Raw genomic sequence first — 55,771 nt, 5'->3', positions numbered from 1 at the left:
CCGCGAGAGGACGGACGTCTCGGCCTCCTTCGCCTGCAGGACGAGCGCCTCGCCCTCGGGCCCCTCGAACAGCAGGATGTAGCAGCGGGTCCCGACGCTGCCGACCCCGACGACGCGCAGCACGAAGTCGACGAGCTCGAACTGGCCGAGCAGGAGCCGGACGTCCGCCCGCAGGGGCTCGCGGTACTGCCGGAAGAGCACCGTCAGCTCCTCGACCGACACGCGGTCGACGTGCTGGGTCACGGGCGGCTGGTCGACGATCCGCGGGCGGCCGTCGGTGCTGCGCGTCGTGATCTTCTGCACCACCTGCTCCGAGGTGCGCTTGCGCGCCTTCTTCACCGTGCGGCGCAGCTCCTCGCGCCCCTCCTTGCGCAGCAGGGGCTCGATCGCGTCCGTCTCGACCTGGAACGCGAACCGCTCGAGGGCGCTGCGCGCGAACAGGTCGGCGAGCGCCTCCCGGTACCCGCGCACCGCCTGCTGCGCGGCCTCGCCGCACTCGGCCTCGGACATCCCCTTGTCGCGGCCACCGACGTACATGCTCGCCGCGAGCCGCTTGACGTCCCACTCCCACGGGGCGTCGCTCGCCTCGTCGAAGTCGTTGAGGTCGAACACGAGCCGCCGCTCGGGCGACGCGAAGAGGCCGAAGTTGGAGACGTGGGCGTCGCCGCACGCGACGACGTGGGCGCCGGTGCGCGGTCCGTCGCGCAGGTCGTGCGCCATCGTGGCCGCCGTGCCGCGGTAGAACGCGAACGGCGACTCGAGCATGCGCCCGACGCGCAGCGGGACGAGCTCCTGGAGCCGGTCGCGGTTCTGCTCCTCGATGACGGCGACCGGGTCGCGCTCGGGGAGCAGCAGCGCCCCCTGCGTGCGGCGCGGCACCCGGTCGCGCAGGGCGCGCCCCGCCGCGCGGGACTCGGCCAGGGTTCGCGGGACGTCCACGGGTGCCTCCTCGCTGTCCGGGAACCGCACAGTAGCGCTCGCGGCGGCGCACGGCACGGCGACGCCGGGTGAGGTTCGGCGGAGCGACGGCGTGGGAGCGACCGGGACGGGGAACGGCGTGCCGTCGGGGAGACTGGACCGGTGACGACCTCCCCGCCCGACCTCGCCGCGCTGCTCGCGCGCCTGCGCACCGACGACGCCGGCCCGGCCCGCGAGGACGCCCCGGTCGCTGTGGACCCCGCGGACCGCCTGCTGCTCGACCTCCTGCGCGACGAGGCCGCGCCGTGGCTCGCGAGCGCCGGCCCGGGCGCCCTGGCGGTCGTCGACGACCGGTACGGGGCCCTCACGCTGGGCGCCGCGCTGCTCGCCGCCACGGCGTCGACCGAGGCGGGCCCGGCGTCCCGAGATGCGAGGGTGCGCGTCCACCAGGACGCGCGCACCGCGGAGGCGGCCCTCGACGCGAACGCGGCGGCGCTCGGCCTGGGCGACGCGTACGCGCGCCACGGCCTCGGGGCCGGGCTCCTCGCGGGGGCGCGCGTCGTGCTGCTGCGCCTGCCCCGCGGCCTCGCCGCGCTGCGCGACGTCGCGGAGCACGTCGCGCGCGAGGCCGACCCGGGCGTCGTGCTGCTGGCGGGCGGCCGCGTGAAGCACATGACCCGCGCGATGAACGACGTGCTCGCCGAGTCGTTCGCCGACGTGCGCCCGAGCCTCGCGCGCGGGAAGTCGCGCGTGCTCGTCGCGTCGTCGCCGCGCCCCGCGCGCGGCGGGCTCACCTATCCCGTGACGGCCGACCTGCCCGACGTCGGGCTGCGGGTCGTCGCGTTCGGGGCGGCCTTCGCAGGGGCGGGCCTCGACCTCGGCACGCGGTTCCTGCTCGAGCAGCTCGACGCGGCGGGCCCGGCCGGATCGCCGCCCGGCGGGTCGGGCGCGGGGCCGCGCGACGTCGTCGACCTCGGCTGCGGGACGGGGCTGCTCGCCACGTGGGCGGCCCGGCGGTGGCCGGACGCGCGGGTCGTCGCCGCTGACCGCTCCGACGCGGCGGTGCGGTCGGCGGCGCTCACGGCGCGGGAGAACGGGGTCGGCGGCCGCGTGCGCACGGTGCGCGACGACGCGGGCGCGACGCTGGCCGACGCGAGCGCCGACGTCGTGCTGCTCAACCCGCCGTTCCACGACGGGGCGGCCCTGCGCACCGACGCGGCGCACCGCATGTTCGCGACGGCGGGCCGCGTCCTGCGGCCGGGCGGCGAGCTGTGGTGCGTGTGGAACGCGCACCTGCGCTACCGGCCGGCGCTGGAGCGTGCGGTCGGCCCGACCACCCAGGTCGCGCGCGGCCCACGCTTCACCGTGACCCGCTCCACGCGCCGCTGAGTGCGGGGTGCTCGTCGTCGGGACGGCTCCGCGGCGACGAGCACCCCGCACTCAGCGGGGAGGTGTCACTGGACGTCGACGACGTCCACCACGAAGACGAGCGTGTCGGTGCCCGCGATGCCGGCCTGCGGCACGCCGCGCTGGCCGTAGCCGTGCTCCGGCGGGATCGAGAGCAGCACGCGCGAGCCGACGTTCTGGCCGACGAGGCCCTTGTCCCAGCCGCCGATCACGGCGCCGACGCCGATCGGGAACGCGATCGTGTCGCCGCGGTCGTACGAGTTGTCGAACACGTGCCCGCCCCACGTCTGGCCGAGGTAGTGCACGACGATGTTGCGCCCCGACGTGACGGCCGGGCCGTCGCCCTCGCTGAGCACGACGACCTGCAGGCCGCTGGGCGCGCCCGTCTCCGGGAAGGTGAGCGTCGGCTTCTCGCCGAAGGATCCGGATGCCGCGGGGAGGGTGGGCTGGTCGGTCACGAGGTTGCCTCTCGTCGGGTGCAGGAAGCCCGCGCGGGCGCGGGTCTCCCCACCTTACGCGGGGTCGCCCCAGCACGACCGGGGCGACCGTCGCACGCCCCTTGCCACCTCTGGCTAATGGCATTAGCCTCGTGGCTATGAACACGAGCCAGCAGTCCGTCGTGCACCGCCTCGCCCGGGCCGAGGGGCGCCTCGCCTACACCGACGAGGGCGCCGGGCCCCTCGTCGTCGCGTCGCCCGGCATGGGCGACCTGCGCGCGACCTACGACGACGTCGCCCCGCACCTCGTGGCCGCGGGCTACCGCGTGGTCGTCGTGGACCTGCGCGGCCACGGCGACAGCGACACCACGTTCTCGACCCACGGCGACGAGGCGACCGCGTCCGACTACGTCGCGCTCGTCGAGCACCTGGACGCCGGGCCCGCCGTGCTGCTCGGGAGCTCCATGGCGGCGTCGGCCGCCGTGGTCGCCGCGGCCGAGCGCCCCGACCTCGTGCGCGGCCTCGTCCTCCTCGACGGGTTCCTGCGCGAGCCGTCGTCGCCCGCGAAGCTCCGTGCGATGCGCGTGCTCTACCGCCTCGCGCTCGCGCGGCCCTGGGGCGCCGCGTTCTGGGCGTCGTTCTACGGGTCGCTGAACAGGGGCCGCACGCCCGCGCGCCTCGCCGACCACCAGGCCGCGATCCGGGCCAGCCTCGCCGAGCCGGGGCGCCTGCGCTCCTTCCGCGACCTGACCCTCCAGCTCGACCACCGGGTCGTCGAGCCGCGCGTCGCGCAGGTCCAGGCGCCCGCGCTCGCGATCTTCGGCGCGCTCGACCCCGACTATGCCGACCCTGCCGCCGAGGCCGCGTGGGCGCAGGAGTCGCTCGGCGCGACGACCCTCGTCCTCCCCGAGGTGGGCCACTACCCCCAGCTCCAGGCGCCCGAGGAGGTCGTGGCCGCGACGCTCGCGTTCCTCGCGGACCTGCCGGACGACGCCGCGCGCCCTGCCGGCGCGCGCCGCGAGGGGTCGGAGGGCACCCGTGGCTAGGGCGGGGCTCTCGCACGCGGCGGTCGTGGGGATCGCCGTCGACCTGGTCGACGCGGGCGGCCCGACCGGGTTCGCCGACCTCACGCTCGCGAAGGTCGCCGTGCAGGCGGGCGTCGCGACGCCGAGCCTCTACAAGCACGTCGGGTCGCTCGCGGCGCTGCAGCGCGAGGTCGCCGTGGTGTCGGTCGAGGACTACACGCGGGCGCTCACCGACGCGACGGTCGGGCTCGCCGGGCCCGACGCCCTCGCAGCCCTCGCGCACGCGACCCGGCGCTACGCCCGCGCGCACCCGGGCCGGTACGCCGCGGTCCAGGTGGCACCCGACCCCGACGACCCCGCCGACGCCGCGCTCACCGCGGCGGCGAGCCGCAGCGTCCAGGTCGTCGGCGCGGTGCTGCGCGGCTTCGCCCTCCCCGAGGACCGCACGATCGACGCGATCCGGTCCGTGCGCGCGAGCCTGCACGGATTCGTCGCGCTCGAGCTCGGTGGAGGCTTCCGGCTCCCGGACGACCTCGACCACAGCTTCGAGGTCCACGTGTCCGCCGTCCTCGCGGGACTGGCCGCGCTGGGTACGCCTCGGGGCGGCGAGGGGCTCCGCGGAGCCCCTCCCGCGTCTTGACGTCGCGGGCGCCACCCGCGACGATGCGCCGGTGATCGAGCTCTTCGCGCGCGACATCGACGTCCACTACGGGTTCGTCCACTTCCGGGAGGAGGACGGCGACTGGCCCGAGCTCAGCAGGGAGGGCCAGGAGAACGGCCTGCTCGAGCACGGGCCCACCGACGCCCTCGCGATGACGACCGGGCTCCACACCGGCGCGGTCCCCTTGCGCGTGGAGTGGCACCCGGTGGAGCCGCCGTTCGACGACGCCTGGCAGGACGTGGTCGAGGCGTCGGTCGAGCTCACCACCCCGCACCTGCTGATCGCGTCGTTCGACGACGGGGAGCCCGTGTCGGCACCGCACCTCGGGTGGCACCGCGCCCGCTACGTGGCGAGCGAGATGGACGCCGGCAGGGCCATGGACTGCCCGGTCGACGGCGAGTCCGCGCCCGACTCGTACCTCCTCCAGCTCTGGCCTGCGCCGCCTGGTCGGGACCGGGTCGTCAGGGTGACGAGCGAGGTGGCCGCCTACTGGCACGCGGTCGCCCGCGGCGAGCGCAGGTGACGGGCGCCGGCGCTCGACCGACGCCCGTCCCGCGGTCGCCGCTCACCGCGCGGCGACGAACCCCAGGAGGTCGTGCCGCGTGAGGACGCCGACCGGGTCGCCGTCCTCGACGACGAGCAGCGCGTCGGCGCCGTGCAGCGCGGCGCGCACCGCCTCGACGCCCTCGCCCGCGCCGATCAGCGGGAACCGGGGCTCCATGTGCTGGTCCACGCGGTCGGCGAGGGACGCGCGTCCGGAGAACACGGCGTCGAGCAGCTCGCGCTCGCTCACCGACCCTGCGACCTCGCCGCTCTTCACCGGCGGCTCGGCGCCCACGACGGGCATCTGGGAGACGCCGTACTCGCGCAGGATCTCGATGGCGTCGCGGACGGTCTCGCTCGGGTGCGTGTGGACGAGGTCGGGCAGGCGGCCGTCCTTGGCGCGCAGCACGTCGCCCGCGGTCACGCCCTCCTCGTCGGGCAAGAACCCGTACGACCGCATCCAGGCGTCGTTGAAGATCTTCGACAGGTAGCCGCGCCCGCTGTCGGGCAGGAGCACCACGATCACCGCCCGCGCCGCGGCCTCCGGGTCCTCCTCCTCGAGCCGGCGCGCGAGCCGCAGCGTCGCCTCGACCGCCATGCCGCACGACCCGCCGACGAGCAGCCCCTCCTCGCGCGCGAGGCGCCGCGTCATCGCGAACGAGTCGGCGTCCGTCACGGCGATGACCTCGTCGGGGACCGACGGGTCGTACGCGGCCGGCCAGAAGTCCTCGCCCACGCCCTCGACGAGGTACGGCCGACCGTCGCCGCCCGAGTACACCGAGCCCGCCGGGTCGGCGCCCACGACGCGCACGCGGCCGCCGTCGGCCTCCGCGCGGTCGGCGGAGACGTCCTTGAGGTAGCGGCCGGTACCCGTGATGGTGCCGCCGGTGCCGACGCCCGCGACGAAGTGGGTCACGCGGCCGTCGGTGTCCGCCCAGACCTCCGGGCCGGTGGACTCGTAGTGCGACGCCGGGCCGTTCGGGTTCGCGTACTGGTTCGGCTTCCACGCCCCCGGGATCTCGCGGACGAGGCGGTCGGAGACGGAGTAGTAGGAGTCCGGGTGGTCCGGCGCGACGGCGGTCGGCGTCACGACGACGCGCGCGCCGTACGCGCGCAGCACGTCCCGCTTGTCCTGACTCACCTTGTCGGGGCACACGAACACGCAGTCGTACCCCTTGCGCTGCGCGACGAGCGCGAGGCCGACGCCGGTGTTGCCGGACGTGGGCTCGACGATCGTGCCGCCGGGGGCCAGCTCGCCCGACGCCTCCGCGGCCTCGACCATCTTCAGCGCGATGCGGTCCTTCACCGAGCCGCCGGGGTTCCCGTACTCGACCTTGGCGAGGATCGTCGCGCTGAGGCCTTCGGTGACACGGGACAGCCGGACGAGCGGGGTACCGCCGACGAGCTCGGACACGTGCTCTGCGTATCTCATGCCCCGATCATCCCCGATCCGTGGGGCGCGCGTGCGTCGTGCGACCCCTCGCCGCCACGGCGGCGGGAATTTCCGTACGGTGTACAGCGTTGAGCCCTCCGACCGCCCCGACCGAGAGGTGACCTGTGCCCGAGACGACCACCGCCGCCCCGCACCCGACCGCGCCCGAGACGGGGCTCCCCGACCTGCCCGACGTCGTCGCCCAGGCCGAGCGCCTCGTCGCGCTCGGCGTCCACGAGATCGCCGGGCTGACGGCCGACGCGCTCCGCACCGCCGCGGCCGGCCTCGCCGCGACCGCGCCCGACGGCTCGCTGCTCGTCGTCGATCCGCGGCTCGCGCCGCCGTCGGCCCTCGCACCGCTGCTGCGGCTGCCGGCGCGCGACGGCGAGAAGGAGGGCTTCGTCGTCGTCGACATGACGGACGTCGACCGATTCGTGCCGATCGAGGGCGTCGAGGTCCCCGACGGCCCGCTCTACCTCGTGGCCGGCCCGGACCGCGGCGACGACCTGGCGAACTGGTCGCCGGACGAGGCGCTGCCCGAGCTCACGGCCCGCGGCCGCACGCCGATGCTGCTGCACGAGGGCATCCACTGGGCGCTCCAGGCCCCGAGCGTCCTCACGCGCAACCTCTGCTACATGACCATCGGGTCCCGCCTGCGCAAGCCCGACGGCCGCCTCGACGCCCGCACCCCGGCGCTGTGGATCTCGAACGGCACGGGTCGCGACGGGCGCGAGCGCCGCGGCGCCCCGAAGGTCGGCTGGTGCTGGGCCGGCAACCGCCACACCTGGCTCGGCTTCGCTTCGACGACGACCCGCCTCCCCGCCTGACGCAGCCCGCGCGTGTGGGCATGGAATGGGCCCGGTTCTCGGTCGAGAACCGGGCCCATTCCATGCCCACAACGATCCGGGCTCAGCCGAAGAAGCCCAGGAGGGCGACGAGGACCACGACGACGCCGAGCACGACGACGAGGAGCGGCCGGTCGGACGCCTCGCGCGCGGTGAGGCGACCCAGCCCGGCCCCGATCGCGGCGGTGACCCCGACGACGGCGGCCGCGCCCGCGACGAGCGCTCCCCCGCCGCTCGCGCCCGCGTCCGCGAGCTGCCGCGCGAGGCCGCCGGCGAGCATCGAGCCCCACAGGGCGCCCGCGACGAGGCCGAGCGCGGCGAACACCAGCGCGGCCCGGCGCTCGGACGCGTCGCGCGTGATCCGGGTGCCGAGCCACGCCACCGCGGCGCCCGCCGTCGGCACGCTGAGCAGGATGAGGAGGGCCACGAACGCGAGCCACGCGGGCGGCGCGCCGGAGACCACCATGTAGAGGACCTGGACGCCGAGCATCGCCGCCGCAGCGACGACAAGGCCGGCGAGAAAGACCGGCACCCGCGGCGGGAGGTCCGCCGCGGGTGCCGGTTCACGGGTGCTGCGCGCCACCGTCAGTCGCTGCTCTGCAGGATCGCGAAGAGGCGCAGGAACTCGAGGTACAGCCAGATCAGCGTGACCATGAGGCCGAACGCCGCCGACCACGCGAACTTCGCGGGCACGCCCGCCTCGACGCCGCGCTTGATCGAGTCGAAGTCGACGATGAGCGACGCGGCGGCGAGGCCGACCGCGACGAGGCCGATGATGATGCCCCACGTGCCACCACGCATGCCCCAGCCGTCGAGGACGCCGAACAGCACGAGCACGACGTTGACGAGCGAGAACGCGAGGTACCCGACCATCGCGATGAGCAGCCAGCGCGTGAACTTGGGCGTGACGCGGACCTTCCCGGACTTGAACAGGAAGAGCGCCGCGGCGAACGTCGCGACGGTCGCGAGGACCGCCTGGAAGACGATGTCCGTCACGCTGCCGCCGTTGCCGACGGTCATCGAGCCGAACGCCAGGCTGATGCCACCGAGGAACAGGCCCTGGGCGACGGTGTAGGCGACGATGAGCGCCGGGCTCGGGTTGCGCCGGAACGCGTTGACCAGACCGAGCACGAGGCCGGCGATCGCACCGATCAGGTACAGGAACGGCATCTGCGGCGTGAGGTACCACGACGCCGCCCCGACGACCACGAGGAGGGCGAGCAGGCCGCCCGTCTTCATGATGACGTCGTCGTAGGTCAGGCGCTTGGTGTCCGCCGTGGTCGCCGACGGCGCGTTGTACATCGCGTCGAGCGACGCGGCGTCGGCGGTCTGGGCGCCGTACGCGCCCCACTGCGCGCCCTGCTGCGCGGGCGGCGTGCCGTACGCGGGGCCCTGCCCCTGCGGCGGCGGGGTCCCGTAGGCGGGTCCGGCCTGCGTGGCCGCCCCACCGCGCCGGTTCTTCGGCTCGCCGAAGACCGCGCTGTTGTTGAAGACGGGGTTGCTCATGAGCTCCTCCTGGTCGCGGCGTCCACTACCTCTCAGCGGGCCTCGTCATCGGCGTCTCGCCTCGAGTCGGGTGTCGCTGGCCTGTGTTCATCCTAGGGAACGTGCGAGCCGAGGCCACTGTTCCCGCCGGTTTTTCGCCTCTCGGGGGCGAAGTCCCGACCAGCGGACCACCCGACGACGCGCCGCGTACGCCGCGCGGTGTACGGCGCCCGGCCCATGCCCCGGGCAAGATACGTCGCACGGGGGCTGTCCGACGTCGTGCACGTCCCTAGGCTCGAGACGTACCTCGCGGAGAGGGCCCCGGCCAGACCGGCGCGACCCCGCCCGCGAGCACCAGAACCATCCCGGACGAACGACCCTCGGAGGGGCGAAGTCATGATCGAAGCACGCGGCCTGACCAAGCGGTACGGGCCCAAGACCGCGGTGGACGGCATCTCGTTCACCGTGCGTCCCGGGACCGTCACCGGCTTCCTCGGCCCCAACGGCGCCGGCAAGTCCACGACCATGCGCATGATCATGGGTCTGGACCGCCCGACCGCGGGGACCGTCACCGTCAACGGGCGCCCGTACGCGCAGCACCGCTCCCCCCTCACCGAGGTGGGCGCGCTGCTCGACGCGAAGGCCGTCCACACCGGGCGCACCGCCTACAACCACCTCCTCGCGATGGCCACGACGCACGGCATCCCGACCAAGCGCGTGGACGAGGTCATCGACATGACCGGCCTGCAGTCGGTCGCGAAGAAGCGCGTCGGCGGCTTCTCGCTCGGCATGGGCCAGCGCCTCGGCATCGCCTCCGCGCTGCTCGGCGACCCCAGGACGCTCATCCTCGACGAGCCGGTCAACGGCCTCGACCCCGAGGGCGTCCTGTGGGTGCGCAACCTCGCCCGGTACCTCGCGTCGGAGGGCCGCACGGTCTTCCTGTCGAGCCACCTCATGAGCGAGGTCGCCCTCACGGCCGACCACATCATCGTCATCGGCAAGGGCCGCATCATCGCGGACGCCCCGGTGAGCGACATCGTCAACGGCACCCAGCAGCGCACCGTCCGCGTCCGCACGCCGCACGCGACGCAGCTCGCCGAGATCCTCACGAGCGACGGCGCGACCGTCACGAGCGACGAGCCGAGCCTGCTCGTGGTCACCGGCGCGGACGCGCCCGGGATCGGCGAGCTCGCCGCCGCGAAGGGCTTCGTCCTGCACGAGCTCACGCCCGTCACCTCGACGCTCGAGGACGCCTACATGGCCCTCACGGCCGACTCCGTCGAGTACCAGACCGAGTCCGCGCAGATCCACATCGGCCACGGTGCGACGGGTGCCCCTGCCGACGCCCCGGCCACCACCGACTCCCTCGAAGGAGCGCAGCGATGAGCGCCACGACCCTCGCCCCGGGCGCGACCAGCCCGACGGCGTCCCGCACGTCCCCGTACCGCCTCACGTTCGGCCACGTGCTGCGCGCGGAGTGGATCAAGTTCCGCTCGCTGCGCTCCACGTGGTGGACGCTCGGCATCACCGTCGCCGTGATGGTGGGCTTCTCGCTCATGTTCGCCGCCGTCGTGTCGTCGATGGACTCGGCGGGCGTCTCGGCCGAGGAGGCCGGGATGGGGGCTGCGGACGGCGTCGGCGTCATGGTCATCACGGTCGGCTACTCGTTCGCGCAGCTCGCCGTCGCGGTGCTCGGCGCGCTCACCGTCACGGGTGAGTACTCCACCGGCATGATCCGCTCGACGCTCTCCGCCGTCCCGCGCCGCACGCCCGCGCTCGCCGCGAAGATGATCGTCGTCGGGGTCGTCACCGCGGTCACGACCGCCGTCGCGGTCGGCCTGTCCTACCTCGTGACGTACCCCATCCTGTCCGGCAAGGACATGACGGTCGACTTCTCGTCCGCCGACGACCAGCGCGCCCTGATCGGCGTCGTGCTGTACCTCACGGCCGTCGCGCTGTTCTCCGTCGCTGTCGGTGTCCTGCTCCGCAGCTCGGCCGGCGCGATCTTCACGCTCGTCGCGGTGTTCTTCGTCCTCTCCATGGTCCTGGGCATCGTCCAGGGCGTCACGGGAGCCGACTGGGTCCAGACGGTCATGAACTCGCTGCCCGCGTCCGCGGGCGAGCAGGTCGTGCTCGGCGGCGGCATGTCGTCCCCCGACGCGATCGACCCGTGGCCCGGCTACGCCGTGCTCGTGGGGTGGACCGCGGCGCTCACCGTCGCCGCGGCGGTCGTGCTCAAGCGCCGGGACGCGTGACCACCCGGCCCACCACCCCGCCGACGCCGGACGAGCAGCCTGCTCGTCCGGCGTCGGCCGTGGCGTCCCCGGACGCCGCCGCGCCGAACGCGCCGGGGACCGCGCCCCTGCCGATGCGGCCCGCGCCCGAGCCGTTCACCGAGCTCGACGCGCGACGCCTCGGTCCGGTGCGCCGCTACTTCGCCCGCCGCCCGGTCGTCATGGACTGGGTCATCGTCGCGGTGTTCGTCGTGCCGGGCGTGCTCTACGCGCTCCTCGCGGAGCAGCCCCGCGGCTCGACCCCGCTGTCGCTCGTGTTCTTCCTCCTCGGCGGGACGCTCCTGTACTGGCGCCGTCGGCGACCCGTCACCGTCGCGCTCGGTCTCACCGTCCTCGGCGTCCTCGCGATCGCGGTCACCGGCGACACCGCCGGGTTCGAGGTCGCGGCGATGTTCGCGGTCTACGCCGTCGCCGCGTCGCGGCCGTCGCGCATCGCGTGGCCGGTCCTCGCCATCGTCGTGCTGGCACTGTCCGGCGCGACCCTCCTCTGGTACGACGTCATCACCACCGCCGACGGGGAGGTCCTGCGCCAGAGCGTCGAACCCGGGCGCGCGACCGTCGACCGCATCGTCGGCATCCTCGTCACGACCGTCCTGTGCCTGATCGCCCTCGCGATCGGCACCAACGTGCGCGCCCGCCGGCAGCACGTGTCCGACCTCGTCGAGCGCGCGAACTCCATCGCGCGCGACCGCGACCAGCAGGCCCAGCTCGCCGCCGCCGCCGAGCGCACGCGCATCGCGCGCGAGATGCACGACGTCGTCGCGCACTCCCTCACGGTCATGGTCGCCCTCGCGGACGGCGCCAAGGCGTCGGGCGCCAAGAACCCCGAGCTCGCGGGCCACGCGCTCGACGAGCTCACCGCGACCGGCCGCGCCGCCCTCGCCGACATGCGCCGCGTGCTCGGCGTCCTGCGCGAACCCGGGGGCGAGCAGACCGTGCCGCTCGCCCCGGCGCACGAGACGCCCGAGCTCGAGGAGATCGTCGAACGCTTCCGCACCGCGGGCCTGCCCGTGCGGCTCGTCCGCTCCGGCCCCCAGCCGAACCCGGGGCCGGCGCTGCGCCAGACCGCGCACCGCATCGTCCAGGAGTCCCTGACGAACGTGCTGCGCTACGCGCCCCTCTCCCCCCTCGTGCTCGTCGAGGTCTCCCGCCGCGCCGAGCCCGGCGCGGACTGGCTCGAGCTGCGGGTCGTCAACCAGGCCGGCCGCCGGCCCGGCGAGGGCTCGAGCGCCGACGAGCGCGGTCTCCCACCCTCCGTCGCGGAGCAGCACCCGCCCGGCGTCCCGGTCGGGACCGGCCGCGGCATCATCGGGATGCGCGAGAGGGCGGCCGTGTACGGCGGTACGGTGTCGGCGGGGCCGAGCGGCACCGGCTGGGAGGTGCGGGCGAGCCTGCGCCTCGACCTCGACCCCGGCCGGGACACCGGCGGACGCGACGACGGACGGGAACGCACATGACGGACAGCGGCGCACCGACCCGGGTGCTGCTCGTCGACGACCAGGCGCTGCTGCGCATGGGCTTCCGCATGATCCTCGCCGCCGAGGACGACATCGAGGTCGTCGGCGAGGCCGGGGACGGCGAGACCGGGATCGCGCAGGCCGCCGCCCTGCGGCCCGACGTCGTGCTCATGGACGTCCGCATGCCCGGCACCAACGGCATCGAGGCGACCGAGCGCATCGTCGCCGCCCAGCCCGAGTCACGGGTCATCATCCTCACCACGTTCGACCTCGACGAGTACGCGTTCGCCGCCCTGCGCGCCGGCGCGAGCGGGTTCCTCCTCAAGGACGCCAAGCCGGGCGAGCTCGTCGGGGCGATCCGCGCCGTCGCGAGCGGCGACGCCGCCGTCTCCCCGCGCATCACACGCCGCATGCTCGAGATGTTCTCCGGGCAGCTCCCCCAGGACGGCACGACCGCCCCCGCCCCCACCCAGACCGGCCTGCACGACCCCCGCCTCGCCGAGCTCACGGCCCGCGAGCTCGAGGTCTTCGAGGCGCTCGGCGAGGGTCTGACGAACGCCGAGATCGCCGAGCGCTTCGTCCTGTCCGAGGCGACCGTCAAGACCCACGTCGGCCGCGTCCTCGGCAAGCTCGGCCTCCGCGACCGCGTCCAGGCCGTCGTCCTCGCCTACGAGACGGGCGTAGCCCGCCCGTCCTGAGTCCGCCCAGGTAGAGGCGTGGTCCGCCCAGGTAGAGGCCCGGTCTCGTGCCCGACGGCGGTCTGGTCACCTTGGGTGGCGGGGTGGGTGGTGGTGCCGCGTCTACCATCCGCGCCGCTCGTTCCTCGCGTCGCTCCCGCCAGGCCCGCCACGACGCGGCACCACCACCCACCCCGCCCGGCGTCGTCTCACCCTGGCCTCCGCTCACCTCGGGCGACTGCCCGCGGTGTCGGTACGCGATCCAGGTCTCCGTAGCCGCATCCGGTCGTGGCACGACACCGCCGCGCCGCGGATGCGGGTCATGGGTCGCGCGCGGTCGCGTCGCGACCTTGTCGTCGCGACAACACGCCGAACAGGTGGTCTCGGTTTGTCCTGGTCGTCTGACGAGCCGCGGTCGCCTTTTCGGCCTGCCAGGACCGCCTGGTCGGCTTGCCACCGAGCCATGGCGAGACGACGGCCGAGCGGTGGGGGTGGGCTCGGATGCGAAGGGGCGTCAGAGCGGCGCTCCTAGAACCCACGGCCGAAGGGCCGGGGTGACGGCGCCGCAGCCCCGAGCACCGAGGCCACCCGCGCCGCGGACCCCACCCGGCGGGCCGGAGGTTGAACCACGGCTCTACCTCGGCGGAACGCGGCTCTACGTCGGCAGGTCAGGCCTCGTCGTCGAGGGGGTCGCCGTGGCGGCGGCCCAGGACGTCGAGGCGCGCCCAGAGGATCGCGAGCGCGGCGCCGCCGCCGATCTCGGCCGCGGCGAGGGCTCCGACGACGAGCGCGTCGGCGCCGACGACCTCGAGGCGCCCGGGCCCGACGGCTCCGCCCGCGAGCCAGCTCACGCCCCCGACGAGGAGTCCCGCGCCGAGCGCGACCCCGCCCACGGCGAGGGCGACGTCGAGCCACCGGACGTCGTCGTCGGGGTGGGTGCCGGTCACGTCGCGCAGGCGGCGCCAGACGAACGCCCCGGCCACGACCCCGAGGGCGACGACGACCGCGGGCACCCAGGGCGTGAGGGGGTTGGTCCAGTCGTCGCCGGGCAGCGCGCCGAGGAGCGGGATCGCGGGCAGCGCGCCCGGCTCCGCGCCGCTCGGCGCGAACGTGCTGCCCTCGCCGACGGCGAAGCCCGGCCCGACGAGCCACGCCCCGGCCCAGGCCACGACGTTCGGCAGGACGGCGAGCTGTGCGAGGGCGAGGACGATCCCGCCGACGGTCCCGGGCACGAGCCCGGCGACGATGTCGCCCGACGTCGCGCGCCCGGCGACGAGCCACGCCCCGACGACGACGGCGGAGACGCCGGCCAGCAGGCTCGTGCCCAGCAGCCCGCCGCGCAGGCCCAGCCGGACCGTCGGCGGGACCCAGCGGTCGAGCCGTTGCGTGAGGTCGCCGACGAGGGGGGCGTCGGGTCGCGCGAGGATCCCGGCCCCGAGGCCGAGCCCGCCGACGAGCGCGCCCCCGACGACGGCGACGGCGAGGCCCCACGGCGGGGTGGACCCGGCGAGGAGCGCGACGCCGAGCGTCGCGAGCGCGTAGGTCACGGTGCCCGCGACCCAGGCGGACAGGGTCGTGTGCGCGGAGCGGCGGGCCGACGCGAAGCAGCAGAACAGCGCGAGGGCGGTGAGCCCCAGCGGGACCAGCGTGACCGTCGTCCCGCTCGCGACGAGCGGCACCCCATGCCCGAGGAGCCAGAACCCGGCGGCGATCGTCACCGACTGCCCCCACCCAGAGCCCTCGGAGGACCCGGTGGACGACGCGAGGAAGGCCACGACGCCGGGCAGCACCACGACCGCGAGCGACAGCGCGAGCGCCTGGAGCGCGGCGAGCACGCCCGACGGCCCGCGCCGGGCCGCGACCGGTGCAGGGGCGGGGCTGCCGTCCACGGTGCGCGTGCGCGCACCACGCGTCGTGCTGGTGGTGCTCATGGTGCCCATCGTCGTCGATCGAGTGGTCGGTCTGTCGCATTTCCCCGGCGCGCCAGCCTACCCGCGCCTACGATCGGTCCATGACGACGGCGCCCGCCCCGACCGCGTTCGTCCTGGGCGGCGGGGGCGTGCGCGGCGCGGTCCAGATCGGCATGCTGCGTGCGCTGCTGGAGCGCGGGATCACGCCCGACCTGGTCGTCGGCACGTCCATCGGCGCGATCAACGGCGCCGCCCTCGCGGCCGACCCCACGCCCGCCGTCGTCCCCCGCCTCGAGTCGGCCTGGTCGTCGCCTGCGGCGGCGCAGGTCTACGGCGAGGCGTGGTACCGCCAGGTGCACCGGCTCGCCACGACGCGCACCCACCTCGCCAGCCCGGCGCCGCTGCGCGCGCTCCTGCGGCAGGTGCTCGGCGAGCGCACCACGTTCGCCGACCTCGCCGTGCCGCTCGTCGTCGCCGCAGCGTCCATCGAGCGCGCGGCCGAGCGCTGGTTCAGCGACGGCCCGCTCGTCGACGCCGTGCTCGCCTCGGCGTCCGTCCCGGGCGCGCTGCCGCCCACGCGCATCGGGGACGAGCACTACGTCGACGGCGGCGTGGTCTCCTCGATCCCGCTAGGCGAGGCCGTGCGCCGCGGCGCCCGCACGGTCTGGGTGCTCCAGGTCGGCCGGATCGAGGAGCCGCTGCGGCCCCCGCGGACCGCGGTGGAGGTCGCGAAGGTGACGTTCGAGATCTCCCGACGGCACCGGTTCGCGCGCGAGCTCGCCGAGGTCCCCGACGACGTGACCGTCCACGTCCTGCCGAGCGGCGGGCCGCTCCCCGGCGACGACCGGCTCTCGTCGTCGCGCCGGCTGGACACGACCCGAGCGCGCGCCGCCTCGTCGTACGCGGCGGCGCGCCGCTACCTGGACGAGCTGGGCGGCGACGCGTGAACGTCCCGCCTCCGCCCCGATGGGTCCGCCGGCTGCTGCTCGCGCCGGCGGTCGTCGTCCTCGCGGTCCTGCTCGTCCCGACGAGCATCATGCTCGTCCTGCTCGTCGGCGGCATCGTGAGCTGGGCACTGCCCGGTCGCCTGCGCGCGCCGCGCGTCCTGTGGCTCGCGAGCTTCTACGTCGTGTGGGACGCCGCCGCCCTCGTCGCGCTGTTCGGCCTCTGGGTGGGCTCGGGCTTCGGATGGGCCCTGGACCGCCCGGCGTTCCGGCGCGCGCACGTCCGCCTCGCGGGCACGATGCTCTCGGTGCTCTTCTGGCAGGTGCGCTGGACGCTGCGGCTGCGGATCGACGTCGACCTCAGCGAGGCCGACGGGCTCGACGGGCCCCGGTGCTCGTGGTGAGCCGCCACGCGGGGCCGGGCGACTCGTTCGTCCTCATGGACCGGATCGTCAACGCGGCGGGCCGCGAGCCGCGCGTCGTCCTCAAGGACACGCTCCAGTGGGACCCGGCGATCGACGTCCTGCTGCACCGCGTGCCGGCGTACTTCGTGGTGCCGCGCTCCCGGCGACCGCACGGTGCGCCGTCGGGCAGCGAGGCGGTCGCCGCGCTCGCCACCGACCTGGCGCCGGACTCCGCCGTGCTGCTCTTCCCCGAGGGCGGGAACGTCACGCCGCGCCGCCGCGACGCGCGCATCGCGGCGCTGCGATCCTCCGGGGAGGGCGACCTCGCCGTCCTCGCCGAGGGGATGCCGCACGTCATGGCGCCGCACGTGGGCGGGTTCCTCGCCGCGCTCGACGCGACGCCGACGACGGGCGTGGCGGTCGTCACGCACACGGGCCTCGAGCGCCTGGTCACGGTGCGCGACATCTGGCGCGAGCTCCCGATGGACAAGCGGCTCACGCTCAAGATCTGGGCGACGCCCCGCGACGCGCTCCCGGCCGGGGACGAGGAGCGCGCGGCGTGGCTCTACGCGCAGTGGGTGCGCCTCGACGCGTGGCTCGCGGCGTCGGGGGCACCCACGGTCCCGAGCGCGGACCGCGACCCGGCCGCCTGAGACGGGACGTCCGGCGCGGCCAGGCCCATGACGCCGGACGCACGACGCCCCGCGACCGGCCGGTCGCGGGGCGTCGGGTCGTGGACCCGGGTCGTGGGTCCTACGGCAGACCCAGCGTCAGGCGAGGACCTCGCGCAGGAGCGCGGCGGTCTCGGACGGCGTCTTGCCGACCTTGACGCCGACGGCCTCGAGGGCCTCCTTCTTGGCCTGCGCGGTGCCCGCGGAGCCGGAGACGATCGCGCCGGCGTGGCCCATCGTCTTGCCCTCGGGGGCGGTGAAGCCCGCGACGTAGCCGACGACCGGCTTGGTGACGTGGTCCTTGATGTAGGCCGCGGCACGCTCCTCGGCGTCGCCGCCGATCTCGCCGATCATGACGATCGCCTTGGTCTCGGGGTCGTTCTCGAACGCCTCGAGCGCGTCGATGTGCGTGGTGCCGACGATCGGGTCGCCACCGATGCCGATGGCGGTCGAGAACCCGAGGTCCTTGAGCTCGTACATCATCTGGTAGGTCAGCGTGCCGGACTTCGACACGAGACCGACCGGGCCCTTGCCCGTGATGGTGTGCGGGGTGATGCCGGCGAGCGACTCGCCCGGCGTGATGATGCCGGGGCAGTTCGGGCCGATCATGCGCGTCTTCTTGCCCTGCAGGTAGGCCCAGACCTCGGCCGTGTCCTGGACGGGGACGCCCTCGGTGATGACGACGATGAGCGGCATCTCGGCGTCGACGGCCTCGATCGCGGCGTCCTTGGTGAACGCCGGCGGGACGAAGAGGACGGACACGTTCGCGCCGGTCTCGGCCATGGCCTCCGCCACCGTGCCGAACACGGGGAGCGTGACGTCGTTGCCCTCGTGGTCCTTGTGCGTGACGGTCGTGCCGGCCTTGCGGGCGTTGACGCCGCCGACGATCTGCGCGCCCGAGTCGAGCATGAGGGCGGTGTGCTTGGCACCCATCCCGCCGGTGATGCCCTGGACGATGATCTTGGAGTCGGAGTTCAGGTAGATCGACATGGTGTTCTCTGTCTCAGCTTTCCGCGTCGTCGGGCGATCAGGCGTTGGCCAGCTCGGCAGCCTTGTCGGCGCCGCCGTCCATGGTCTCGGCGAGCGTCACGAGCGGGTGGTTCGCCTCGCGCAGGATCGCGCGGCCGAGGTCCACGTTGTTGCCGTCGAGGCGCACGACGAGCGGCTTGGAGGCCTCGTCGCCGAGGATCTCGAGCGCGCCCACGATGCCCTTGGCGACCTCGTCGCACGCGGTGATGCCGCCGAAGACGTTGACGAACACCGACTTGACCTGCGGGTCGTTGAGGATCACGTCGAGGCCGTTCGCCATGACCTGCGCGTTGGCGCCGCCACCGATGTCGAGGAAGTTGGCCGGCTTCACGCCGCCGTGGGCCTCGCCCGCGTACGCGACGACGTCGAGCGTGCTCATGACGAGCCCCGCGCCGTTGCCGATGATGCCAACCTCGCCGTCGAGCTTGACGTAGTTGAGGCCGTTCGCCTTGGCCTTCGCCTCGAGCGGGTCGGTCGACTCCTTGTCCTCCAGCGCCTCGTGGTCCGGGTGACGGACCTCCGACGCGTTGTCGTCCAGCGTGACCTTGCCGTCGAGCGCGATGATCGAGCCGTCCTCGGTGCGGACGAGCGGGTTCACCTCGACGAGCGTCGCGTCCTCCGCCGTGAAGACGGTCCAGAGCTTCTGGATGACCGCCGCGACCGGGGCCTTGAGCTCCTCGGCGAAACCGGCGGCGTCGACGATCTCCTGCGCCTTGGCCTCGTCGATGCCCACGATCGGGTCGACGGCGACCTTGGCGAGCGCCTCGGGGCGCTCGACCGCGAGCTGCTCGATCTCCATGCCGCCCTCGACGGAGCACATGGCGAGGTAGTTGCGGTTCGACCGGTCGAGGAGCACCGAGAAGTAGAACTCCTCGGCGATCTTGGCGCCCTGGGCGACCATGACGCGGTGGACCGTGTGGCCCTTGATGTCCATGCCGAGGATCTCGGACGCCTTCTCGGCGGTCTCCTCGGGCGAGTGGGCGAGCTTGACGCCGCCGGCCTTGCCGCGGCCGCCGGTCTTCACCTGGGCCTTGACGACCACGGTGCCGCCGCCGAGCTTCTCGGCGCCCGCGCGGGCCTCCTCGGGCGTCGTCGCGACGACCCCGCCCAGCACGGGCACGCCGTGCTTCTCGAAGATGTCGCGCGCCTGGTATTCGAACAGGTCCACCCTGCTGCGTCCTTCCGTCTGATGCGCCGTGTGCGGCATGACCGATGTCTCGACATCAAGACATCCCCGTACAGGGTAGCCCGGGAAGCCCGGGGCTCCTATCGGTCGGCCGCGACCGCGCGCGGTGCCGCGTGTTCCGTTCGTCACGCGGGCGGCCCTCGCGGGCACGGTCGGCGGGCAACGAGGGACGACGGGGGCTCAGCCCGAGACCGGGACGTCCACGAACCGGATGGGCGTGCTGCCGTCGGTGACCGACGTCGAGCCTTCGGGGACGTCCACGACGACCGTGTCGAAGCCGAGATCCGGCCAGACCACGCTCACGGTCGACGTCGTCCCCGACGCCAGCGAGCCCACGGAGGCGTCGGCGAGGACGTTGCGGACCTGGTGCTCGTAGAAGTCCTGGTCGACGAGGTAGTCGACGGGATAGACCCGCACCCCGCCGTCGAGCAGGGTCACGTTGCTCGCCCCGAGCAAGCCCTGACCGAGCTCACCCCGGCCGTCCCGGACGGAGCCGAGGACGCTGACGAACGACGCCTGCTCCGGACCATCGTTGCGCACGGCCAGCTCGCCCACCAGGCACCGGCCGGCGCGCCGCACCTCGACCAGCTCGACGTGCAGGCGTTGGATCCCGCCGATGCCGTCGTCGTGGAGGACGACAGCGCCGCCCAGCCCTCGGATCGTCGGACCCTCCGAGGCGACGAGGCCGTCGGCCGACGGCGCCTCGACCACCGCGGCGTCCGCGGCGGGCGTGAACTCGACGGTCACCCGGCGGTTGAGCGCGCGCGCCTCGTCGGTCGACTCCGTCGTCACGGGCTCGCTCGCGCCACGCCCCTCGACCTGGACGTCGAAGCGGCCCAGGTCGGCGATCTCGGCCAGCCGGTCCGCGACGGCCCGCGCGCGCCGCTCCGAGAGCTCCTGGTTCACGGCTTCCTCACCCTGGTCGTCGGTGTGCCCGACGACGACCAGGTCGCCGTCGGCTGCGAGCGCGAGCTGCGCGACGACGGCGTCGAGTGCCCTGTCCGCGCCCGGGCCGATCACGGCCGAGTCGACGTCGAAGAGGACGTCGGAGTCGACGACGACGCTCACCACGTCGTGCGCGTCGCGCGTGCGCACGGCGTCGTCGGCCGTCGTGCTGAACGTCTCGAGGTAGGCGGAGGGCGCGACGACGTCCGCGAGGCCGCCCGGCGCGAGCTCGTCGAGCGGGACTGTCAGACCGCCCGCGTCGGCGACCTCGACCACGGGCACACCCTCGACCAGTCCCACCGCCGGGACGAGCACCGCGGTGGTGGCCGTGGTCGGGGCGTCGAACGCGACGTGACCGACGACGGGCTCCCGCCCGGGCGAGAGCATGTACTCCTCACCGAGAGACGCCAGGGCGACCCCGTCCGAGGTCCGCGCCGCTTCCCGCACCACGCCGGCCTCCAGGTCGACGAGGCGCACGCCGTCGAACGAGTCCTCCCGGGTGAGGGCCCGGTTGGCGAACACGAAACCCGCCATCACCGCCTCGTCGCCTCCGGTGGCCTCGACCTCGACACGGAGCACCGCGAGGTCGCCGTCGACGGCGACCGGCCCGACCTTCGCCGCGACGTCGACGCCGCGGACGTGGCCCTCGACCACGACCGGCGTGGGGTCCGTGGACCGGGCGGGTGTCGCGGCATCGACCGGCGCCGGCGACGCCCCGGCAGGCTCCTCCGGGCTGATCGTCACGCACCCCGCGACGAGCGTCGCCGTCGTCACGCCTGCCATGACCGCCAGGAGCGTGCGGCGCGCGCGTCCCCCGGGCGTGATGGACCGCTGGTGCATCTGCTCCTCTTCCGTCGTCGGTGCCCCCGCGCCCCCGGGACGCCGGCTCGGCGCCACGACCCTAGCGGACCGCGCGCGCCGTCCCGGCGACGCGCCCACGCACCACCGCGCGTCAACCCGCATTGACACGATGACCGTTGTCAACCTAGATTGACACCCATGGAACCCGTCGACATGGACGCCGCGAGCAGCACCGACCCCGACACGGGGCTGCGCGCCGTGCGGTCGCTGCGCGTGCTCGCCGAGCGCCTCGAGGCGCTGCAGGTCGAGCACGCCCGAGCGCTCGGCTGGTCGTGGCAGGAGATCGCCGACCGCCTCGGCGTCACCCGCCAGGCCGTGCACAAGAAGTACGGCGCGTCCCGAACCACCAGGAGGTCATGACATGTTCGAACGATTCGCCGCCGACGCCCGCGACACGGTGGTCGGCGCCCAGGAGGTCGCCCGCTCCCGCGGCGACGACGCCATCGACGCCGTGCACCTGCTCCTCTCCCTCGCCCGCCAGGACGGCGGCGCGGGCGCGGTCGCCCTCGCCGCGGCCGGCGTCGACGCCGACGACCTCGAGCGCCAGGTCGACTCCGCGCGCCGCCACGACACGCTCGACGGCCCGGCGCTCGCCGCCCTCGGGATCGACCTCGACGAGATCCGCGCGCGCACCGACGCGGCCTTCGGGCCGGGAGCGCTCGACCGCGCGGGCGACGACGAGCGCCGCCGCGGGCGGCGGAACCGCCGCTCCCACATCCCGTTCACGCCCGAGGCGAAGAAGGCGCTCGAGCTCTCGCTGCGCGAGGCGGTGCACGCGGGCTCCCGCACCATCGACTCGGGCCACGTGCTCGCCGCGGTCGCGCGCGCGAAGGGCTCGACGGCGCACCGCGCGCTGGTCGACGCGCTCACCGCGGCGGGGTCCGACGTCGCGGGCCTGCGCGCCGCGCTCGCCGCAGGGCACCGCAAGGCGTCCTGACCCGATAGGGCCGACCGGCCCCCGGCGCTCAGCCCGGCGGGACCGGGGTCCCAGTACCCCGGCGTGAGGTCGAGCTCCGTCACCCCCGGCGGCTGCGGGTACGCGTACGCGTAGACCTGGTCGGCGTGCGTCGTCGGGTCTCCGGGCCAGTAGCCGACCGCGACGTTCTCCGCGTTCTCCGCGTAGCGGTAGATGGGCTCGACGTCGTCCGGCTGGTGGGAGGGCCGCCCGTTGAACAGCGTGAGCCCCAGGTCGAACGCGCCCCAGTAGAAGCGCGAACCGCTCGACTTGCCGTAGAACCCGGAGCGGAACCGCTCCATCACCGCCGCGACCCGCTGCACGGTCGCGAGCCACGTGCGCGTGAGGTCGCCGTCCCACTCCCCGACCGCGGTGTCCTGCTCGAACGGCACCAGGTCGGGGATCTCGCGCGGGGTCGACCACACGCGCACGGCCACGTCGAGACGGGCGAGGCACGCGAGCGTCCGCGCGTAGAAGTCGGCGACGGACATCGGGCCCAGCGCGATCGTCTCGGTGCTCCCGTCGGACGTGCGGAACACGACGTGCTCCGCCACCAGGTCGATCTCGACGTCGAGCGCGCGGTCGCCGACCTGCATCACCGGCGTGACGAACCCGCGCGACGTCACGGAGAACGCGACGTTCCACCAGTGGTTCACGAACGGCGTGAGGTCGAGCACGACCTTGCCGACCACCTGGGTGAACAGGTGGAGCGGCCGACGGGTCGGCTCCCACCGCCGCACGTCGAGGTCGGGCCAGGGGGCGGGCGCGGGGGCGGGACGGGCGGCCGGCTGGGTCACGGGAGGCTCCTCGGGGCTCGGTCGTCCTGCCACGGTAGGACGCCTCTCGCCCCGGTGCCCGACGACGGGGTGACGCCAGGCGGGCCCGGGCCGCCTAGCGTCGTGGCGTGCCCGAGACGACCTCGCCCCCCGACCGCGCCGACGACCGCCCGTCGGCACCGACCCGACCCGTCCGGGTCACCACGTCGCCCGGTCACCCGTGGCGGCGCGGTGCCGTCGTCCTCGTCGCGAGCTTCCTGCTGGGCGGCCTGACGTCGTACGCCCAGGGGTTCCTGCCCGACGCCGCGGCGCCGTTCGCGAACTCGGCGAGCGGCTGGACGCTGCTCACCGCGCTGCTGGTCGCCTGGTCGGCACGCGACCCGCGCGCCCGGACGTGGCACGCCGCCGTGCTGGGCGCCGCGAGCTTCGTGCTGCTCACCCTGGGCTATGCCGTCGCAGCCGACCTCCGCGGGTACTTCTACGACCCGACGACGTTCGGGGTCGTCGGCGTCGTCGTCGGCCCGTTCGTCGGCATCGCGGCGGCATGGCTGTGGCGGACCGGCACCCACGCCGCCCTCGGCACCGCCGTGCTCGCCGGCATCGGGGTCGGCGAGTCCGTCTACGGGCTCACGACCGTCGTCGAGACGACGGGCGCCACCTACTGGGTCACGATCGGTGTCGTCGCGCTCGTCCTGCTCGGCGGCATGCTCGCGCGCCGGCTCCGCGGAGCGCTGCCGGTCGCGACCGCCGTCGGGGGCACCGCCGTCGTGGCGGCAGCGTTCGTCCTCGCCTACCGCGCCCTGGGCACGATCGGCTGACTCGGCGGTCGAGCCCCCGCACGCCGAGAGAGCGGCCCCCGGCTCAGAGCCCGGTGCACGGCACCCGGTACGTCACTACCTCGGTCAGTGGTCGCCGTCTCGGCGCCGAGGCGCTCTCAGAGCTTGGTCACCGGCGAGTAGCGCAGCAGGAGGCGCTTGGTCCCGTCGGCCCCGAAGTCGATCTTCGCGACCGCGTTCGGGCCAGCGCCCTCGAGCGCGACGACGGTCCCCAGCCCGTAGGCGTCGTGGGTCACCTTGTCCCCGACTGCGAGGTTCGGCACGTCCCCGTCGGCCCGCGGCGTCGCCGACCCGAACTTCGCCCCACCGGCCGGCGAGCCGAACGCGGCGCGGGCAGGGGCCGACGACGACGGGTCGTGGCGGGTCTGGCGGGAGCGGCCCGAGGAACGAGGGCCGCGGATGGTAGACCCGTCGTCGTCGGCCCCTGACCGCGCCCCCGACCCGAACCCCGACCGCGAACCGGACCACGACCCCGAGCCGCGGCCCCAGACCGACCCGCCCGCACGCAGCGTCGCCATCGACGACTCGCGCCGCCGCCAGTCCCACAGCTCCTCGGGGATCTCCTCGAGGAACCGGCTCGGCGGGAACTCGTTCGCCATCCCCCACGCCGACCGCACCGCGGACCGCGAGACGTAGAGCCGCTCGCGCGCGCGGGTGATGCCCACGTAGGCGAGGCGGCGCTCCTCGGCGAGCTCGGCGTCGTCGTGCAGGGACCGCATGTGCGGGAACGTGCCGTCCTCCATGCCGGTGAGGAACACGACCGGGAACTCGAGCCCCTTGGCGGTGTGGAGCGTCATGAGCGTGACGACGCCGGGGTCCTCCTTCTCCGCGCCCTCGCTCTCGCCGTCGGCCACGTCCTCCGCGGGGATCTGGTCCGCGTCGGCGACGAGCGACACACGCTCGAGGAAGTCGGACAGCGTGCCCTCGGGGTCGAGCTCGGTGAACTCGGTCGCGACGGCGTGCAGCTCGGCGAGGTTCTCGACGCGCGTGGCGTCCTGCGGGTCGTCGCTCGCGCGGAGCTCGGCGAGGTACCCGGTGCGGTCGAGGACCGCGCCGAGGACGTCCGACGGCGTCGCGCCGGACTCCGCGAGCTCGCGCAGCCCGGTCATGAGCTCGACGAACGCGCGCAGCGGGTTGAGCGTGCGGTTGGTCAGCCCGGGGATCTCGTCGATCCGGGCGAGCGCCGCGCCGAACGAGATGCGCTCGCGGTCCGCGAGCGCCGCGACCGCCCCCTCGGCCCGGTCCCCCAGACCGCGCTTGGGCGTGTTGAGCACGCGCCGCAGGTTCACGTCGTCGTCGAGGTTGTCGATCGCGCGCAGGTACGCGACCGCGTCCTTGACCTCGCGGCGCTCGTAGAAGCGCGTGCCGCCGACGACCTTGTACGGCAGGCCGACGCGGATGAGCACCTCCTCCAGCGCGCGGGACTGGGCGTTGGTCCGGTAGAACACGGCGACGTCGCCGGGGCGCACGCCGTCGGAGTCGCCGAGGCGGTCGATCTCCTCCGCGACGAACCGCGCCTCCTCGTGCTCGTTGTCCGCGACGTAGCCGATGACCTTGGCGCCCGCGCCCGAGTCGGTCCACAGGCGCTTCGGCTTGCGGTCGGGGTTGCGCGAGATCACGGCGTTGGCGGCGGACAGGATGTTCTGGGTCGAGCGGTAGTTCTGCTCGAGCAGGATCGTGCGGGCGTCCGGGTAGTCGGCCTCGAACTCGAGGATGTTGCGGATCGTGGCGCCGCGGAACGCGTAGATCGACTGGTCCGCGTCGCCGACGACGGTGAGCTCGGCGGGGTCGAGCGCGGGCACCTGCGCCTCGCCCGTCCCGCTCGTCGCGGCGTCGGTCGCGGCGGAGTCCTCGCCGACGCCCGCGAGCTCGCGCACGAGCACGTACTGCGCGTGGTTGGTGTCCTGGTACTCGTCGACGAGCACGTGCCGGAACCGGCGGCGGTAGTGCTCCGCGACGGCCGGGAACGCCTGGAGCAGGTTGACCGTCGTCATGATGATGTCGTCGAAGTCGAGCGCGCTCGCCGCGACGAGCCGCGCCTGGTAGCGCGTGTAGACGTCGGCGAGCACCTGGTCGAACTCGGGCACGCTCGCGCCGTGCTGTCCGCCCCGCGCCGCGAGGCCGTCGTCCGTCGCGTGGGCGCCGGAGTCGCGCGCGTAGGTCTCGGGGTCGATGAGCTCGTTCTTGAGGTCCGAGATCTTGTTGGCGAGCGAGCGCGCCGGGTACTTCTTGGGGTCCAGGTCGAGCTCGCGCGTGACGAGCGTGATGAGCCGCTGCGAGTCCGCGGCGTCGTAGATCGAGAAGCTCGACCGGAGCCCGAGCGTCTTGGCCTCGCGCCGCAGGATGCGCACGCACGCGGAGTGGAACGTCGAGACCCACATGTTCCGCGCCGACGGTCCGACGAGCGCCTCCACGCGCTCGCGCATCTCCGCCGCGGCCTTGTTGGTGAACGTGATGGCGAGGATCTGCCCGGCGTTCGACCGGCGCGTCGCGAGCAGGTGCGCGATGCGGTGCGTGAGCACGCGCGTCTTGCCCGACCCGGCGCCCGCGACGATGAGCAGCGGCCCGCCCGCGTGCACGACGGCCTCGCGCTGCTGCGGGTTCAGCCCGTCGAGCAGCGCGTCGGGGTCGAGGTGGGCGTACCGCCCGCGGCGCTCGCCGGGCACCCGGCCCGACGCGGAGCCCGACGGCGCGCCGTCGCCGGCGGGCGAGCCCGCGCCGTCGGGAACGGCCGGGTCGTCGGTCCAGCGCGGGGCGGTCCGCGGGAGGCGGGACTCGCCGCCATGGTCGACACGCGGGCCGTCGAACAGCGTGTCGAGGCCGGGCAGCGGGAGGTTCTCGAAGAGCGAAGCCATAGCCCCTCAAGCCTAGGCGCCCCCGCCCACATCCGAAGCCGCCGCGACGGGTCCCACGGTGTCGGTACGGGGTGCCGACCGGAACGGCGTCACCGGACGGAGAGGGTCTGGATCAGGGTCACCCTCGACCCGAACGGTTCCGGTGCCGGTCCGACCACCTGCCACGACTGCAGGCGCCAGCCGATCTCAGCGATCTCGTGCAGAGCACGCTCCCAGCGTTCGCCGTCCCGCGAGACCGGCTGGAAGAGCACCGGGGCGAAGTACTGGTCGGCGGCGGCCCACGCGTCGCGCGCATCCGAGACCGCCTGCCGTCGGACCCCGGCGAGGTCTTCCCGGGCGGCGGCCTCGGCGTCGTCCGCGCTCCGCCGGTCCTCCTCGCGGCGCGCGGCGGACTCGGGCGTCCCGCCGAGCGCTCGGGAGAGCCACAGGTCGGGGTCCTCGCCCAGGCGTTCGAGGCTCGCGCGAGCCTCTGCAGCCTCGTTCTCGGCGTCCTGGGTGCTCGCGAGCCGCACGTCGACGGACGTGGCCCGCGTGGCGAAGTAGCGCATGGGCAGGATTCTCGCCCGTCGTCAGGTGATCGCGAGCCCGACACCCCACGTCGCCGCCGCGAGGAGGCCGCCCAGGAGCTGCACGAGGATCGTGATGCCGGTCGCCTGCATCGCGGCGACGGTCGCGCGCCACGCGGCGCGGCGGTCGCGGCGGCGCAGGAGCTCCGCGACGAACACCGCGAGCACGAAGCCGATGAAGAGCCCGATCACGGGGATCACGAAGAACCCGACGACGCCCGCGACCCCGCCCCACACGAGGGTCGACCAGGGGACCTCCGCCCGGCGCATGTGGCGGCCCGCGAGGACGTACTGCGACACCTCGGCGGCGACCACGAGCACCGCGGCGACCGCGAAGACCACCCACGCGGCGGTGCCGCCCGTGACGATCGCCCACACGAGGACCGCGCCGAGCACGAGCACGTTCCCGGGCAGGACCTGCACGACGATCCCGACCAGCCCGACCAGGATCGCCAGCCCGACGAGGACCTCTCCACCGACGCTCACGGGGGAAACCCTCGCACGTCGCGCGCGCTACGCACGCCCCGCGAGCGGCACCAGCCGTGGGTGCGCGACGCCGTCGAGCACCCACGACCGGATCATCGCGCTGAACAGGTCCGGGTCCTCCGCGCTCCACTGGTGGTGCATCCCGGGCGCCAGGCGCACGACGGCGCCCGGGACGCGGCGCTCGATCGTCGCCAGCGCGCTGCGGGCGGGGCGGAGGTCGCGGCCGCCCGCGACGGCGAGCACGCGGGCCCCGGACTCCGCGAGGCCGTCGGGCCAGCGCCCGCCGTAGACGTCGGCCAGCAGCCGCGCCATGGTCTCGCGGCGGATCGCGAGACCCGAGCGCACGAACAGGTCACGGGACTCCGCGGGGATCCCGGTGGCGACGGCCTGGCCGCGCCAGTACCAGCGCCGGTCCCAGACCCGGAGCTGCGCGCGGCCGAGCGCGCCGGCGAGCCCGGGCACGCCGTCGACCACCGCGCCCGACGCCAGGACGGAGCGCACGAGGCCGGGGTGCCGCGCGGCGAGGTGCAGCGCGACGATCCCGCCGAGCGACAGCCCGACGACGTGCACCTCCCGCCCGGCGGGGAGCGCGGAGACCGTCGCGGCGACGTCGTCGACGACCGCGTCGAGCGACGCCGGGACCTCGTCCCCGCGGCTCCCGAAGCCGAGCAGGTCGGGCGTCCACACGTCGAGGTCGTCGAGCGCCTCGACCTGCGGCTCCCACATCCACGACGCCACGGTGCCCCCGTGCAGCAGGACGACGGAGACCGAGCCGGCGCCCGGCGCGCCCGGGCTGCTCGCGGGATGGTGCACGACGACGTCCGGCAGGCTCACGGGAGCACCTCGCGCTCGGTCTCGTCGAGCCACGCGAGCTCGGTCCGGGCGTGCGCGAGACCGTGGCGCAGCGTCGCGAGCCGGAGGGCGAGGCCGCGCGTGCCGCGCACGCGGTCCGCGTCGGGGCCGCCGCTCGCGAGGACCGCCGCGACCCGCTCCTCCTCGGCGGTGAGCGCCGCGACCGTCTCCTCGGCCAGGGTCCGCCGGGACGCGAGCAGCGCCGCGACGCCCTCGTCGTCGAGCTGGTCGGCGAAGAACAGCCGCCCGAGGAAGGGCTCGCGCGGGTCCTCGGGCCGCAGCGGCGAGGCGAGCCAGTCGCGCAGCGCCGCGCGGCCGGCGTCGGTGATCGTGTGGACCTTGCGGTCCGGGTAGCTCTCCTGGGGCACCACCTCCACCTCGGCGAGCCCGGCGTCCACGATCGCGGCGAGGGTGCGGTAGAGCTGCGAGCGGTCGGCCGCCCAGAAGTGGCGCACGGAGGAGTCGAACGCGCGCTTGAGGTCGTAGCCCGTCATGGGCCGGACCGTGAGGAGACCGAGCACGAGGTAGCGGAGGACCATGCGACTAGTGGACCATGCACCTAGTTTTCCGTCAACACCTCGGGGACGACGGAGGCCCGCCGACGGACGATCCGTCGACGGGCCCCGGCCGGGTCGCTGCGGTCAGTTCCAGAAGACCGCGACGAGGATGTTCACGAGGGTCAGACCCCCGATGGCGTGCTTGACGCCCGGCGCCACGGCGCCGTCGGCCGCCTTGGCCCCCTGGCGCTTGGCGACGAACGCCAGGACGGCGATGACCAGGGCGATGACCAGCTTGACGCCGATCTTGGCCATGTCCGGGCCGCCGTCACCCCAGACCGACGCCTCGCCGATGCCGACCATGGCGATCCCCGCGACGAGCGCGGTGAGCGCGCCGTGGAAGACGCCCTTGTACAGGCCCGGCGAGCGCAGGGACGCGAGGTAGCCGCCGAGGACGATGGCCCACCCGATGAAGTGCAGCGCGACGAAGACGTTGTAGAGGAACTCCATGGCGCCATCCTATTTGCTGACGCCGCTGTCGTGAAACTTTGCACAAGGTGAGCCCGGTCGCACCGACCCCTCTTCCGGCAGCCGGCCGAGGGGCCCGAACCGCTCGACAAACTGGACTCGACCAGTCTAGTATTTTCCGTTTTCCCACCATACGGACGAGGGGTGTCCACCACGCTGGACCGCGGCTATCGTTCTGCGCATGACCACGGCAGCCCGCACCCTCCTCGTGACCTCGCGTCACGGGATGCCGGCGTGCGCGCACACGTGTCTCAGCTGTTGTCGCTGAACCGCGCCCGACTCAGCGCGAGCCCGCAGGCTCGCCCCTCTCCCCGGAGAAACCCTGAGAACCGGCGCGCGCCGTCGGTCCTCAGCCACTCGCACCCTCGCTGAGCGCTCGCCGTCGCGCGTCCCCGCCCCCGAACGAGGACACGAGGAACCCCGATGACGCAGGCCACGACTGCGCCGGAGACCACCGAGGACGCCACCGCGCGACCTGGTCGTCCCGCCGGCGAGCGCGCCGCACGGCCGGCGCGCGCCGCCCGCCCGAACGGGCAGTGGAAGGTGGACGGCACCGAGCCGCTCAACGCCAACGAGGAGCTCAAGCGCGCGGGCAACGGCCTCGACGTGCGCGAGCGCATCGAGACGATCTACGCCCGCGAGGGCTTCGACTCCATCCCCGGCGACGACCTGCACGGCCGCTTCCGGTGGTGGGGGCTGTACACCCAGCGCAAGCCCGGGATCGACGGGGGCAAGACCGCGACGCTCGAGCCGAACGAGCTCGAGGACAGGTACTTCATGCTCCGCGTCCGCTCGGACGGCCAGGAGCTGGACGTGCGCGCGCTGCGCGTCCTCGGCGGCATCTCGCGCGACTTCGCGCGGGGGTCGGCCGACATCACCGACCGGCAGAACATCCAGTACCACTGGATCGAGATCGAGTCCGTCCCCGAGATCTGGGACCGCCTCGCGACCGTCGGCCTCGAGACGACGACGGCCTGCGGTGACACCCCGCGCGGCTTCCTCGGCAGCCCCGTCGCGGGCATCGCGGCGGACGAGATCATCGACCCGACGCCCGTGATCCTCGAGATCAAGCGGCGGTACATCGGCGACCCGGAGCTCGCGAACCTGCCGCGCAAGTTCAAGACCGCCGTCACCGGCCACCCCAGCCTCGACGTCGTGCACGAGATCAACGACGTGTCGCTCGTCGGCGTCGTGCACCCCGAGCTCGGCCCGGGCTACGACCTCTGGGTCGGCGGCGCCCTCTCGACGACCCCGCGGCTCGGCGAGCGCCTGGGCGCCTTCGTCACCGAGGAGCAGGCGGCCGACGTGTGGCACGGCGTCGTGCGGATCTTCCGCGACTACGGCTACCGCCGGCTGCGCAACAAGGCGCGCCTGAAGTTCCTGCTCGCCGACTGGGGAACGGAGAAGTTCCGCGAGGTGCTCGAGAGCGAGTACCTGGGCTACCGCCTCGCCGACGGCCCCGCGCCCGCGCCGGCGACCGGTCCGGGCGACCACGTGGGCGTGCACCTGCAGAAGGACGGGAACTACTACGTCGGGGCCGCCCCGGTCGTGGGGCGCGTGGGCGGCAGCACGCTCACGGGGCTCGCGGACCTGGTGGAGAAGGTCGGCGCCCGGTCCGTGCGCCTCACGGCGCACCAGAAGCTGGTCGTCCTGGGGGTCCCGCCCGAGGGCGTGGACGAGCTCGTCGCGGGCCTCGAGCCGCTCGGGCTCACCGCCCGGCCGAGCCCGTTCCGCCGCTCGACCATGGCGTGCACGGGCATCGAGTTCTGCAAGCTCGCGATCGTCGACACCAAGGACACGGCGGCGCGCGTCATCGGCGAGCTCGAGGAGCGCCTCGCCGACGTCCCGTCGCTGGTCGAGCGGCCGCTCGACCTCAACATCAACGGCTGCCCCAACTCGTGCGCGCGCATCCAGACGGCGGACATCGGCCTCAAGGGCCAGATCATCACCGTCGACGGGGAGCAGATGCCCGGGTACCAGGTGCACCTCGGCGGCGGCCTCGTCGGCACGGGCCGCGACGAGGGCGGCCTGGGCCGCACGGTGCGCGGCCTCAAGGTGCCCGCGACGCAGATCGCCGACTACGTCGAGCGCGTCGTGCACCGGTACGAGGCGGAGAAGGACGGGACCGAGACCTTCGCGCAGTGGGCGCACCGCGCGGACGAGGAGGCGCTCCAGTGAGCGAGGACCAGGCCACGACGACGTCCGACCCGCTGGCCGCGCTGCGTGCCGCGGCGCGGGCGAAGGCCGAGCAGCGCGAGAGCGCCAAGGCGGCGCACCACGCGGAGCGCGCGCGGCACGGCAGGCCCAAGCGGTCCCTCGACGAGCTGCGCGAGATCGCCCGGCGCGGCGAGGAGCTGCTGCACGGCGCGGGCACGCCCGGCGTCGCGGGCGCCACGCGCCCCGAGGCGACCGCGGAGGAGGTCATCGCCTGGGCGGCGCGCGAGTTCGGGACGTCGGTCGCGGTGGCGTGCTCCATGGCCGACGCCGTGCTGCCCCACGTCGTGGCGGCGCAGGTCCCCTGGGTCGACGTGCTCTTCCTCGACACGGGGTACCACTTCGCCGAGACGGTCGGCACGCGGGACGCCGTCGAGCAGCAGATGGACGTGACGATCGTCGATGTCCGGCCCGAGCTCACGGTCGCCCAGCAGGACGCCGCCCACGGCACGGACCTGTTCTCGCGCGACCCGGCGCTGTGCTGCCAGATGCGCAAGGTCGAGCCGCTGCACCGCACGCTCGCGGGCTACGAGGTGTGGGTCACCGGCGTGCGCCGCGACGAGGCGCCGACCCGGACGAACACCCCCCTCGTCACGTTCGACGAGAAGAACGGGCTCGTGAAGATCAACCCGCTCGCGGCCTGGTCGTTCGACGACCTGCTCGCCTACGCCGCGCGGCACCAGGTGATCCTCAACCCCTTGCTGAACGACGGCTACCCGTCGATCGGCTGCCAGCCGTGCACCCGGCGCGTCGCGCCGGGCGAGGACCCGAGGGCCGGCCGCTGGGCGGGGCTCGACAAGACAGAGTGCGGACTCCACGTATGAGGACGGGCATGACGACCATCGACCTGACGACCGACGCACCGGGCTCCCCCGCCGGTGCTCCCGCCGGCGCCTCCGCGGACGCGCCGGTCCCCGGCGCGGCGCTGCCCGGGGGGCGCCGCCTCGCGCAGCTCGACGCGCTCGAGAGCGAGGGCATCCACATCGTCCGCGAGGTGGTGGCCGAGTTCGAGCGCCCCGTGCTGCTGTTCAGCGGCGGCAAGGACTCCGTGGTGATGCTGCACCTCGCGGTCAAGGCGTTCGCGCCCGGCCCGGTGCCGTTCCCCGTGCTGCACGTGGACACGGGCCACAACTTCCCCGAGGTGCTCGCCTACCGCGACGCGACCGCCGAGCGCCTGGGCCTGCGGCTCGAGGTCGCGAGCGTGCAGGACTACCTCGACGACGGCCGCCTGCGCGAGCGCGCCGACGGGACGCGCAACCCGCTGCAGACGCAGCCGCTGCTCGACGCGATCTCGGGCCACAAGTTCGACGCCGTGTTCGGCGGCGGCCGGCGCGACGAGGAGAAGGCGCGCGCCAAGGAGCGCGTCTTCTCGCTGCGCGACGAGTTCGGCCAGTGGGACCCGCGCAACCAGCGCCCGGAGCTCTGGAACCTCTACAACGGGCGCCACCGGCCGGGCGAGCACGTGCGCGTCTTCCCGCTGTCGAACTGGACCGAGCTCGACGTGTGGCGCTACATCGCGCGCGAGCGCATCGAGCTCCCGGGGCTCTACTACGCGCACGAGCGCGAGGTGTTCGACCGCGACGGGATGCTGCTCGCCGTCGGGCCGTACTCGGAGCCCCGCACGGACGCCGAGGCCGCGTCGCTGCGCACGGAGACGGTGCGCTACCGGACCGTCGGCGACATGTCGTGCACCGGCGCCGTGCGGTCGGACGCGGCGGGCGTCGAGGACGTCATCGCCGAGGTCGCCGCGACGCGCATCACCGAGCGTGGCGCGACCCGCGCCGACGACCGCCTCTCCGAGGCCGCCATGGAGGACCGCAAGAAGGAGGGGTACTTCTGATGGGCACCCAGACCAGCACCGGCACCGTCGCCGAGAGCACGGCCGTCCCGCTCGACGACGCGCGCCGCGGCACGCTGCTGCGCCTCGCGACGGCCGGCTCCGTCGACGACGGCAAGTCCACGCTCGTGGGCCGCCTGCTCTTCGACTCGAAGTCCGTGCTCGCGGACCAGCTCGACGCCGTCGAGCGCGTCTCGCGCGACCGCGGCCTCGAGTCGGCCGACCTCGCGCTCCTCACGGACGGCCTGCGCGCCGAGCGCGAGCAGGGCATCACGATCGACGTGGCGTACCGGTACTTCGCGACCGCGCGCCGCTCGTTCATCCTCGCCGACTGCCCCGGCCACGTGCAGTACACGCGCAACACCGTCACGGGCGCGTCGACGGCGGACGTCGTCGTGCTGCTCATCGACGCGCGCAAGGGCCTGCTCGAGCAGACGCGCCGCCACCTCGCGGTCGCGAGCCTCCTGCGCGTGCCGCACGTGGTCGTCGCGGTCAACAAGATCGACCTCGTCGACTACAGCGAGGCCCGGTACGAGGAGCTCGCGGCGGACATCCGCGCGGCGGCGACGTCGCTCGGCGTCGGCGACGTCCACACCCTCCCCGTGTCCGCGCTCGTGGGCGACAACGTGGTGGACCGGGCGAGCGCCAACACGCCCTGGTACGACGGCCCGAGCCTGCTCGAGCTGCTCGAGGAGCTCCCGACGGGAGACGACCCGGAGGCCGAGGCCTTCCGCTTCCCCGTCCAGGTCGTCATCCGCCCGCAGGCCGCGGCCGACGAGCGCTACCGCGACTACCGCGGGTACGCCGGGCAGGTGGCGTCGGGCGTCGTGACGGTCGGGGACGAGGTCGTGGTGCTGCCGTCCCGGCGCCGCACGACCGTCGTCGGGATCGACACGGCCGACTCGCTCGCGTCCGGCGAGGTGCTCACGGAGGCGTTCGCGCCGCAGTCCGTGACGATCCGCCTCGCCGACGACGTGGACGTCGCGCGCGGCGACCTCATCGCGTCCGCCGCCGAGGCCCCCGAGGTCACGCAGGACGTCGAGGGCACCGTGGCGTGGCTCAGCGACCGCCCGCTCCTGCCGGGCGCGCGCGTGCTCCTCAAGCACACGACCCGCACGGTGCAGGCCGTCGTGCGCGACGTCGTCGGGCGGCTCGACCTCGACACCGCCGAGCTCGAGCCCGCCGAGCGCCTCGACCTCAACGACATCGGCCGCGTGACGCTGCGGCTCGCGTCCCCGGTCGCCGCCGAGGAGTACGTCGTGGCCCGGCGGACGGGCGCGTTCCTGCTCGTCGACGGCCAGGACGGCGGCACGCTCGCTGCCGGCATGGTCGGCGACGCGCTCGCCGCCGCCCGCCGTCCGGCGTCCCGGCCCGGCTCGTACGCGATCTAGGCTGGAACCCGTGACCGCACCCGAGCACGAGACGTATCCCCTGGGCCTGCGTCTCGACGGCCGCCGGACCGTCGTCGTCGGCGGCGGCCCCGTCGCGGCGCGGCGCGCGCGCGGGCTCCTCGACGCGGGCGCCGTCGTGACCGTCGTCGCGCCGTTCGTCTGCGAGGACCTCGCGGAGCTGCTCGCGGTGCACGGCCCCGCCGCCGACGCCCACGGGCACGTCACCCCGCCCGCGGACCACGGCGCACCGCTGTCGTGGGTGCGGCGCGACTACCTCACGGGTGACCTCGACGGCGCGTGGCTCGTCCACACCGCGACCGGCGACCCGCGGGTGGACGCCGAGGTCGCGGCCGACGCCGAGGCCGACCGGGTCTTCTGCGTCGCCGCGGGCGACGCGGACCTCGCGACCGCGTGGGTGCCCGCCGTGGCACGCACGCGCGTCCCGGGCGGTGCCTCTCGCGGCGCCCCGGCCGCGGAGGTCACGGTGTCCGTCAACGCGGGCCGGGACCCGCGCCGCGCCCAGCGCGTCCGCGACGCCGTCGCGGCGCTGCTCGAGGCGGGCGAGCTCCCGCTCCGGGCGGTCCGCCTGGCGGGCACGCGCCCCGCGGCCGACGACGACGCCCCCCGCGCCGGGGCCGTCTCGGAGCCGCTCGTGCGGCCGGTGGGGACCGTCGCGCTCGTCGGTGGCGGCCCCGGCGACACCGGGCTGATCTCGGTGCGGGGACGTCGCCTCCTCGCGGAGGCGGACGTCGTCGTGGTCGACCGGCTCGGGCCGCGCGGACTGCTCGCCGAGCTCGGCGACGACGTCGAGGTCGTGGACGTCGGCAAGACGCCGGGCCACCACCCGGTGCCGCAGTCGGAGATCAACCGGATCCTCGTGCACCACGCGCTCGTCGGGCGGCGGGTCGTGCGGCTCAAGGGCGGCGACCCCTACGTGTTCGGGCGCGGGGGCGAGGAGGCCGAGGCGTGCCGCGAGCACGGCATCCCGGTCGAGGTCGTCCCGGGCGTGACGAGCGCCGTCTCCGTGCCCGCCGCAGCGGGCATCCCTGTCACGCACCGCGGCCTGTCGCGCGGGTTCACCGTGCTCACCGGGCACGAGGACGTCGGCAAGGTCCCCGCCGCGAGCGACCACACGGTCGTCCTGCTCATGGGCGTCTCGCGCCTCGCGGAGACGGCCGCCGCGCTCGTCGCGCAGGGCCGTCCGCCCGAGACGCCGGTCGCGGTCGTGGAGGACGGCTACGGCCCGCGGCAGCGCACGACCGTCGGCACCCTCGCGACCATCGCCGACCGCGCGCGCGAGGCGGGCGTCCGCCCGCCGGCCGTGACCGTCGTCGGCGACGTGGTGACCCTCTCCCCCGCCTGGACCTCCGCCGCCCCGCGCGGCGGCCACGGTGCGCGGCCCCGCTCCGGGTAGCCGCGGGCTCAGCCTCCCGCTCGACCGGGGTCGTCGTGCGGGACCAGCACCCGCACGCCCGGGCGGTCGAGCACGGTCGTCGTCGTCTCGTCGAGAGTCCGCCAGGTCTCGTCGCTGAACCCGTCACCGGTCGTCCGCACGAGGACGGCGGACGTCCCCGAGGTCAGGTAGCGCAGCGCCTCGTCCTGCCAGGCGAGGTTCAGACGGCGCGGGACGGCCTCGCCGGCGGCGTCGTGCGCGCCGCGGTCGTAGGTGTACCCCGACAGGTCCACCGGGAGCTCGCAGCCGCGCTCGAGGTCACGGCTCAGCACGTCGAGGACGGCGAGCATCCCGGGGGAGTCCGCGCGCACGCAGCCGTCGTCCGGGAGCCGGGCCGCGACCTCGGCCGTCGGGATGGGCACGAAGCGGGGCGCGGTCAGCACGGCCGCCACCAGGAGGGCTCCGGCCCCGGCGCCCAGGGCCGTCCCCGCCACGACCCGCCCCGGACGTGGCAGCAGCGAGCACGCCGCCGCCAGGACGAGGACCAGGGCCGGCGCCGGGAAGGCGGCGTACTGCGCGTACGCGGACGGCGCGGCCAGCAGCACGGCGACCTGCACCACGAGCAGCGCGACCCACAGCTGCCCGCGCCGTCCGGCCCAGGCGACGACCGCCGCGACGGTCACCAGCACCAGCACCGTCCAGACGGCCGCGACCTGGGCCCGGTGCGACACGAGCTCGTCGAGACCGCCCGTCCCCGTGATCCACACGAGCCGCTGCTCGAGGTCCGTCGGCTCCCGCGGCCGGCCGAGCTGGGTGAGCACCACCATGCGGACCATGTCCGAGCCCGCGGCGAGGAGGAACGGCAGCAGCACCGTCGCCAGCGCGACGATGGCGCCCGCGGCGGCGCGGGCGGCGGTGCGCCACCCGGCGACGACCAGGAGCCAGAGGAGCACCACGACCAGCGGCACGACGCCCCAGATCTTGACGGTCGCACCGAGCCCGAGGACGGCACCGCCCGCCCACGCCCAGAGACGCCCGCGGCCGGTGCCCTCCCGGCGTGCGTCCAGGCCCCGGAGCAGCAGCACGACCCCGCCGAGCAGGCACAGGGAGCCCAGGGGCTCGAGCAGCGTGAGTCGCTCGGCCCATGCCGCGGCGTAGGACGCCGCGTACAGGAGGCCGCCCACGACCGCGGCCGTCGCGCCCCACCGGCGCGCGACGCGCGTCACGAGCACGGCGTTCGCCGCGCCGACGAGCATGACGCCGACGCGCGCGGCGACCAGGGCGTGGTCGTCGCTCGTCCACGCGGTGAGCCCTGCGAAGGGCGTCAGGGCGAGCATCGAGCCGGGCGGGTGCAGCAGCAGGAAGTCCCGGTAGGGCAGGCGGCCGTGCACGAACGCCACCGCCGCCGAGAAGTACACGCCGTCGTCGTACCCGCGGTACGCGCCGACCCCGGCCGAGCCCCCGACGAGGTGCCACCGCACCGCGAACGCCAGCACCGCCACGACGGCGGCCACGGCCCACCCCCACCGAGCGGCAGCGGGCTCTCGGCGCGGGGCACGGGCTGCCAGGCTCACACCCGCCAGTGTGCGTCAGGCCCGGGGCGGGCGCGCGGCACGGACGGTCCCGCTACAGGAGGCGGCGCTGGGCCGCCCAGCGGGTGAGCTCGTGGCGGGAGGAGAGCTGGAGCTTGCGCAGGACCGCGGAGACGTGGGTCTCGACGGTCTTGATCGAGATGAACAGCTCGGACGCGACCTCGCGGTAGGTGTACCCGCGCGCGATGAGGCGCATGACCTCCTGCTCGCGCGCGGACAGCCGGTCCAGCTCGTCGTCGCGCACCGCGACGTCGCCCGCCCCCGTGCCGAACGCGTCGAGCACGAAGCCCGCGAGGCGTGGCGAGAACACCGCGTCGCCGTCCGCGACCTGCCCGACGGCGGCCGACAGGTCCGGCCCGGAGATCGCCTTGGTCACGTATCCGCGCGCCCCGGCGCGGATGACCGCGACGACGTCCTCCGCGGCGTCCGACACCGAGAGCGCGAGGAACCGCACGTCGCCGAGCGCGTCGGCGCAGCGCTGGATGACCTCCGCGCCGCCGCCCCCGCTGCCGCCCGGCAGGTGCACGTCGAGCAGCACGACCGGGGGCCGCAGCTCGTGGACGCGCGCGACGGCGGACTCGACGTCGTCCGCCTCCCCCACCACGGTGACGAGGGCCGGGTCGAGGCTCGCGCGCACGCCCGCGCGGAACATGTGGTGGTCGTCGACGAGCACCACCGGGACGGGGCCGGTCGCGGGTCCGCCGGCGGCCGGCGTGCTGGGGATGGTCGTCACGGGGTCTCCTGGTTCGAGGGTGCGCTCGACGGGGTGCCCGACGGCGGGCGGGCGGGCTCGGGCTCGGTCGTCAGGGCGCGCGGCACGCGCAACCGTACCTCCGTGCCCCACCCGGGCCTGCTGATGATCTCGGCCTTCCCGCCGCGGCGCTGGACCCGGCCGAGGATCGACTCCCGGACGCCGAACCGGTCGGGCGCGACGTCCTCCATGTCGAAGCCCTCCCCGCGGTCGCGCACGAAGACCTCGACGGCCGCGTCGCTGACCTCCAGGTAGACCGAGTAGGGCGGACCGCCGTGCGCGACGGCGTTGACGAGCGCCTCGCGGGTCGCCTGCAGCAGCGCCGCCGTCTCCTGCGTGGGCGTGCAGTCGCCCACCACGACGACGTCGACCACGACCGGCCCGGGGTCGGTCTCGCCGGTCGACCCGCCGGTCGACCCGACGGGCGCGCCGATGGGTTCCGCCCGACGGCCCACGCGCCCGTCCTCGACCTCCGCGACCAGCCCGCGCAGCTCGGCGGCGAGCGACGTCCCGGGCGAGGGGCGGTCGTCGTACAGCCACTCGCGCAGCTCGCGCTCCTGGGCGCGCGCGAGGCGCGCGACGGTGTCGGCGTCGGACGACCGCGCGCGGATGAGGGCGAGCGTCTGCAGCACCGAGTCGTGCAGGTGCGCCGCGATGTCGGCGCGCTCCGCCTCGCGGGCGCGCGCGGCGCGCTCGTCGCCGAGCTCGCGCACCAGCTTGAGCCACCACGGCGCGAGCACGATCGCGACGCCGCCGAGCACGGCGACCGCCGCGACCGCCGCGCGGACGATCTGGGTGGGCCGCGCGTCCTGGCCCACGAGCAGGACGATGCCCACGAGCACGAGCACGACGCCGCCGGCGATGCGGAGGACCCCGGCGGGCGTGCGCCCGCCGGCCCGGGTGAGCAGCCGGCCGCGCTCGACGGCGTCGAGCTGGCTCCACGCGAGCGCCGCGCCCGCGAGCGCGATGAGGACCGGGATCACCCACGACACCTCGACGTCGACGCCCGTGCGCAGCGCCACGAGCAGCGCGGCGCCGCCCAGCAGGACGACGCCGATCGCGACGTCGCGCACGGGCAGCCGGCGCACGCTGCCCTGGAGCCGGGGGGCGAGGCGCGACAGCGACGCCGGGCGCTGCTCGTCACGCGCCGCGGCCGGGTCGCCGGAGGGGACCGTGAGCCACCAGAAGACGTAGAGCGCGACGCCCGCGCCGCCCGCGAGCCCGAGGAGCGCCATCACGAGGCGCACGACACCGACGCCGACGCCCAGGTGCGCGGCGAGCCCGGCGCACACGCCCGCGACCCACCGGCCGCGCTCGGGGCGGCGCAGCGGCAGGCCGCGCGGTCGGGAACCGGGCCCGGCACCGGTGGGTGCACCGGGCCGCAGGCCGGGGCGGGCAGGAGTCGTCACCCCCCGATCGTCACACGTCGCGGGCGCCCGGAGCGCCCCCGGACGGGGAAACCAGGGTCGGTCCGCGGCCGGTTCAGGGTCGGGTCAGGGTGGCACCCGATACCGGCGAGGCGGCTCCCGGGCCAGAGTGGTGGCCATGAGCACTCCCGACCTTCCCGGACCCGGCGCCCAGCCCGGGCCCTCCGGCGGCGCCGCCGACGCGTCCGGCGCACAGCCGGGCACCGTCCCTCCCGGGCCGAGCGGACCCGACCCCGCGTGGGCAGGGCCCGCCGGCCCGTCCGACCCTGGCCAGGGTCCTCCGCAGGGCACCCCCCAGGGCCCTCCGCAGGGCCCTGGCGGGACCCGCCCGAACGGCACCGACGGCTTCTTCGACGCCGTCCGCCGCGTGGGCATCTTCCGCTCGGACGACCGGTGGATCGGCGGCGTCGCGTCCGGCGTCGCCGAGCGGTTCGGGATCGACCCCCTCATCGTGCGCGGGCTGCTCTTCGTGACGTTCTTCCTGTCGGGCGCCGGGCTCGTCCTCTACGGCGCCGCCTGGGCCCTCCTGCCGGAGCGGCGTGACGGGCGCATCCACCTCCAGGAGGCGTTCCGCGGCAACGTGGACGTCGCGCTGCTCGGCGCGGCCGCGTTCGTCGTCGTCGGGTTCTCGTGGGGCGGCGGCTGGTGGTCGTGGTGGGACGCGCTCCACCTGGGGTGGCTCACCGGCCTGTTCTGGGTCGCGGCGTTCGTCACCGTGGCGGTCGTCGTGGTCTCCGCGCTCACGCAGCGCGGCCCCCGGGGACCCCAGGGCGCACCGCCGCAGGCTCCTCCGTGGCCCGGCGGCCCCGGCGCATCGGGCACCGGCGGGCCCGCCGCACCCGGCCACGGCCCGGGTGGACCCGGCTACGGTCCCGGAGGACCGGGCTACGGTCCCGGCGGACCGGGCAACGGTCCGGGTGGACCTGGCTACGCTCCGGGCGGACCGGGGTACGCTCCGGGCGCTGCCGGCGGCCCCGCGCCGGCCGACGCCCCGTGGGGCTCCCCCGGGACGCCGTCGGCCTCGGCGTCGTCGGGCCCCCAGGACCGGGTGACCTGGTCCGCCGAGGCCAGCCCGTACGCCTCGACCGCCCAGGGTGTCACCGCGCCTCTCCCCCCGTACGCCCCGGGCGCACCGCTCGGCGCGACCGCCGCTCCGCAGCGCGCCCACCAGGGACCGCGGAACCTGTCCGCGCAGCAGCCCCCGAGGCCCCCGCGCGCCCCCCAGCCGCCGAAGCCCCCGCGTCCGCGGGGGCCCGGCGCGACCACGACGGGGGTCGTGGTCGGACTGAGCCTCCTGCTCGGTGCGTTCCTCCTCGTCGTCGACCGGCAGGGCGACCTGCCCTGGCCGGTGTTCCTCACCTGGGCGGGCCTGTCCGGGATCCTCGCGGGCCTGGCGATCGTCGTGAGCGGCCTGCGCGGACGCACGAGCGGCGGCCTCGGCTGGCTCGCGGTGCTCCTGCTGGTCGTCGCGCTCCCGGCGTCCGCGTGGCGGTCGGCCCCGTTCACGTTCTTCCTGGACGACTCCGTGCGGACCGTCACGGACGGCACGCACCGCGTGACCGACCCGGACGTCGCCGAGGAGGGCTTCGCCGTGGCGTTCGGCGACCCCACGATCGACCTCTCCGGGCTCGACCTGTCGGACGCGTCCGGAGCCTCTCCCGTCGAGGTCCCGGTCCAGCTCGGCGCCGGGGATGCGACCGTCGTCGTGCCCGACGGCGTCCCCGTCCGCGCGGAGGTCCAGGTGCTCGCCGGGAACGCGCGCTGGCACGTCGACGGCGACCGGCAGGAGATCGGTGGCGTCAGCACGCAGCCGGTCACGTTCGACAACGACGAGGTCCAGTCCGGCGACGACCCGCTGCTCGTGCTGCGGGTCGAGGTCGGGGCCGGCCAGATCACGATCGAGGAGGACTGATGAACGACTCAGAACGCCGCGCCGACGACACGCGGCCGCTCGGCGACGAGCTGTTCGACACGCCGCGGGCCGAGGCCCCCGAGGCGGACGCGCACCCGACGGTCCCGCTGTCCACCGAGCCCGCGGCCACGGAGCCCCTCGCCGGGCCGCCGGCGTCCGAGCCGCACGCCACGGAGCCCCTGCCCGTGGCGCGGGTGCGGGACGGGGAGACCTCCGTCCTGGACGTGCCCGGACCGGCGGCCCCCACGCACCCGACCGCCGCTCCCGGCGGCCCGACGACGTCCGGCCCGGCCCCCGGCGCGGTCCCGCCCGGAGGGCGGTCCGTCCCGGCGACGCCCGGGTCGCCCACGGCACCCACGGCACCCACGGTGCTGTTCGCCCCTGCCGAGCCCCAGGCGCCCGGTCGGCGCGGGCCGCGCGTCGCCACGATCGTGTGGGGCTTCGTCATCGTCGCGTTCGGCGTCGTCGTCCTCGCCGCCGCGCTCGGCGCGCGGGTCGACCTCGGGCTGGCCACGATCGTCGTGCTCGCCGCCGCGGGGCTCACGCTCGTGGTCGGGTCCATCGTCTCGGGGGCCCGGCGCCGACGAGGCTGAGCCCGGTCTCGTCTGCACGCGGACCTCGCGACCGGGGACGTTGGCGCGGACCCGGCGGCCCAGGAGAGACCGGGGTCGAGAGACACCGGGTCGAGAGACACCGGGTCGAGAGACACCGAGGGGCCGTGGCAGGTGTGCCACGGCCCCTCGGCGTGTCCGAGCGACGCCGCCCCGCACGCTCTCCCCGGTGCGACCCGGTGGGAACGGGTCCTCGGCGTCCGGACGGACGGCCGGGACGATCAGGGGGTGGGCCCGTCACCCCGGCGCTCGGGCGCGGTGCCCGTGGGTCCGGTCGCGGGCGGCGTCGTGTCCGGCGAGGTCGCGGGCGACGCGCCGGGTGCGGACGGCGTGCCCGTGCCGGGTGCGCCGGTCGGCTCGACCGGCGTCGCGGCCGCGCGGGCCTCGGCGCCGGGCGTCGAGAGCGCGGACGTGCGGCCCGGGGCCTCGACGGGACGAGTCGGTTCCGGACGGACGGGCGGGGCGGTCGGCGCGGGCTCCGCGTGCGCCGGGGCGGCGTGCCGTCCCGCGTCCGACAGGTCGCCCGACGACGTGTACGCCCCCGGCGTCTCGACCGCGACGCTCGGGCCGCCCGCGAGCCGCCGGAGCGCGATCCCGACGAGGATGAACAGGATGCCGAGCCCCATGACGAGCAGGCACACCCCGAACGCGACGACGGACGTGAAGAGCGACGCCCGGAGGAACGACGCCGTCATGACCGTCTGCCGCGTCGGGTCGTCCTGGTCGAGCTCGGCGTACGTCTGGCCGCCGCTCGCCTCGAGCGCGTGCTTGTTGATGACCTCGGCCTGCGCGTACGCGGTGAGCGGCCCGTTGACGTGGCGGCCCGCCATGAACGACGCGTCGTCCGAGACGGTGATCTCCTCGGCGGACAGCTGGTTCGCGACCACGATCCAGGTCCCGATGCCCGCGAGGAGGAGGACGATGCCGGCGATGATCGACACGAGGCCGATGCCTCGCGCCCCCTTGGCCGGCGTGACGGTGACGGTGCTCGACATGGCGCGTTCTCCCCTTCGTCAGGACCCACCTGCTGCCGCACCGCGGTCCGCGACCCGCGGGCGCGGGTCCGCCGCAGGGCGGTCGAACCACCCATACGGGACCCACGGTAGCGACGACGGCGGCCCCCCGCGCGGCGAACGCGCACCTCAGCGCCGCGCCGGGATGGGAGGATGCCGACCGTGCGCATCACCCACCTGACCGACTGCTACCTCCCCCTGCTCGGCGGGATCGAGACCCAGGTCGCGCGGCTCGCGCAGCAGCAGGCGGCGGCCGGCCACGACGTGTCCGTCGTGTGCACCACGCCCGCGCGCCCCGGCGCGCACGGCGTCTCGACCGAGCGGGACGGCGACGTCACGGTCCACCGGCTCGCGGCGCGCGTCCCGGGCGGCTACCCCGTCCACCCGCGCGCGCCCCACCACGTGGCGCGGATCCTGGGCGCGGACCGGCCCGACGTCGTGCACCTGCACATGGGCGTCCTCACCCCCTCGACGCAGGCGTCGCTGCGCACGGTGGTCCGGGCCGGGCTGCCCGCGGTGCTCACCGTGCACAGCGTGTGGGGCGGCGCCGAGCGGGCGTTCGCGGGGCTGGACCGCGTCGTGCGGTGGTCACGGTGGCCGGTGCTGTGGTCGGCGGTGAGCGAGCTGACCGCCGCTCCGCTGCGCCGCATCGTCGGCGACCACGGCGAGGTCGTGGTGCTGCACAACGGCCTCGACCTGGACGCGTGGCGCGTACCCCGCACCGAGCGCGCGGACCGCATGGAGGGCTCCGCCGTGCACGTCGTCGCCGCGACGCGGTTCGCCCCGCGCAAGCGCGTGCTGCCGCTCCTGGAGGTGGTGCGCGACGCCGTCGGGCGCCTCCCCGAGGGTGCGCTCCACGTGACGCTCGCCGGGGACGGCCCCGAGCTGGCCGACGCGCGGCGCTTCGTCGCGGAGCACGGGCTGGGGTCGGTCGTGTCGCTGCCGGGCCGCCTCGACGCGACCGGGCTCCAGCGCCTCTACGCACGGGCCGACGTGTTCGCCGCGCCCGCCGTGGAGGAGGCGTTCGGCATCGCCGCGCTGGAGGGCCAGGCCGCCGGTCTCGCGGTCCTGACGCGCTCGCAGTCGGGCGTCGCGGAACGCCTCACCGACGGCGTCGACGCGCTCCTCGCGGACGACGACGCCGGGCTCGCCGACGCGCTCGTGCGGCTCGCGACCGAGGACGGCCTGCTCGACCGGATCGTCGCGCACAACCGCGACGTGCCGTCGTCGGCGGGCTGGCCGCGCGTGCTCGCCGACGTGGAGCGCGCCTACGAACGGGCCGCGACGATCGTCGTCGATCGTCGGGCCCGTCCGTCCCGCTAGGGGGTCACTCCCACTCGATGGTGCCCGGGGGCTTGCTCGTGACGTCGAGCACGACCCGGTTGACCTCGGCCACCTCGTTGGTGATGCGCGTCGAGATGACGGACAGCACGTCGTAGGGCAGGCGCGTCCAGTCGGCCGTCATCGCGTCCTCGGACGAGACGGGGCGCAGGACGATCGGGTGGCCGTAGGTGCGGCCGTCGCCCTGGACGCCGACCGAGCGCACGTCGGCGAGCAGCACGACCGGGCACTGCCAGATCTCGTTGTCGAGACCCGCCTTCGTCAGCTCCTCGCGCGCGATCGCGTCCGCGGCGCGCAGCGTCTCGAGGCGGTCCGCCGTGACCTCGCCGACGATGCGGATGCCGAGCCCGGGGCCCGGGAACGGCTGGCGCGCGACGATCTCCTCGGGCACGCCAAGCTCGCGACCGACCGCGCGGACCTCGTCCTTGAACAGGGTGCGCAGCGGCTCGACGAGCGAGAACTGCAGGTCGTCGGGCAGACCGCCGACGTTGTGGTGGCTCTTGATGTTCGCCGCGCCCTCGCCGCCGCCCGACTCGACGACGTCCGGGTACAGCGTGCCCTGCACGAGGAACTTGACCTCGGCGCCGTGCTCGCCCGCGTCCTCGACGATCTGGCGCGCCGCGTCCTCGAACACGCGGATGAACTCGCGGCCGATGATCTTGCGCTTGGTCTCGGGGTCGCTGTGCCCGGCGAGCGCGGTGAGGAACCGCTCCTTCTCGTCGCGGATCACGAGGTTGACGCCGGTCGCCGCGACGAAGTCGCGCTCGATCTGCTCGACCTCGCCCGCGCGCATGAGCCCGTGGTCCACGTGCACGCACGTGAGCTGGTCGCCCACGGCGCGCTGCACGAGCGCGGCCGCGACCGCGGAGTCGACGCCGCCGGAGAGCGCGCAGATGACGCGCGCGTCGCCGACCTGGGCGCGGATCGCCGCGACCTGGTCCGCGATGACGTTGCCGGGCGTCCAGTCCGGGGCCAGCCCGGCGCCGTCGTACAGGAAGTGCTCCAGCACGGTCTGGCCGTGCGCGGAGTGCTTGACCTCGGGGTGCCACTGCACGCCGTAGAGGCGGCGCGTGGTGTTCTCGAACGCCGCGACGGGCGAGCCGGCCGACGTCGCGAGGACCTCGAACCCCTCGGGCGCGCGGTGCACCGCGTCGCCGTGGCTCATCCACGTGGTCTGGTTCTCCGGCGTGCCGTCGAGCAGCACGCCCGCGGCGCACACCTCGACCTCGGTCCCGCCGTACTCGCGCAGGCCCGTCTGGGCCACCTCGCCGCCGAGCGCCTTCGCCATGGCCTGGAAACCGTAGCAGATGCCCATGACGGGCACGCCGGCCTCGAACAGCGCCGGGTCGACGAACGGGGCGCCGGTCGCGTACACGGACGACGGACCACCCGAGAGGATGATCGCGACCGGGTCCTTCGCGAGCATCTGCTCGACCGTGAACGTGTGCGGCACGATCTCGGAGTAGACCTTGGCCTCGCGCACGCGGCGCGCGATGAGCTGCGCGTACTGGGCGCCGAAGTCGACGACGAGCACGGGGCGCGGGGTCGCGGCGACCTCGGCGGTGGTGGGGGTGTCGGGAGCGGTGGCGGGTGACGTCACCGCTCCAGGATAGTCGCCGCGCGGCGGGCGACCGTCACGCGTCTCAGGCGCCGGCGCGCTCGCCCGCTCGCGCGGCGGCTCGTCCTGCCACGCGCTCGCGCAGGGCGCGCGCGGCACGCTCCGGGTCCGGCGCCTGCGTGATCGCCCGCACCACGACGACGCGGTCCGCCCCGGCGTCGAGCACCGCGTCGAGCCGGTCCGGGTCCACCCCGCCGATCGCGAACCACGGCGTGCCCGGCCGCGTCGCGGCGACCGCGCGCAGCAGGTCGAGCCCGACGGCGGCACGCCCCGGCTTGGTGGGCGTCGCCCACAGCGGGCCCACGCAGAAGTAGTCGACGCCCGGGTCGGCCTCGGCCGCGGCCGCCTGCTCGGCCGAGTGCGTGGACCGGCCGAGCACGGGGTCCGGGCCCAGCAGGGCGCGCACCGCAGGCACCGGCAGGTCCCCCTGGCCCATGTGGACGACGGGCGCGCCCGCGAGCCGTGCGACGTCGGCCCGGTCGTTCACCGCCCACAGGGCGCCGTGCTCCGCCGCGACCCGCGCGACGAGCTCCTGGAGCTCGAGCTCGCGCGCCACGTCGAGCGTCTTGTCGCGCAGCTGGACCACGTCGACCCCGCCCGCGAGCGCCGCCCGCAGGAAGTCCTCGAGGTCGCCGCGCTCCTCGCGCGCGTCGGTGCACAGGTAGAGGCGCGCGTCGGCGAGGCGGGCGCGCGCGTCGTCCGGTGCCGGCACGACGGGGTGCGCGGGCGTGGCGAAGGTCTCGGTGCTCACCCGCCGGAGCCTAGCCGCGCCCGCTCCCCCGCGCGGGTACTGTGGCCGACAGCACGGGAGCCCCGCACGGGGCTGAGAGGGCGTCGGAGCCGACCGTCGAACCTGATCTGGGTCATGCCAGCGAAGGGAGCGCGCATGCACACCCCTGTCCGTCCCGAGCCCCGCCCGCCGGGAGCCGGTCCTGCCGTGCCCGACGGCGCGCGCGACGTCGTCGTCGTGGGCGGTGGGATCGTGGGGCTCGCCGTGGCGTGGCGCGCCGCGCGCGCCGGTCTGACGGTCACGGTGCTGGACCCGTCGCCGGGCGACGGCGCGACGCGCGCCGCCGCCGGCATGCTCGCCCCGGTCACGGAGGCCGACTTCGGCGAGGACGACGCGCTGCGCCTGCACCTCGCGGCCGCCGGAGCCTGGCCCGGCTTCGCCGCCGACCTGCGCGCCGCGACGGGGGCCGACGTCGGGCTGCGCACCGCAGGTACCCTCACCCTCGCGTACGACGCCGACGACCTCGCGCTGCTCCGCCGCGTCCTCGCCCTCCACGCGGCGCACGGCCTGGCCTCGCGCGAGCTCACCGTCGCCGACGCGCGCCGGCGCGAGCCGTACCTCGGCCCCCGGGTCGCGGGCGCGGCGTGGGCGCCCGCCGACCACGCGGTCGACCCCCGCGCGACGCACGCGGCGCTGCTCGGCGCGCTCGACGTCGCCCCCGGCGCGGGCTCCGGGGCGGGTGCGCCCGCGGGCGGGGACGGCCGTGCCGGGGTGCGCGCCGTCGTCGTGCGGGCGTCGGCGACGCGGCTCGCGGTCGACCCGGCCGGGCGCGTCGTGGGCGTGCACGACGACGGGGGCCGGCTCCACGCGGCCGGTGCCGTCGTCGTCGCGGCGGGCTGGGAGTCCGGCGCGCTGCTCGCGGACGTGCCAGGCGTCGTCGTACCGACGCGACCGGTCAAGGGGCAGACGCTGCGCCTCGACGCCGGGCCGGACCTCGCGCTGGAGCACGTGGTGCGCGGGGTCGTGCAGGGGCGGCCCGTGTACGTCGTGCCGCGCGACCCCGTACCCGACGGGCAGGGTCACGGCTGCGCGGGGCACCGGGAGGTCGTCGTCGGCGCGACGACCGAGGAGAACCCGGACGACCGCCGCGCGACCGCCGGCGGCGTCTTCGCCCTGCTGCGCGACGCGCGCGCCCTCCTGCCCGGGATCGACGAGGCCGCGCTCGTCGACGTGACCCCGCGTGCGCGGCCCGCGACCCCGGACAACCTGCCGCTCGTCGGCCCGACCGCCGTCCCCGGCCTGCACCTCGCGACCGGACACGGGCGCAACGGCATCCTCCTCGCGCCGCTCACCGCCGACGCGGTCGTCGCCGGCCTCACCGGCACCGCACTCCAGCCCACCGTCGCGGTCGCCCTCGCCCCGACCCGCACCGACCGCTTCGCCGAACCCGGGCTCTCTCCCCACGGCGCGCCCGACCTGGGGAACGATCCCGGGTTCGGCACCGGCCGGGCGGGCGCCTTCTCCACGACGACACCGAGGTGATTCCCGTGACCCCACCCGTTCCGACCGCGCTCGTCAACGGCGAGCCGTACCCGCTCGACGCGCCCGTGCACCTCGAGCAGCTCGTCGCGGCGCTCGTGCCCGCATACGTCGCCGACGGGACGCCGCAAGGCGTCGCCGTCGCCGTGGACGACGCCGTCGTGCCGCGCGGCTCCTGGGCGACGACCGTCGTCGCGCCCGGCGACCGCATCGAGATCGTGACCGCCGTCCAGGGCGGCTGAGGAGGACCCGTGACCACGACCGACACCACCCCGCGCCGCGCCGCGGAAGGCGACGGCCTCGCCGACGACCCGCTCGTCGTCGCCGGCACGACGATCGGCTCCCGCCTCGTCATGGGGACGGGCGGGGCGGCGAACCTGCTCACGCTCGAGGACGCGCTCGTCGCGTCGGGCACCGCGCTGACGACCGTCGCGATGCGCCGCGTCGCGGTGCGCGCGGGCGGCGATGCCAGCCCCGACGCCGGGATCTGGGCGCTGCTCGCGCGCCTCGGCATCCGCGCGCTGCCCAACACCGCCGGGTGCTTCTCGGTGCGCGAGGCCGTGCTCACCGCGCACCTCGCGCGCGAGGCGTGCGGCACCGAGTGGGTCAAGCTCGAGGTGATCGCGGACGACGTCACGCTCCTGCCCGACCCCGTCGGTCTCGTCGAGGCGGCCGAGCAGCTCGTGCGCGACGGGTTCGTCGTGCTTCCCTACACGAACGACGACCCGATCCTCGCGCGCCGGCTCGAGGACGTCGGGTGCGCCGCCGTCATGCCTCTCGGCGCGCCGATCGGCACCGGCCTCGGCATCCTCAACCCCCGCAACATCGAGGCGATCGCCACCGCGGCCCGCGTACCCGTGATCCTTGACGCGGGGATCGGGACGGCGTCGGACGCCGCGCAGGCGATGGAGCTCGGGTGCGACGGCGTCCTGCTCGCGACCGCCGTCACGCGCGCCGCCGACCCGGTCCGCATGGCGCACGCCATGCGCCTCGCCGTCGAGTCCGGCCGCCTCGCCGCCGGCGCCGGCCGCATCCCCCGCCGCGAGGGCGCCCTCGCGAGCTCGTCCCCCCAGGGCCGCCTCGACCTCGCCCTGTGACAGCGAAGCCGGGCGGCGGGGGGCTACCTGCTGTCGATCCGGCCGAGCGCCGTACCGCTCTCGGCCAGCGCCGCGGCAGCCCGCGCCCATCCGACATCAGCCGGGTCGAGCGCGCTGCGCAGATAGGCGGTGGTCAGCCGCTGCAGCACCGCGACCCGCTCGGGGTTCTCGTCGGTGGTCTCGGCCGCCTCCCAGCCCGGGATGCCGCCCAGGGAGTGCTCGGCGCCGGACAGGGTCAGCAGGTCCGTGGCTCCCGGGCTCTGGACGTAGGCGTCGGTGAACCAGTCCGGGCCACGGCTGGACATCGCCGACTGGTCGCGGTCGCCGGCCACGACGAGCGTGGGCGTGGTCAGCTCGGCGAACGAGGGGTTCATGAAGGGGAAGTGCTGCCGGGCGAACGGGTGCAGCTCGTCGCCTCCGATCCCGGTCGCTGCCAGGAGCACGCCGGCCCGCACCCGCCCGTCCGAGCGGTCCTGGCCTGGCTCGCCCGTGCCGTCGAGGACGCGGGCGCCGAGCAGCATCTGCACCGTCTGGGCGCCCCAGGAGTGCCCGACCGCGACGACCCGGCCGGGATCGACCCGTCCGACGAGGTCCGGCACGGCACGCTCGATCGTCTCGAGCTGGTCCACGGCCCGCACGAGGTCGGCGTGACGCTCGAGCCAGACCTGAGCGAAAGCGGGATGGTCGAACCCGATGCCGTCGCGGCGCGAGTCCAGGTGGGAAGGCTGCACGACGACGAACCCGCGAGAGGCCCAGAAACCTGCCAGCGGTGCGTACCCGTCGAACGACCACCCGTTGCCGTGCGAGAAGAGCAGCACCGGAAGGTCCTGCCCGGACACGGGGGCGGAGACGCGCAGGTCGAGAGGCAGCGCGCGCCCGGGTGCGTCGAGGCGCACGGGGGCGACGGAGACGACGGGGCTCCCGCCACCGACGACGTCGTCGAGATCCTGGACGACCTGCGCAGCCGTCGTCGTGGGGGTACCGCTCATGAGGGATCACCCGTCCTTTGCGTCCGAAGGCGCCGCCGAGCACAATAGAACCGGAGCGCCACTCCGGAACTATATGGAACCTCGCTCCGCTTATCAAGACCTCGACGAAAGGTCCTCATGACGTCTCCCGGAGCGGCCGGCCCGACGCCGCGGACGAAGCGCGCCGACGCGCGGCGCAACGAGCGGGCGTTGCTCGATGCCGCAGCCGCCGTCTTCGTGACCGACGGCGTGGACGCACCTGTACGACTGATCGCCGAGCGCGCCGGGGTCGGCATGGGGACGATCTATCGACACTTCCCCACGCGCGCCGCACTGGTGGCCGCGGTGTACCGGCACCAGGTCGAGGCGCTGGCCGACGCCGGACCCGAGCTCCTGCGCGACACCGAGGACCCCGGTGCCGCCCTCCGGCGATGGGTGAGCGGCTTCGTGGACTTCCTCGTGACCAAGCACGGGCTCGCCGGCGTCCTCGGGGCCGACTCGGCGGACGCGAACGCCTTGCACCGGTACTTCGTGGACCGGCTCGTCCCGGTGTGCGACGCCCTGCTCGACGCTGCGCTCGGGCCCCGGCCCCAGTGCCGGCCGAGCGGGTACATGTTCCTGCGGGGCATCGGCAACCTCTGCATCGGCGGCGATGACGACCCCCGCTACGACGCTGCCCGACTGGCTGACCTCCTGGTCGCCGGGGTGCTCGCCGCGGAGCCGCGCCACCTGCTCGACGACGACTGAACCAGCCGGGAGGACGGGACCTCCGGTCACGACGCGGGCGGGGAGCGCGCCGACCTCGCGAAAGGTCGGGAGCAGGTCGGAGGCCGGGGAACCTATTCCTCCGCGGAGGTCCCCGCGATCTCCGTGAGGAGCGCGGGGACGCCGCCGACGACGGAGCGGGCGTCGATCCCGGCGGCGCGGGCGACGTCGGCGACGCGGGCCGAGCGGGCGCCGACCGCGCACAGGACGAGCACGGTGCGGTCCGTCGGCAGGTCCGCGAGCGCCGCGGCGGCGTCGCCGCCGAGGAACGCGCCGCTCGGCACGAGCGTCGATCCCGGGACGGGGCGCACCTGCGCCTCCCAGTCCTCGCGCACGTCGAGCAGGTACGGCGCCGCGCCGTCGTCGCCGAGCAGCGCCGCGGCGTCGGGCGCGCTGACGTCGCGCTCCCCGGTCGGCGGCGCCGCGACCGGCGCCGCAGGGGCGAGCCCGCAGAACGCGGCGTACGCGTCGTCGCCCGGCAGGAGCGCGGTGACGGGGTCGCGCGTCGGGTCGGCGCGCACGGTGAGCTGGCGCCACGAGAGGTCGAGCGCGTCGTAGACGGCGAGACGGCCGAGCAGCGTCGTGCCGGCGCCGGTGACGAGCTTGATCGCCTCGGTCGCCATGACCGAGCCGACGGTCCCGCACATCGCGCCGAACACCCCGCCGGTCGCGCAGTCGGGCGCGGCACCGGGCGGCGGCGGGACGGGGAACACGTCGCGGTACGTGACGCCGCGCGCCTCGTCGTCCCCCGGGCCGACGGGAGCCGCGCCGCCCGGGAGCGGGACGTCGTCGGGCACCGCGAACCGCGGCGCGGCCCAGAAGACGCTCACCTGACCCTGGAAGCGGTAGATCGAGCCCCAGACCACGGGGACGCCGAGGACCTCGGCCGCGTCGGAGACGAGGTAGCGCGTGGGGAAGTTGTCGGCGCCGTCGAGCACGACGTCGTAGCCGCGCAGCACGTCGAGCGCAGCGTCCGCGTCGAGGCGGACCGCGTGCTCGACGACGCGCACGTGCGGGTTGACGTCGGCGATGGCGTCACGCGCGGAGTCGACCTTGCGACGGCCGACGTCGGGCCCGCCGTGGATGACCTGGCGCTGGAGGTTGGACGTGTCGACGACGTCGTCGTCGACGATGCCGATCGTGCCCACGCCCGCGGCGGCGAGGTAGAGCAGGGCGGGGCTGCCGAGGCCGCCCGCGCCGACGACGAGCACGCGCGCGGCCGCGAGGCGACGCTGGCCCTCGGGACCGACGCCGGGCAGCGCGAGGTGGCGCGCGTACCGCTCGAGCTCCGCGGTGGTCAGCTCGGGGCCGGGTGCGACGAGGGGCGCGAGCGGCACGAGGGGCGCCGTCATGACGCGTACTGCTCCTCCAGGACGGCGAGCTTGGCCTCGGCCTCGGCGTGCACCTTCTTCTCGAGGATGAACGACATGACCGGCACGACGCCCGCGAACACCATGGTCGCGAGGCGGCCCCAGCCCCAGCGCATCTTGGTCCACAGGTCGAGGACCGTCACGAGGTAGACGACGTAGATCCAGCCGTGGGCGAACGGGATCCACGACACGTACCGCATGACGTCGTCGACGTCGACGAACTGACCGACCCCGTACTTGACGAGCATCTCGACGCACAGGATGAGGAGCATCACGCCGGTGATGATCGCGAGGACCCGGTAGCGGGCGAGGGCACCGCGCGCCTTGCGGATCGCGGTGCGCGCGGCCTCCGTGCTGGGCGCTGCCGCGGCGGGCGCGTCGGTCGGGGTGGCCGGGTCCTGCGTGGTCATGGGAGAGGTCCTCGTTCCGGGCGAGACGGCCGCGGCGGTCCCTGCCGCGCGCGGTGGCGTGTGACGCGGTCGCAGCGGTTAAACCGTCGCCGCGTGTCGGACGCCGAACCTAGGGTAGAACACCGTGCGACCCCTCCCCCTCCCCGACCCGGGGACCCCCGACCTGCGCGGACCGACGCGCTACCTGCTCTGGCTGGCCCGGCGCCAGTGGACCGTGCTCACCGCCTCCGTGCTGCTCGGCCTGGCCAACTTCGCGTGCCAGGCGTTCCAGCCGTACATGCTCGGCCGTGCGCTCGACGAGGGGCTCGCGGAGGGGTTCGGGCCGGAGCTGTGGCGCTGGGCGGGTCTCCTGCTCGCGCTGGGGCTGGGCATCGTCGTCACGGGAGTGACGCAGCACCGGTTCGACATCGCGAACTGGCTGCGCTCGGCGCTCACGACGTCCCAGCTCGTGGGCGACGTCACCGCGCGCTCCGGCGACGCGATCACGGAGGAGCTGCCGACGGGCGAGGTCGTGTCGACCGTGGCGAGCGACGCCATGCGCGTCGGCCAGCTCTTCTCCATGATGGGCCAGTTCCTCGGCGCGCTCGGGGCGTACGTCGTGGTGGCCGTCATCATGCTCTCGACGTCGCTCCAGCTCGGGCTCGTCGTCGTGCTGGGCCTGCCGGTCGTGGCCGCGGTGCTGGCGCTGCTCGTGAAGCCGTTGCAGCAGCGGCAGGCCGCGCAGCGCGAGGCGCAGGGCCGGCTCACGACGCTCGGCGCGGACACGGTCTCCGGCCTGCGGATCCTGCGCGGCATCGGCGGCGAGGGCGTGTTCGTCGGCCGCTACGCGCGGCAGTCGCAGAAGGTGCGGGAGGCGGGCGTGAAGGTCGCGCACACGCAGGCCACGCTCGACGCCCTCCAGGTGCTCCTGCCGGGCCTCCTCGTCGTCCTCGTCGTCTACCTGGGCGCGACGGCGGCGCTGGCCGGCGACATCACGCCCGGCCAGCTCGTCGCGTTCTACGGGTACGCGGCCTTCCTCGGCTGGCCGCTGCAGGTCGCGACGCAGATGCTCAACATCGCGACGCGCGCACACGTCGCGTCGCGCAAGATCGTGCGCGTCCTCGCCGTCGTGCCCGCCGCGGGCGCGACGCCGGCCACGGCGCCCATGCCGCCCGAGGGCAGCCCCCTCGTCGACGAGACGAGCGGACTGGTCCTCGAGCCGGGCCGCGTCGTCGCGCTCGTGTCCGCGGACCCCGACGCGTCGGCGGCCGTCGCCACGCGCCTCGGCCGGTTCGACGACGACGCGGAGGCCGCGACGCCCGTGCGGCTCGGCGGGACGCTGCTCGCCGAGCTCGACAAGCACGCGCTGCGGCGCCGCGTCGTCGTCGCCGAGGCGACGCCCCAGCTCTTCTCGGGCGCGCTGCGCGACGAGCTCGACCCGCGGGGCACGGCGACCGAGGCCGACGTGCTCGCCGCCGTGCGGACCGCCGACGCCCACGACGTGCTCGACTCCGTCCCCGACGGCCTCGCGGGCGAGCTGCCCGAGAAGGGCCGCTCGCTCTCGGGCGGGCAGCGCCAGCGCGTCGCGCTCGCGCGCGCCCTGCTCACCGAGCCCGAGGTCCTCGTGCTCGTCGAGCCGACGAGCGCCGTCGACGCCCACACGGAGGCCCGGATCGCCGCGAGCCTCGCCGACGCCCGGCGCGGGCGCACGACGCTCGTCGTCACCGCGTCGCCGCTCGTGCTCGAGCACGTCGACGAGGTCCTGCTCCTCGAGGGCGGTCGCGTCACCGCGCGCGGCACGCACCGCGACCTCGTGGACCGCGCCCACGCGTCCGGCACCGCGCCGGACGACGACGCGGCCCGCTACCTGCGCGTCGTCGGGCGCTCGCTCGACGAGTCCCCCGTCCTCGCCCGCACCGCACCCGAAGGAGGAGAGTCGTGAAGCTCCCCGTCGCCGACGGCCCCGCCGTCCGCGCCGCCGCCGGGCGGCTCTTCGCCCGCCACCGCGGCACGTTCGTCCTGATCGCCGTGCTCCACACCCTGGCCGCCGTCGCCGGGCTCGTCGGCCCGTGGCTGCTCGGCCGCCTCGTCGACGCCGTCACCGAGGGCACGACCTCGTCCTACGTGACGACCGTCGTCGCCGTCGGCGCGGGGGCCGTCGTCGCGCAGGCCGTGCTGCGCCGGTACGCGCAGCGCCTGTCCATGGTGTTCGGCGAGACGGTGTTCGCCGAGCTGCGCGAGGACCTCGTCGAGACGGTGACCTCGCTCCCCCTGTCGACCGTCGAGCGCGCGGGCACGGGCGACCTCGTCGCCCGCACGACCAACGACGTC

At 75.2% G+C, this 55,771-nt stretch carries 53 protein-coding genes, 1 pseudogene and 1 riboswitch (2 of these 55 only partly in view); of the genes and pseudogenes, 29 read left to right on the top strand and 25 right to left on the bottom strand.

Translation table 11 applies throughout. The annotated features are described in order from the left end of the window. On the bottom strand, positions 1 to 939 hold the 5' portion of the coding sequence (locus ACZ402_RS03865; RefSeq protein ID WP_375825971.1) for a DUF2252 domain-containing protein. 456 nt of this gene lie to the left of the window's left edge; only the first 939 of its 1,395 coding nucleotides appear in the window; it begins with the start codon at positions 937 to 939; its stop codon lies beyond the left edge, outside the window. Positions 940 to 1,080: 141 nt separating this feature from the next. Here ACZ402_RS03865 and ACZ402_RS03860 point away from each other — a divergent pair, with 141 nt between their 5' ends. Continuing rightward, entirely contained in the window at positions 1,081 to 2,307 is a 1,227-nt protein-coding gene (locus ACZ402_RS03860) for a class I SAM-dependent methyltransferase (RefSeq protein ID WP_375825970.1), read from the top strand. A gap of 65 nt (positions 2,308 to 2,372) precedes the next feature. Here the strand turns inward: ACZ402_RS03860 and ACZ402_RS03855 are convergent, their stop codons facing one another. Then, positions 2,373 to 2,783 carry an FKBP-type peptidyl-prolyl cis-trans isomerase gene (locus ACZ402_RS03855; protein ID WP_375825969.1) on the bottom strand — a complete coding sequence of 137 codons (411 nt, stop codon included), beginning with the start codon at positions 2,781 to 2,783 and terminating at the stop codon, positions 2,373 to 2,375. Between the two features lie 137 nt (positions 2,784 to 2,920). Here ACZ402_RS03855 and ACZ402_RS03850 point away from each other — a divergent pair, with 137 nt between their 5' ends. From ACZ402_RS03850 to ACZ402_RS03840, 3 genes are read left to right on the top strand one after another with little or no spacing between them, the layout of a single operon-like run. Beyond that, positions 2,921 to 3,808 carry an alpha/beta fold hydrolase gene (locus ACZ402_RS03850; RefSeq protein ID WP_375825968.1) on the top strand — a complete coding sequence of 296 codons (888 nt, stop codon included), beginning with the start codon at positions 2,921 to 2,923 and terminating at the stop codon, positions 3,806 to 3,808. Continuing rightward, complete coding sequence (locus ACZ402_RS03845; RefSeq protein ID WP_375825967.1) at positions 3,801 to 4,427, top strand: TetR-like C-terminal domain-containing protein; 627 nt, start codon at positions 3,801 to 3,803, stop codon at positions 4,425 to 4,427. Before ACZ402_RS03850 ends, ACZ402_RS03845 begins: the two co-directional genes overlap by 8 nt. Before the next feature lie 31 nt (positions 4,428 to 4,458). Then, a complete protein-coding gene (locus tag ACZ402_RS03840; protein WP_375825966.1) occupies positions 4,459 to 4,971 on the top strand; it encodes a hypothetical protein in 513 nt (170 codons plus the stop codon). A gap of 42 nt (positions 4,972 to 5,013) precedes the next feature. Here the strand turns inward: ACZ402_RS03840 and ACZ402_RS03835 are convergent, their stop codons facing one another. Beyond that, on the bottom strand, positions 5,014 to 6,423 hold the full coding sequence (locus ACZ402_RS03835) for a cystathionine beta-synthase (RefSeq protein WP_375825965.1): 1,410 nt from the start codon (positions 6,421 to 6,423) through the stop codon (positions 5,014 to 5,016). Between the two features lie 125 nt (positions 6,424 to 6,548). On the opposite strand from ACZ402_RS03835, the gene ACZ402_RS03830 reads away from it, so the two are divergent. After that, on the top strand, positions 6,549 to 7,250 hold the full coding sequence (locus ACZ402_RS03830; RefSeq protein ID WP_375825964.1) for a DUF5701 family protein: 702 nt from the start codon (positions 6,549 to 6,551) through the stop codon (positions 7,248 to 7,250). Between the two features lie 82 nt (positions 7,251 to 7,332). Here ACZ402_RS03830 and ACZ402_RS03825 read toward each other — a convergent pair whose 3' ends face one another. Both ACZ402_RS03825 and ACZ402_RS03820 read right to left on the bottom strand, forming a co-directional pair. Continuing rightward, positions 7,333 to 7,851, bottom strand: a complete 519-nt coding sequence (locus ACZ402_RS03825; RefSeq protein ID WP_375825963.1) for a hypothetical protein — start codon at positions 7,849 to 7,851, stop codon at positions 7,333 to 7,335. 2 nt (positions 7,852 to 7,853) lie between these two features. Then, on the bottom strand, positions 7,854 to 8,774 hold the full coding sequence (locus tag ACZ402_RS03820; RefSeq protein ID WP_375825962.1) for a Bax inhibitor-1/YccA family protein: 921 nt from the start codon (positions 8,772 to 8,774) through the stop codon (positions 7,854 to 7,856). Between the two features lie 375 nt (positions 8,775 to 9,149). Between ACZ402_RS03820 and ACZ402_RS03815 the strand changes: the two genes are divergently transcribed. The 4 genes from ACZ402_RS03815 to ACZ402_RS03800 are packed head-to-tail and all read left to right on the top strand — an operon-like array spanning position 9,150 to position 13,202. Next, positions 9,150 to 10,139: an ABC transporter ATP-binding protein gene (locus tag ACZ402_RS03815; protein WP_375825961.1), complete on the top strand. Its 990-nt coding sequence runs from the start codon at positions 9,150 to 9,152 to the stop codon at positions 10,137 to 10,139. Beyond that, the gene (locus ACZ402_RS03810) at positions 10,136 to 11,008 is read left to right on the top strand and encodes an ABC transporter permease subunit (protein WP_375825960.1); all 873 of its coding nucleotides are present in this window, start codon (positions 10,136 to 10,138) and stop codon (positions 11,006 to 11,008) included. The genes ACZ402_RS03815 and ACZ402_RS03810 overlap by 4 nt, the downstream gene beginning before the upstream one ends. After that, positions 11,005 to 12,504: an ATP-binding protein gene (locus ACZ402_RS03805; protein ID WP_465272300.1), complete on the top strand. Its 1,500-nt coding sequence runs from the start codon at positions 11,005 to 11,007 to the stop codon at positions 12,502 to 12,504. The genes ACZ402_RS03810 and ACZ402_RS03805 overlap by 4 nt, the downstream gene beginning before the upstream one ends. Next, positions 12,501 to 13,202 (top strand): response regulator, encoded by a 702-nt coding sequence (locus ACZ402_RS03800; RefSeq protein ID WP_264030037.1) that lies wholly within the window; start codon positions 12,501 to 12,503, stop codon positions 13,200 to 13,202. Before ACZ402_RS03805 ends, ACZ402_RS03800 begins: the two co-directional genes overlap by 4 nt. 647 nt (positions 13,203 to 13,849) lie before the next feature. On the opposite strand, the gene ACZ402_RS03795 is transcribed toward ACZ402_RS03800, so the two are convergent. After that, positions 13,850 to 15,112, bottom strand: a complete 1,263-nt coding sequence (locus tag ACZ402_RS03795; protein WP_375825782.1) for a cell division protein PerM — start codon at positions 15,110 to 15,112, stop codon at positions 13,850 to 13,852. Between the two features lie 80 nt (positions 15,113 to 15,192). Here ACZ402_RS03795 and ACZ402_RS03790 point away from each other — a divergent pair, with 80 nt between their 5' ends. The 3 genes from ACZ402_RS03790 to ACZ402_RS03780 are packed head-to-tail and all read left to right on the top strand — an operon-like array spanning position 15,193 to position 17,092. Next, positions 15,193 to 16,038 (top strand): patatin-like phospholipase family protein, encoded by an 846-nt coding sequence (locus tag ACZ402_RS03790; protein WP_313663491.1) that lies wholly within the window; start codon positions 15,193 to 15,195, stop codon positions 16,036 to 16,038. After that, positions 16,035 to 16,439, top strand: coding sequence for a hypothetical protein (locus ACZ402_RS03785; RefSeq protein WP_375825780.1), 405 nt, complete (start codon positions 16,035 to 16,037; stop codon positions 16,437 to 16,439). Before ACZ402_RS03790 ends, ACZ402_RS03785 begins: the two co-directional genes overlap by 4 nt. Further along, positions 16,436 to 17,092, top strand: coding sequence for a lysophospholipid acyltransferase family protein (locus ACZ402_RS03780; RefSeq protein WP_375825778.1), 657 nt, complete (start codon positions 16,436 to 16,438; stop codon positions 17,090 to 17,092). Before ACZ402_RS03785 ends, ACZ402_RS03780 begins: the two co-directional genes overlap by 4 nt. A gap of 117 nt (positions 17,093 to 17,209) precedes the next feature. On the opposite strand, the gene sucD is transcribed toward ACZ402_RS03780, so the two are convergent. From sucD to ACZ402_RS03765, 3 genes are all read right to left on the bottom strand, one after another. Next, positions 17,210 to 18,100, bottom strand: a complete 891-nt coding sequence (gene sucD / locus ACZ402_RS03775) for a succinate--CoA ligase subunit alpha (protein ID WP_087471388.1) — start codon at positions 18,098 to 18,100, stop codon at positions 17,210 to 17,212. A gap of 37 nt (positions 18,101 to 18,137) precedes the next feature. After that, the gene (gene sucC, locus ACZ402_RS03770; protein WP_204540351.1) at positions 18,138 to 19,307 is read right to left on the bottom strand and encodes an ADP-forming succinate--CoA ligase subunit beta; all 1,170 of its coding nucleotides are present in this window, start codon (positions 19,305 to 19,307) and stop codon (positions 18,138 to 18,140) included. Positions 19,308 to 19,505: 198 nt separating this feature from the next. Then, on the bottom strand, positions 19,506 to 21,110 hold the full coding sequence (locus tag ACZ402_RS03765; protein WP_375825777.1) for an OmpA family protein: 1,605 nt from the start codon (positions 21,108 to 21,110) through the stop codon (positions 19,506 to 19,508). A gap of 159 nt (positions 21,111 to 21,269) precedes the next feature. On the opposite strand from ACZ402_RS03765, the gene ACZ402_RS03760 reads away from it, so the two are divergent. Further along, complete coding sequence (locus ACZ402_RS03760) at positions 21,270 to 21,491, top strand: helix-turn-helix domain-containing protein (protein WP_047233082.1); 222 nt, start codon at positions 21,270 to 21,272, stop codon at positions 21,489 to 21,491. Position 21,492: 1 nt separating this feature from the next. Continuing rightward, positions 21,493 to 22,068 (top strand): Clp protease N-terminal domain-containing protein, encoded by a 576-nt coding sequence (locus ACZ402_RS03755; protein WP_375825786.1) that lies wholly within the window; start codon positions 21,493 to 21,495, stop codon positions 22,066 to 22,068. Positions 22,069 to 22,139: 71 nt separating this feature from the next. Here ACZ402_RS03755 and ACZ402_RS03750 read toward each other — a convergent pair. Then, a pseudogene (locus ACZ402_RS03750) lies at positions 22,140 to 22,883 on the bottom strand (DUF5996 family protein); the annotation flags it as partial. Between the two features lie 107 nt (positions 22,884 to 22,990). Here ACZ402_RS03750 and ACZ402_RS03745 point away from each other — a divergent pair. Further along, entirely contained in the window at positions 22,991 to 23,680 is a 690-nt protein-coding gene (locus tag ACZ402_RS03745; protein ID WP_375825775.1) for a DUF6518 family protein, read from the top strand. Positions 23,681 to 23,796: 116 nt separating this feature from the next. Here the strand turns inward: ACZ402_RS03745 and pcrA are convergent, their stop codons facing one another. From pcrA to ACZ402_RS03715, 6 genes are all read right to left on the bottom strand, one after another. Next, positions 23,797 to 26,553, bottom strand: coding sequence for a DNA helicase PcrA (pcrA, locus tag ACZ402_RS03740; RefSeq protein WP_375825774.1), 2,757 nt, complete (start codon positions 26,551 to 26,553; stop codon positions 23,797 to 23,799). An 89-nt stretch (positions 26,554 to 26,642) separates the two neighbouring features. After that, positions 26,643 to 27,101: a hypothetical protein gene (locus ACZ402_RS03735; protein ID WP_375825773.1), complete on the bottom strand. Its 459-nt coding sequence runs from the start codon at positions 27,099 to 27,101 to the stop codon at positions 26,643 to 26,645. 21 nt (positions 27,102 to 27,122) lie between these two features. Further along, a complete protein-coding gene (locus ACZ402_RS03730; protein ID WP_375825772.1) occupies positions 27,123 to 27,605 on the bottom strand; it encodes a DUF456 domain-containing protein in 483 nt (160 codons plus the stop codon). 27 nt (positions 27,606 to 27,632) lie between these two features. Further along, on the bottom strand, positions 27,633 to 28,439 hold the full coding sequence (locus ACZ402_RS03725; protein WP_375825771.1) for an alpha/beta fold hydrolase: 807 nt from the start codon (positions 28,437 to 28,439) through the stop codon (positions 27,633 to 27,635). After that, the gene (locus ACZ402_RS03720) at positions 28,436 to 28,996 is read right to left on the bottom strand and encodes a PadR family transcriptional regulator (protein WP_375825770.1); all 561 of its coding nucleotides are present in this window, start codon (positions 28,994 to 28,996) and stop codon (positions 28,436 to 28,438) included. The genes ACZ402_RS03725 and ACZ402_RS03720 overlap by 4 nt, the downstream gene beginning before the upstream one ends. A 102-nt stretch (positions 28,997 to 29,098) precedes the next feature. Then, the gene (locus tag ACZ402_RS03715) at positions 29,099 to 29,464 is read right to left on the bottom strand and encodes a hypothetical protein (RefSeq protein ID WP_253050870.1); all 366 of its coding nucleotides are present in this window, start codon (positions 29,462 to 29,464) and stop codon (positions 29,099 to 29,101) included. 441 nt (positions 29,465 to 29,905) lie between these two features. Here ACZ402_RS03715 and ACZ402_RS03710 point away from each other — a divergent pair, with 441 nt between their 5' ends. The 5 genes from ACZ402_RS03710 (at position 29,906) to cobA (ending at position 36,338) form a co-directional block, all read left to right on the top strand. Continuing rightward, positions 29,906 to 31,660 (top strand): nitrite/sulfite reductase, encoded by a 1,755-nt coding sequence (locus ACZ402_RS03710; RefSeq protein ID WP_375825769.1) that lies wholly within the window; start codon positions 29,906 to 29,908, stop codon positions 31,658 to 31,660. 146 nt (positions 31,661 to 31,806) lie between these two features. Continuing rightward, positions 31,807 to 32,520, top strand: a complete 714-nt coding sequence (locus ACZ402_RS03705) for a phosphoadenylyl-sulfate reductase (RefSeq protein WP_375825785.1) — start codon at positions 31,807 to 31,809, stop codon at positions 32,518 to 32,520. Between the two features lie 8 nt (positions 32,521 to 32,528). Continuing rightward, entirely contained in the window at positions 32,529 to 33,536 is a 1,008-nt protein-coding gene (gene cysD / locus ACZ402_RS03700) for a sulfate adenylyltransferase subunit CysD (RefSeq protein ID WP_375825768.1), read from the top strand. Next, entirely contained in the window at positions 33,536 to 34,924 is a 1,389-nt protein-coding gene (locus ACZ402_RS03695; protein ID WP_375825767.1) for a sulfate adenylyltransferase subunit 1, read from the top strand. Before cysD ends, ACZ402_RS03695 begins: the two co-directional genes overlap by 1 nt. A 10-nt stretch (positions 34,925 to 34,934) precedes the next feature. Further along, positions 34,935 to 36,338, top strand: a complete 1,404-nt coding sequence (gene cobA, locus ACZ402_RS03690; RefSeq protein WP_375825766.1) for a uroporphyrinogen-III C-methyltransferase — start codon at positions 34,935 to 34,937, stop codon at positions 36,336 to 36,338. Positions 36,339 to 36,346: 8 nt separating this feature from the next. Here the strand turns inward: cobA and ACZ402_RS03685 are convergent, their stop codons facing one another. From ACZ402_RS03685 to ACZ402_RS03675, 3 genes are all read right to left on the bottom strand, one after another. Next, complete coding sequence (locus tag ACZ402_RS03685) at positions 36,347 to 37,831, bottom strand: phospholipid carrier-dependent glycosyltransferase (RefSeq protein WP_375825765.1); 1,485 nt, start codon at positions 37,829 to 37,831, stop codon at positions 36,347 to 36,349. Positions 37,832 to 37,943: 112 nt separating this feature from the next. Next, on the bottom strand, positions 37,944 to 38,561 hold the full coding sequence (locus tag ACZ402_RS03680) for a LuxR C-terminal-related transcriptional regulator (protein WP_375825783.1): 618 nt from the start codon (positions 38,559 to 38,561) through the stop codon (positions 37,944 to 37,946). Between the two features lie 77 nt (positions 38,562 to 38,638). Continuing rightward, positions 38,639 to 40,069 (bottom strand): PspC domain-containing protein, encoded by a 1,431-nt coding sequence (locus ACZ402_RS03675; protein WP_375825763.1) that lies wholly within the window; start codon positions 40,067 to 40,069, stop codon positions 38,639 to 38,641. Positions 40,070 to 40,205: 136 nt separating this feature from the next. Here ACZ402_RS03675 and ACZ402_RS03670 point away from each other — a divergent pair, with 136 nt between their 5' ends. Together ACZ402_RS03670 and ACZ402_RS03665 are read left to right on the top strand one after the other, a co-directional pair. Beyond that, positions 40,206 to 41,999 carry a PspC domain-containing protein gene (locus ACZ402_RS03670; protein ID WP_375825762.1) on the top strand — a complete coding sequence of 598 codons (1,794 nt, stop codon included), beginning with the start codon at positions 40,206 to 40,208 and terminating at the stop codon, positions 41,997 to 41,999. After that, complete coding sequence (locus ACZ402_RS03665; protein WP_375825761.1) at positions 41,999 to 42,592, top strand: hypothetical protein; 594 nt, start codon at positions 41,999 to 42,001, stop codon at positions 42,590 to 42,592. Before ACZ402_RS03670 ends, ACZ402_RS03665 begins: the two co-directional genes overlap by 1 nt. 239 nt (positions 42,593 to 42,831) lie before the next feature. On the opposite strand, the gene ACZ402_RS03660 is transcribed toward ACZ402_RS03665, so the two are convergent. Beyond that, positions 42,832 to 43,605, bottom strand: coding sequence for a hypothetical protein (locus tag ACZ402_RS03660; protein ID WP_375825760.1), 774 nt, complete (start codon positions 43,603 to 43,605; stop codon positions 42,832 to 42,834). A gap of 180 nt (positions 43,606 to 43,785) precedes the next feature. Here ACZ402_RS03660 and ACZ402_RS03655 point away from each other — a divergent pair, with 180 nt between their 5' ends. Beyond that, complete coding sequence (locus ACZ402_RS03655) at positions 43,786 to 44,946, top strand: glycosyltransferase family 4 protein (protein ID WP_375825759.1); 1,161 nt, start codon at positions 43,786 to 43,788, stop codon at positions 44,944 to 44,946. A gap of 4 nt (positions 44,947 to 44,950) precedes the next feature. On the opposite strand, the gene guaA is transcribed toward ACZ402_RS03655, so the two are convergent. Together guaA and thiE are read right to left on the bottom strand one after the other, a co-directional pair. After that, a complete protein-coding gene (guaA, locus tag ACZ402_RS03650; RefSeq protein ID WP_375825758.1) occupies positions 44,951 to 46,564 on the bottom strand; it encodes a glutamine-hydrolyzing GMP synthase in 1,614 nt (537 codons plus the stop codon). A gap of 43 nt (positions 46,565 to 46,607) precedes the next feature. Beyond that, positions 46,608 to 47,333 (bottom strand): thiamine phosphate synthase, encoded by a 726-nt coding sequence (thiE, locus tag ACZ402_RS03645; RefSeq protein ID WP_375825757.1) that lies wholly within the window; start codon positions 47,331 to 47,333, stop codon positions 46,608 to 46,610. A gap of 51 nt (positions 47,334 to 47,384) precedes the next feature. After that, positions 47,385 to 47,464, top strand: a riboswitch (TPP riboswitch). A 4-nt stretch (positions 47,465 to 47,468) separates the two neighbouring features. On the opposite strand from thiE, the gene ACZ402_RS03640 reads away from it, so the two are divergent. Genes ACZ402_RS03640 through ACZ402_RS03630 form a run of 3 tightly spaced genes read left to right on the top strand, consistent with a single transcriptional unit; the run spans position 47,469 to position 49,948 of the window. Next, positions 47,469 to 48,854 (top strand): FAD-dependent oxidoreductase, encoded by a 1,386-nt coding sequence (locus tag ACZ402_RS03640; RefSeq protein ID WP_375825756.1) that lies wholly within the window; start codon positions 47,469 to 47,471, stop codon positions 48,852 to 48,854. 5 nt (positions 48,855 to 48,859) lie between these two features. Further along, entirely contained in the window at positions 48,860 to 49,093 is a 234-nt protein-coding gene (gene thiS, locus ACZ402_RS03635) for a sulfur carrier protein ThiS (RefSeq protein WP_375825755.1), read from the top strand. A gap of 9 nt (positions 49,094 to 49,102) precedes the next feature. After that, positions 49,103 to 49,948 carry a thiazole synthase gene (locus ACZ402_RS03630; protein ID WP_375825754.1) on the top strand — a complete coding sequence of 282 codons (846 nt, stop codon included), beginning with the start codon at positions 49,103 to 49,105 and terminating at the stop codon, positions 49,946 to 49,948. 23 nt (positions 49,949 to 49,971) lie between these two features. On the opposite strand, the gene ACZ402_RS03625 is transcribed toward ACZ402_RS03630, so the two are convergent. Further along, positions 49,972 to 50,937, bottom strand: coding sequence for an alpha/beta hydrolase family protein (locus ACZ402_RS03625; RefSeq protein ID WP_375825753.1), 966 nt, complete (start codon positions 50,935 to 50,937; stop codon positions 49,972 to 49,974). A gap of 117 nt (positions 50,938 to 51,054) precedes the next feature. Between ACZ402_RS03625 and ACZ402_RS03620 the strand changes: the two genes are divergently transcribed. Next, on the top strand, positions 51,055 to 51,663 hold the full coding sequence (locus ACZ402_RS03620; RefSeq protein ID WP_375825752.1) for a TetR/AcrR family transcriptional regulator: 609 nt from the start codon (positions 51,055 to 51,057) through the stop codon (positions 51,661 to 51,663). A 92-nt stretch (positions 51,664 to 51,755) separates the two neighbouring features. Here ACZ402_RS03620 and ACZ402_RS03615 read toward each other — a convergent pair whose 3' ends face one another. After that, positions 51,756 to 53,033 carry a ThiF family adenylyltransferase gene (locus ACZ402_RS03615; protein WP_375825751.1) on the bottom strand — a complete coding sequence of 426 codons (1,278 nt, stop codon included), beginning with the start codon at positions 53,031 to 53,033 and terminating at the stop codon, positions 51,756 to 51,758. Next, positions 53,030 to 53,461 (bottom strand): DUF3817 domain-containing protein, encoded by a 432-nt coding sequence (locus tag ACZ402_RS03610; RefSeq protein WP_264032042.1) that lies wholly within the window; start codon positions 53,459 to 53,461, stop codon positions 53,030 to 53,032. Before ACZ402_RS03610 ends, ACZ402_RS03615 begins: the two co-directional genes overlap by 4 nt. A 124-nt stretch (positions 53,462 to 53,585) precedes the next feature. Here ACZ402_RS03610 and ACZ402_RS03605 point away from each other — a divergent pair, with 124 nt between their 5' ends. Both ACZ402_RS03605 and ACZ402_RS03600 read left to right on the top strand, forming a co-directional pair. Next, the gene (locus ACZ402_RS03605; protein WP_375825749.1) at positions 53,586 to 55,382 is read left to right on the top strand and encodes an ABC transporter transmembrane domain-containing protein; all 1,797 of its coding nucleotides are present in this window, start codon (positions 53,586 to 53,588) and stop codon (positions 55,380 to 55,382) included. Continuing rightward, positions 55,379 to 55,771, top strand: the start of a protein-coding gene (locus ACZ402_RS03600; RefSeq protein ID WP_375825748.1) for an ABC transporter ATP-binding protein. 1,341 nt of this gene lie beyond the right edge of the window; only the first 393 of its 1,734 coding nucleotides appear in the window; the start codon lies at positions 55,379 to 55,381; the stop codon falls past the right edge of the window. Before ACZ402_RS03605 ends, ACZ402_RS03600 begins: the two co-directional genes overlap by 4 nt.

Source organism: Cellulosimicrobium sp. NPDC030954 (assembly GCF_055571305.1).
Note: the sequence above shows the minus strand (reverse complement) of the source record. Positions and strands in the feature narration are given on the sequence as shown.

What these genes read in the sequence shown, in the direction of transcription:
- ACZ402_RS03850 (WP_375825968.1), top strand. Translation starts at nt 2,921, where the DNA reads ATGAACACGAGCCAGCAGTCCGTCGTGCACCGCCTCGCCCGGGCCGAG.
- ACZ402_RS03835 (WP_375825965.1), bottom strand. Translation starts at nt 6,423, where the DNA reads ATGAGATACGCAGAGCACGTGTCCGAGCTCGTCGGCGGTACCCCGCTC.
- ACZ402_RS03820 (WP_375825962.1), bottom strand. Translation starts at nt 8,774, where the DNA reads ATGAGCAACCCCGTCTTCAACAACAGCGCGGTCTTCGGCGAGCCGAAG.
- ACZ402_RS03815 (WP_375825961.1), top strand. Translation starts at nt 9,150, where the DNA reads ATGATCGAAGCACGCGGCCTGACCAAGCGGTACGGGCCCAAGACCGCG.
- ACZ402_RS03810 (WP_375825960.1), top strand. Translation starts at nt 10,136, where the DNA reads ATGAGCGCCACGACCCTCGCCCCGGGCGCGACCAGCCCGACGGCGTCC.
- ACZ402_RS03800 (WP_264030037.1), top strand. Translation starts at nt 12,501, where the DNA reads ATGACGGACAGCGGCGCACCGACCCGGGTGCTGCTCGTCGACGACCAG.
- ACZ402_RS03795 (WP_375825782.1), bottom strand. Translation starts at nt 15,112, where the DNA reads ATGAGCACCACCAGCACGACGCGTGGTGCGCGCACGCGCACCGTGGAC.
- ACZ402_RS03790 (WP_313663491.1), top strand. Translation starts at nt 15,193, where the DNA reads ATGACGACGGCGCCCGCCCCGACCGCGTTCGTCCTGGGCGGCGGGGGC.
- sucD (WP_087471388.1), bottom strand. Translation starts at nt 18,100, where the DNA reads ATGTCGATCTACCTGAACTCCGACTCCAAGATCATCGTCCAGGGCATC.
- ACZ402_RS03765 (WP_375825777.1), bottom strand. Translation starts at nt 21,110, where the DNA reads ATGCACCAGCGGTCCATCACGCCCGGGGGACGCGCGCGCCGCACGCTC.
- ACZ402_RS03760 (WP_047233082.1), top strand. Translation starts at nt 21,270, where the DNA reads ATGGAACCCGTCGACATGGACGCCGCGAGCAGCACCGACCCCGACACG.
- ACZ402_RS03755 (WP_375825786.1), top strand. Translation starts at nt 21,493, where the DNA reads ATGTTCGAACGATTCGCCGCCGACGCCCGCGACACGGTGGTCGGCGCC.
- pcrA (WP_375825774.1), bottom strand. Translation starts at nt 26,553, where the DNA reads ATGGCTTCGCTCTTCGAGAACCTCCCGCTGCCCGGCCTCGACACGCTG.
- ACZ402_RS03735 (WP_375825773.1), bottom strand. Translation starts at nt 27,101, where the DNA reads ATGCGCTACTTCGCCACGCGGGCCACGTCCGTCGACGTGCGGCTCGCG.
- ACZ402_RS03720 (WP_375825770.1), bottom strand. Translation starts at nt 28,996, where the DNA reads ATGGTCCTCCGCTACCTCGTGCTCGGTCTCCTCACGGTCCGGCCCATG.
- ACZ402_RS03715 (WP_253050870.1), bottom strand. Translation starts at nt 29,464, where the DNA reads ATGGAGTTCCTCTACAACGTCTTCGTCGCGCTGCACTTCATCGGGTGG.
- ACZ402_RS03710 (WP_375825769.1), top strand. Translation starts at nt 29,906, where the DNA reads ATGACGCAGGCCACGACTGCGCCGGAGACCACCGAGGACGCCACCGCG.
- cysD (WP_375825768.1), top strand. Translation starts at nt 32,529, where the DNA reads ATGACGACCATCGACCTGACGACCGACGCACCGGGCTCCCCCGCCGGT.
- ACZ402_RS03695 (WP_375825767.1), top strand. Translation starts at nt 33,536, where the DNA reads ATGGGCACCCAGACCAGCACCGGCACCGTCGCCGAGAGCACGGCCGTC.
- ACZ402_RS03680 (WP_375825783.1), bottom strand. Translation starts at nt 38,561, where the DNA reads ATGTTCCGCGCGGGCGTGCGCGCGAGCCTCGACCCGGCCCTCGTCACC.
- ACZ402_RS03670 (WP_375825762.1), top strand. Translation starts at nt 40,206, where the DNA reads ATGAGCACTCCCGACCTTCCCGGACCCGGCGCCCAGCCCGGGCCCTCC.
- ACZ402_RS03665 (WP_375825761.1), top strand. Translation starts at nt 41,999, where the DNA reads ATGAACGACTCAGAACGCCGCGCCGACGACACGCGGCCGCTCGGCGAC.
- ACZ402_RS03660 (WP_375825760.1), bottom strand. Translation starts at nt 43,605, where the DNA reads ATGTCGAGCACCGTCACCGTCACGCCGGCCAAGGGGGCGCGAGGCATC.
- ACZ402_RS03640 (WP_375825756.1), top strand. Translation starts at nt 47,469, where the DNA reads ATGCACACCCCTGTCCGTCCCGAGCCCCGCCCGCCGGGAGCCGGTCCT.
- ACZ402_RS03625 (WP_375825753.1), bottom strand. Translation starts at nt 50,937, where the DNA reads ATGAGCGGTACCCCCACGACGACGGCTGCGCAGGTCGTCCAGGATCTC.
- ACZ402_RS03620 (WP_375825752.1), top strand. Translation starts at nt 51,055, where the DNA reads ATGACGTCTCCCGGAGCGGCCGGCCCGACGCCGCGGACGAAGCGCGCC.
- ACZ402_RS03615 (WP_375825751.1), bottom strand. Translation starts at nt 53,033, where the DNA reads ATGACGGCGCCCCTCGTGCCGCTCGCGCCCCTCGTCGCACCCGGCCCC.
- ACZ402_RS03610 (WP_264032042.1), bottom strand. Translation starts at nt 53,461, where the DNA reads ATGACCACGCAGGACCCGGCCACCCCGACCGACGCGCCCGCCGCGGCA.